Here is a 57,671-nt window from a genome sequence, read left to right as displayed (position 1 = left end):
GCTACGAAAGAAGCGCCAGCTCTTGTTCAGTCAAGTGAAATTACAACAAAATATATGATTGATAGCAAAAAGATTACGCCAATTGATAGTTGGATAAAAAAAGATAAGTACGATACTTCAAAGTTGGAAAAAGCAATTACAAATTATTATTCAGTTGATGGAAAAATGTATTCTATGCCGTTTAATTCATCTACACCAGTATTAATTTATAATAAAGATGCTTTCGCAAAGGCAGGCTTAGATCCAGAGAAAGCTCCAAAAACGTATGCGGAATTACAAGAAGCAGCGAAAAAGTTAACGATTAAAGAAGGCGGAAATGTAAAACAATATGGATTCTCCATGCTTAACTATGGTTGGTTCTTTGAAGAATTGTTAGCGACACAAGGTGCTTTATATGTAGATAACGAAAATGGTCGTAAAGATGCTGCAAAGAAGGCGGTATTTAACGATAAAGAAGGACAGAAAGTATTTGGAATGTTAGATGATTTAAATAAAGCTGGCGCACTTGGAAAGTATGGAGCAAGTTGGGATGATATTCGTGCCGCGTTCCAGTCTGGACAAGTTGCTATGTATTTAGATTCTTCAGCAGGTGTTCGTGATTTAATTGATGCATCTAAGTTTAATGTAGGTGTTTCATATATTCCGTATCCAGAGGATTCGAAACAAAATGGTGTTGTGATTGGTGGAGCATCATTATGGATGACGAATATGGTTTCAGAAGAAACGCAACAAGGTGCTTGGGACTTTATGAAATATTTAACGAAGCCAGACGTACAAGCAAAATGGCATACTGCAACAGGTTATTTCTCAATTAATCCAGATGCATATAATGAGCCATTAGTAAAAGAGCAATATGAAAAATATCCACAGTTGAAAGTAACAGTAGATCAGCTGCAAGCGACGAAGCAATCTCCAGCAACTCAAGGAGCATTAATTAGTGTATTCCCAGAATCACGAGATGCGGTTGTAAAAGCATTAGAAGCAATGTATGACGGAAAGAATAGTAAAGAAGCGTTAGATGAAGCTGCAAAAGCAACAGATAGAGCAATTAGTATTTCAGCTCGTACGAGTCAAAAATAAGAGAAAGCCGTATCCTTAAAAGGGATACGGCTTTCTTTATAGGGAGATAAGGGATCAAAGAAATGATGAAGTCTTATCTCTTTTATATGAGTAAAGGGTCTAGAATGAATGTTGTCTTTTTCATTATTTGTTTAACTCCATTGCAACTTGTTTGCCATTTACGAAAACCTCTGCCACCGCTACTACAACTTCCATTACTTTTTTCATCTCTCATCTCTCCTTGTTTTTTGTTTCATTTCTTACTTTTAGTATAAGGAAATATAGCAATTGCAACTATCGAATTGGATGACAAGAGACTTACATTGTTGTAAGGATATAATTGTTTTATTTGTAATAAATGTGATTTCGAATATGAGTTCAGAAATTTCTGTTGTTTTGAACTATAATTAGAAAGAGAGTGGTTTAGAAAGAAGGGGATAATATGAAAAGAATTCTTGTTATTAGTGATATTCATGGAGAAATAGAAAAGTTCGAACAATTATTAGAAGAAGCTCAATACGATGCAAGACAGGATCAATTGATTTTATTAGGGGATTATGTAGATCGGGGTCCAAATGCGCGTGCGGTAATTGAAAAGGTAAAAGAGTTAAAAGAAGATGGGGCCCTCGTTCTAAAGGGCAATCATGAAGATATGATGATTAAAGCGTTAACAACGGATGAGGAACGTGCATGGAACCATTGGGCAAAAAGGAATGGCGGAGATAAGACTTTATACAGCTATGGATTTGTAGAAAAAGATATTGTGGTTAATGAGGAAGCCTTCCAAAAACCGAATTTACAATCTCATGTTTTAGAGGAACATGTAAAGTTCATTCAAGAATTAGATCATTACGTTGAAACAGAAGAGTATATATTTGTTCATGCCGGTGTTGAGCCATCGAAGCGAGTTTCGGAATGTGAACCATATACGTTAATGTGGATCCGTAATGAGTTTCATAATGGATATAGCGGCGAAAAGGTTGTTGTATTTGGTCATACAGAAACAAAAACGCTTCATGGTAGTAAGGATTGCGGCGTGTATTTTGGTAGTAATCATATTATTGGAATTGATGGCGGGGCTGTTTATGGTGGTCAGCTAAATTGTTTGGAATTGCCAAGTAAAAAGGTATATGTAGTAAAAAATTGAAAGAGATAAGGGAAATCTTATTTCTTTCAATTTTTTATTAAGCTAAATTTAAGAAAGAGTCTTTATAATTAATCTTTAAAACTCTGTATCAAGAAAAAGTGTAGAAAGAACGAATTAAAAATGAAATTACAAAATATGATTATATTCTTTCGTTAGGAAAAGCAGGAATGTGATCATAAATAGAATCGAACTATATGGTGGAAGGTGAGAATATGCGCTTACTCGTAGTAGAAGATAATGCTTTGTTATTAGAGTCTATCGTACAAATTTTGCGTGATGAATTTGAAATAGATACAGCATTGAATGGAGAAGATGGATTATTTCTAGCATTACAAAATATATATGATGCTATTTTGCTTGATGTGATGATGCCAGAGATGGACGGTTTTGAAGTAATTCAAAAAATACGTGATGAAAAGATTGAAACACCAGTCCTGTTTTTGACAGCGAGAGATTCTTTAGAAGATCGAGTGAAAGGATTGGATTTTGGTGGAGATGACTATATCGTTAAGCCGTTTCAGGCCCCTGAATTAAAAGCGAGAATTCGCGCTTTACTACGGAGAAGTGGTGGTTTAACGACACATCAAACCATTCGCTATAAAGGGATTGAACTGTTCGGAAAAGATAAAGATGTTCAAGTAGATGGACAAGGTATTAAGTTAACGTTAAAACAATATGAGCTTTTAGAGTACCTTGTTCAAAATAGCGGAAAGATTTTAATGCGTGAACAAATTTTTGATCGTGTTTGGGGATTTGATTCAGATACGACAGTAGCAATTGTAGAAGTATATGTACATCATTTACGTAAAAAATTAGAGCCATTTGGTTATCAGAAAGATATTCAAACCGTTCGTGGTATTGGATATATATTAAAAGAGAAATGAAAAAAGGAAGTATGTTTCAGAAGACGCGCATTCGATTGACTATATTGAATTCATTAGTATTTATCATTTTGATAGGGGTATTAGGTAGTATTATTTATTCGTACACATATAAGCGTATTTATAGTGAAGTAGATCAATCTATAAAAATGATAGCTCAGTATAGAGAAAAATTAGATGTTAAAGTACCACCAAGAAAACGTATGGAGAATATTCAAATTGGAGATCCCCGGGTAACTAGAATAACCTGGAAGGGAGAAATAGTGGAAATAGAGGGTGATAACCGTAAATTCCGTGCTGTTTTTGAAGAGAATTTAGAAAAGTTTTCGCCAAAAAAGTTAGAGGATTTGCAAGATATTGAAGTACAAGGACGATATTTTAGAACATTCTCGCTTCAAAAAGATGGAGAAATAGTTCAAATCGTACGAGATATAACAGCGGAAGAAGGCATGTTAAATACTTTATTTTTAATTATCGTTATAGGCTGTAGCATAGGAAGTTTATGTGCAATAGGAATCGGCTTTTTCTTAGCTGGCAGGGCACTCATACCCATTCAAAATTCATGGGAAAAGCAGCAGCAATTCGTGTCAGATGCATCACATGAATTAAGGACACCACTTGCGGTTATTCAATCCAAAACGGATATATTATTTCACTCACCATCTGCGACAATAGAAGAAAAAGCGATGGATATTTCTACGATTTCAAAGGAGTGTAGAAGGTTATCTAAGCTTGTTGCTAATTTATTATTATTAGCACGTTCGGATTCTAATCAAATTGAGATGGATAAGAAAACGTTTGAAATGGATAAGTTGTTAGAAGAAATAGTAGATCCATATAAGGAAATTGCTTCCTATAAAGAAAAAGAGATGCTATTGAAAGTAGAGCATGACATATCATTTATGGGTGATAGAGAGAGAATCCATCAAATGATGGTCATATTGTTAGATAATGCGATGAAGTATACGAATGAAGGTGGTCATATTCAAATCGATTGTACGCAAACGAACAGTTCGATTCGTATACGAGTGAAAGATGACGGTATAGGAGTGAAAGATGAGGACATCCCAAAATTATTTGATCGTTTTTATCAAGGAGATAAAGCGAGAAGTGTGTCAGAAGGAGCGGGATTAGGCCTTTCAATCGCAAAGTGGATTGTAGAAAAGCATTATGGGAAAATATTAGTAGAGAGCAAATGGGGCGAGGGTACTTGCTTTGAAGTGATTCTTCCTAAAAACCAAAGAATATAGGTGAGAAGACGATCTTGTTTTTACAAGGTCGTCTTTTTTTAAGGGAAAGTTAAGAAACTATTTATAACATGTATTATATACAGAACGTTCGCCCTATAAAGAAGCGATTATAAAAATGTATTTGAGCAGAATATATTGATCAGAATGTTATTTCGATTATGTATAGTATTAAAAAATTTATGGGCATGATGGAAAAGAAGTTGTAAGAAGGAGGAATTAATTTTGAAAAAAAAAATGATGACGGTATTCACTATTGGAGTAATGAGCTTAAGTATATTAGGGGGTGCCTCTCCTTCTGAAACATCAAAAGGAAAGACAGATTACACGCAGCGCAGTAAAGAACAATTAAACAATGGAAAGATACATGCAGTGCATACAGAAGAAAAGGCGGAGAATCTAGGTATTGAAACGGAAGGGAAAGAACAAATTACGTTAGAAAAAGAAATTCATGAGACGGAAGTAGGAAGAGAAGCTGAACAATTAGGCATTTCGATTGAAGGAAAAGATGTTGGAACTCTTTCAGAAGAAATCTATGAAACAAAAGTGAAGCAAGAAGCGTTAAAGTTAGGCATATCTATAGAAAATACATCAATTGTAAATTTGATTACTCAAATTAATACGATTAAAATTAGCGATGAAGCGGATAAATTAGGTATTTCGACAAATGGAAAAGAAATAGAGGATATTGCGGAAGAAATCTATGGAACGAAAGTAAGAGAAGAAGTAGGGAAATTAGGTATTTCACAAAAAGGAAAAGAGATAGAAGAGTTAGCACAAGAAGTGTACGAACAAAAAGTGCAGGACGAAGCAAAAAAATATCATATTGATTTGTATGGTAAAGATATATATCAAGTATTAAGCGAAATTAATGAACAAAAAGTGCTACAATTGGCAGATGAGCTTAATATGGACAAAACGAACATGAATATTCAAGAACTAACCGAAAAAATAAAAAAAGATCAACCTGAGAAAGGAAAAGAACTAAATTTTGTACCGGTAATTCGAACGGATGCTGACGCATTTTATTCTTATTTAACGAACTAAAAAGGGCGTGAGAGTGATACGAAGGTTTAAGTGGTATATATGCATAATATTACTAGCTATAGCGGTATGGAGTGTATATACAAATGGAATTATAAAGTATGTGGAGAAGTTGACATTCTTCAATATACAAAGCGGAAAAGAAACGGAATTTAGTAATAATGATGAAAAGGTCATTTTATCAAATGTACCATTAATTCAGCAATTACCAGAATTAGATAGAGGCTGTGAAGTGACGAGCTTAGCGATGCTGTTACAATATGCAGGTGTTTCAGTAGATAAGATGCAATTAGCAAGTGAAATCAAAAAGGTGAATTTTTTAGAAGATGGTGTAAGAGGGAATCCAAATGAAGGATTTGTTGGGAACATTTATACGTTTTCTGAATCGGGATATGGTGTATATCATGGACCACTTTTTCAATTAGCGAAAAAGTATTTACCTAATAAAGCTGTGGACTTAACAGGGAAGAGTACGGAAGAACTTTATAAGAGTGTAAAATCAGGACAGCCGGTAGTCATGATTACAAATGCAACATTTGCGCCATTAGATGAGGATGAATTTACTATATGGGAGACAAATAGTGGAGATATTTCTATTACGTATAATGAACATTGTGTAGTACTTGTTGGATATGATAAGGAATTTGTATATATTCGAGATCCTCTCAATGATAGTTTAGAGGTAAAAGTACCGAGAGAAAGTTTTGAAAAAGCATGGCTGCAAATGGGGAGTCAGGCGATTAGTTATGTGAAAAGCTCCAAATAAGGAATTGTAAGAGGATTTTTTGTGAGTGTTTTTTGTTAAGAAATAAGAGAACTTTAGCTTATATAATAAGCTAAAGTTCTCTTATTTTTTATGATTAAATAGTTAGAAGTAGTGAATATTGTAAAAATGTATAATTGACAAAAAAAATACATGTTATCATTATATATTGTTTTATATATGTTACTTGTATAAAATTACACAAGTATCCACATTACATAAAGGAGGCTTATTATGCAAAAAATATTTAATTGGGTTAAATGTATGGGCATCAAGAAAAAATTAATCATTTCATTTTTTCTTATTTTAACTATACCAGGACTTATTATCGGTGGTGTTTCATATCAAACTGCCAAAACAAATTTTGAACAACAAATTACAGGTAAAGCAAAGGAAAATATTTCGATTTTAAATACTGTTATTTCTCAAAATATAGAAGAGAAATTTGTTGATGCAGCATACTTTGCAGACATCTTAACAGAGGATACATATCCAAACGGACAAGAAGAAATAGTAAGAACGAAGTTAGCGCAATATATCAAACTTCATCCAGAAGTAGAAGGTATTTATATTGGAACGCAGACGGGAAAGTTTATAAGAGAACCATTTATCCAAATGTCTGATGGGTATAATCCAACAGAGAGATCTTGGTATAAAGAAGCACATGAAAGTAAAGGGAAAGTAATTGTTACTGCACCATATCAATCAGCATCTACAAAAAATATGGTAGTGACAATTGCTAAAGAAGTAAAAGATGGTAAAGGTGTTATAGGAATTAACTTAAATTTAGATAACATCTTAAAAATTTCCAAAATGATTAACATTGGGGAAAAAGGTTATGCCGTTATTTTAGATCAAAATAAGCAAATTGTTAGTCATCCATCTAGAAAACCAGGTGCAAAAGTTACTGATCCTTGGATTAAACCAATTTATGAAGATAAACAAGGAAATGTGTCTTATACAGAACAAGATGATAAAAAGAATTTAATCTTTGCAACAAATGAAAAAACGGGCTGGAAAGTAGTTGGAGTTATGTTTGATGAAGAAATTATCCAAGCTGTGAATCCAGTTTTTTATAAGACTTTTATTGTCATAGCTATCGCTATTGTATTTGGTAGTGTATTAATTTATTTCATTACAAATTCTATTACAAGGCCATTACGAAAAATAGCTGAATCAGCAGATAAAATTAGTAAGGGAGATTTGACAGAGAAAATTACAATCCATTCCAAGGATGACATAGGGAAATTAGGGAATTCCTTTAATGAAATGTCTGCTTCTTTACAAGATGTGATTACTCAAATTAGTTTTTCAGCAGAACATGTCGCTGCATCGGCTGAAGAGTTAACAGCAAGCGTACAACAAGCAAATGATGCGACAGATCAAATTACAATTGCAATGGAACAAGTATCAGGTGGGGCTGAATCACAAAGTCAAGGTGTTGAAGAAGGTGCAGCTACATTACAACAAGTAAATACAGCAATTCAAGATGTAACTGGAAGTGCGGAGGCAATTTCTATCTCCTCATTACATGCGAGAGAAAGAGCTGAAGAGGGAGAAGAATTGGTTGAGCAAACAGCAAAACAAATGCAGTCTATTTCTAAATCGGTATCCGAGTCAGATGCTATTATTAAACTTCTTGATGAGAAATCAAAGCAGGTAGGAGCTATTTCTGAAGCAATTCAAAACATCGCTACTCAAACGAACTTATTAGCTTTAAATGCGGCTATTGAGGCAGCAAGAGCAGGTGAACAGGGCCGAGGGTTTGCTATTGTAGCAGATGAGGTTAGAAAATTAGCGGAGCAATCAGGAGAATCCTCTGGAGAGATTGCAAATTTAATTGCAGAAATTAAGGCTGATATTGAACATACTGTTAAGGCGATGGATAATGTGAATGGGGAAGTTCAACAAGGCCTTGATGTTGTAACAAAAACGAAAGTAAGTTTTACAGAAATTTTAAGTTCTACTACACATATTGTTTCTCAAGTTAATCAAATGGTAGAAACAACAAAGAGAATTGCTGGAGATGCAAATGAAGTGACAAATGCTATTGATGAAATTGCAGCGGCTGCAGAAGAAAATACAGCTAGTATGCAAAGTGTTGCTGCTTCAACAGAAGAACAAGTGAATTCAATGGAAGAAATTAGTTCAGCTTCGCAAAACTTAGCTGAGATGGCCGAAGAACTACAAGCGATGACTAGTAAATTTAAAGTATAATAACAGCAGATAAGTAAGGTGAAAATAATATCACCTTACTTATTTTTCTATTCAGCAATTAGGGGAGTCATTAACGGGATGAAAAAAAGAAAAAGACTATGGAATTTATGGAAAACGATTACATTGTTAGTTTGTACAGTTGTAATTTTTTCTTTACTTGTGACAGACATATTAATTAGTCATAATGTAGAACGGACGACGGAGGATAGCCAAGCCGAGAAAGCAAAAACAATTGCACACATTGTGGCGAACGATTCAATTGTAATCGATGGTTTGGTTGGGAAAGCAGATACCTCTGCAATCCAAACGTATACAAATAGAATATTAAAAAACACAGGTGTTCAATTTATTGTAGTTATGGACATGGATGGAATAAGAAAATCTCATCCAGATCCTCAAAAAATAGGTCATCATTTCATTGGTGGGGATGAAGGGCCTGCATTGAAAGGAAAAGAACATGTATCGTTAGCAGAAGGAACTTTAGGTATTTCCATGCGAGTGTTTGTACCAATATTTTCTGAAACAGGTGAACAACTTGGAGCAGTGGCCGTTGGGATTTCAGCAGATAATGTAAAAGAGAGAGTTAAGGAAAGTAGATATATTATTTATATTGGTGTAGGAGTTGGAGTGCTAGTTGGAATTATAGGAGCAATATTGCTAGCTAGACATATAAAGAAAAGTTTATTCGGTCTTGAACCTCACAGGATAGCGAAAATTCTTGAAGAAAGAAATACGATGCTACAATCTGTAAAGGAAGGTATTATTGCTGTAGATAAAGAGGCCAATGTAACTTTAATAAATAATGAGGCAAAACGATTGTTTAAGAAAAGTGGACTTGAAGAAGATTTTATCGGTAAAGATGTTGAGTTGTATATGCCGAATTCACGTATAAAAGAAGTATTGCAAACGGGAGAAGTACAATTAAACGAAGAACAAAATATTTACGGAATTACGATTGTGACGAATCGAGTTCCTTTATATGTAAAAGGAGAAATAGTTGGCGTGATTGCAACATTTCGTGATAAAACAGAGATTAGAAAACTAGCAGAGGAACTAACTGGTATTAGACTATATGCAGAAGCATTACGGGCACAATCTCATGAATTTATGAATAAAATGCATGTCATATTAGGGCTTACACATATGGAACAGTATGAAGAATTGAAGAAGTATATAAGCGGCATGGTATCAGAGCATCAATATGAAATTGGTGGAGTTATGAAAAGAATAAAAAGTCCAGTATTTGCTGGTTTTTTACTAGGTAAGCTCAGCTATGCTAGAGAGAAAAATATAAAATTAATTATAAGTGAAGATTCTTATATGCCGGAAATAGATAATGAAAGTATTACTCATGAACTGATTACGATTGTTGGAAATTTAATTGATAATGCATTAGAGGCAGTTACGAATTGTGAAAAGAAGCAAGTTGAAGTTAAGATACAACATGGGGATATATTAACTATTACAGTACAAGATACGGGAAAAGGTATACAAGAAAAAGAAATAGAGGAATTATTTACGAAAGGTTATTCTACAAAGGGAGATAACCGCGGTTATGGTTTGTATCTTGTAAAAGAAAGTATACAGCGAATAAATGGGGAAATTCATATGCATTCATTAGTAGGGAAAGGAACAACGATAACAATTGAAATACCTAAAGGTAGGGATGAGAGGCAAATATGATTAAAGTTTTAATTGTAGAAGATGACCCGATGGTAGCAATGTTAAATACGCATTATTTAGAGCAAGTAGGAGGGTTTGAACTTGTTCAAGCAGTTAACTCAGTAAAGTCGGCGATAGAAGTATTAGAGAAATCACGAGTAGATTTAGTATTACTTGATATTTTTATGCCTGAAGAGACTGGGTTTGAGCTTTTAATGTATATTCGGAACCAAGAAAAAGAAATCGATATTATGATGATTTCAGCTGTACATGATATGGGAAGTATTAAAAAAGCATTACAATATGGCGTAGTAGATTATTTAATTAAACCATTTACATTTGAACGATTTAAAGAGGCATTAACTATATATCAAGAAAAACTTACTTTCATGAAAGAACAACAAAAAATTAGTCAATCGGAATTAGATTCGTTAATTTTACAAAAAGAAAAAAGAGAGCCTATTGTCACTAAAGAGCTTCCGAAAGGGTTAACGAAGCAAACGTTGCAATTAATTTGGCAGAAGATCGAGTCGCTGAATGGAAGAGTGTTTACAACAGATGAAATGGCACAATTAGTTGGAATTTCAAGAGTTTCTATTCGGAAATATGTAATGTTTTTGACAGACATTGGGGTGTTAGAAAACGAAATGATGTACCAACATGTGGGAAGACCTGTAAGTAAATTAAGATGTGTTGATCAAAAGAAAATAGAGTTTTACGTATAAGCGACTTAGTATAAGTCGCTTATACTTTTTTTAATTACAAAATCAATTACAAAACTTACAAAAACTATTTTTACTATTGAAAGCGTTTTAATATTGTTATTAAGAAAACGAGGGGGTGCCATATGGGAATTCAAAAGAATGTGGAAGCGGTATCATTTTCTGAAGGAAATGAAGTACAAAGAGAATCTTTCGCTTCTAAAATTATGAATGTAAAAATCGGTGTTATACCTTTACCGTTATATGTAGTATTGGCTGCTATTATTTATGGGGCATCTGTATATAATAAATTGCCAGCAGATATGATTGGTGGATTTGCAGTTATTATGATCATGGGGATTTTCTTAGGCGATATTGGGATGAGAATTCCAATTTTAAAAAATATCGGCGGTCCAGCAATACTTTCGTTATTTATTCCATCATTACTTGTATTTTTTAACTGGATGAATCCAGCTTCAATGGAAGCTGCGACTATGTTAATGAAAAAATCGAACTTTTTATATCTATATATTTCTTGTTTAGTAGTCGGAAGTATTTTAGGAATGAACCGTAAAGTGTTAGTACAAGGTTTCGTTCGCATGTTTATTCCTTTAGTAGTAGGGACGTTAGCTTCTGTAGCAGTAGGATTATTGGTCGGTTCACTATTTGGATTTGAAATGAAGCAGACATTCTTCTTTATCATCGTACCAATTGTGAGTGGTGGTATCGGGGAAGGAATTTTACCATTGTCGCTAGCTTATAGTGATATTTTAAATGAATCATCAGCAACGTTTGTATCACAGCTTATTCCAGCAGCTATTATTGGAAATATGTTCGCAATCGTGAGTGCAGGGTATATGAAGCGTTTAGGTGAGAAGAAACCGGAGCTTAGTGGTAACGGTGTATTAGTGAAAACAGACAATCAAGCAGAATTATTAAAAGAACAAAATACAGAGAAGCCAATTGACTTCTCATTAATGGGAGCAGGTTTATTAATTGCGTGTACATTCTTCATCTTCGGAGGATTTGCTTCTAAGTTCATCGGTATTCCTGGGGCAATCATTATGATTTTCTCAGCAGCACTTGTGAAATACTTTAAATTAATGCCAGCAAAAATGGAGCAAGGAGCATTCCATTTATATAAATTTATTTCGAAGAATTTAACTTGGCCGTTAATGGTTGGACTAGGATTGCTATATATTCCGTTAAAAGACGTAGCAGCAGTTCTTTCAGTAGGATATGTTGTTGTGTGCGCATCGGTTGTTCTTACAATGGTAGCATCAGGTTTTATTGTAGGGAAAGTGATGAAAATGTATCCAGTTGAATCAGCGATTGTAACTGGATGTCATAGCGGTTTAGGTGGAACTGGAGATGTTGCTATTTTATCAGCTTCAAATCGAATGGAATTAATGCCATTCGCGCAAATTTCGACTCGTTTAGGCGGGGCAGCAATGGTTGTAACAGCGACAATCTTATTAAAAATGTTTTCGTGATCAAACAAGCTAGCTATATGAATATAGCTAGCTTGTCAAATTAAGGGGAGATTATAAGTATGTTAGAAAATCAAATTAATGAAAGATCATTGTTATTGCATAAAGAATTAGTAGGGAAAATTGAAATTACAAGTAAAGTAGAAGTAAATTCAGCGGATGATTTAAGCCTGACATATACACCAGGTGTAGCGGAGTCTTGCAAAGCAATTGCAGCAGATGAAGAAACGGTGTATGACTATACAGCACGTGGGAATATGGTGGCAGTTGTCTCAGATGGAACAGCGGTACTTGGTTTAGGAAACATTGGGCCGAAAGCAGCTATGCCTGTTATGGAAGGGAAAAGTATTTTATTTAAGAAATTTGCGAATGTAGATGCTTTCCCATTATGTTTAGGGACAACGGATGTAGATGAAATCGTTACCCTTGTGAAAAATTTAGAGCCTACATTTGCAGGGATCAATTTAGAAGATATTGCAGCACCGCGTTGTTTTGAAATTGAAAAACGATTAAAAGAAGAAACGAATATTCCTGTATTCCATGATGATCAACATGGAACAGCTATTGTCGTTTTAGCAGCTGTTATTAATGCATTAAAAGTTGTTAGCAAACAAATGGATAATGTGAAAATTGTTATTAACGGTGCGGGTTCGGCAGGAATTGCAATTGGAAAATTATTATTAAAGGCTGGTGCAAAGCATATTACGTTAGTTAGCTTAGAAGGTATTGTTTGTGAAGGTGAAGCATGGATGAACGAAGCGCAAATTGAAGTTTCAAAAAAGACAAATCGAGAACATGTGCGTGGAAAGTTAAAAGAAGCGATTCATCAAGCTGATATCTTTATCGGTGTATCTGCTCCTAACGTATTAACGAAAGAACTTGTACAAACGATGAATGAGAAAGCAATTGTGTTTGCAATGGCGAATCCAATTCCAGAAATCTTTCCTGAGGATGCATTAGAGGCTGGGGCAGCTGTAGTAGGAACTGGGCGCTCGGATTATGCGAATCAAGTAAATAATGTATTGGCGTTCCCAGGAATATTCCGCGGTGCGTTAGATGTGCGTGCGACTGATATTACAGAAGAGATGAAATTAGCGGCAGCATATGGAATCGCTAACATCATTACGGATGAAGAACGTAATGCGAATTATGTAATCCCGAATCCATTAGATAAAAGAGTTGTTCCAAGTGTTGCAGAAGCAGTAGCGAAGGCAGCTATTGATTCAGGCGTGGCGCAAATTAAGAAAATACCAATTTATTAATAGCTAAAAGCAGTGCCTAAAAGGCACTGCTTTTTTGAGATAAGAAATCAAAAAAATGAAGAAATGTAGAATTATTTATGTTTCTTCATTATTTATTTAATTCTATTGCAACCTGTTTACCATTTACTAAAACCTCAGTTACTGCTACGATCACTTCTATCATCTTTTTCATCTCTCCTCGTGTCATTTCTTACTTTAAGTATAAGAGAAGAGAGATACTTCAACTATCGAAGTGCATGACGTAGAAATTACATTGTTGTAAGAAAATGTTTTCGTTTTCTCACTTTACTCAGCGGTAATTACAAACTGATCATAATATTTTTCATTCACATATATATTTAATACCCATAATCCAGAGGAAGGTAGCGACATAGGGAGTGGAAGTTCGTTTGTAGTAGAATCAATTGTATTTGAAGTGGTCCAAGTTTGTTTGGAAGTTTCTTGTTGAAAGAGTACTGGTGTTGGAGTTACAGATCCTTGCTTTAGCGCAATAATAGACAATTTTCCAGTTGGCATTTCAGGATCTAGAAAGTACCACATTATTTCATTTTTTTCATTTGCGATAATAGGGCTATCAGCCATTGCGATTTTTTCTTCGATTCCTTTTAAAGGTATTTTTCCTTGTATGAAGGAGGGTGTTTCTTCCCAATTTACATCTTTTAAAACGCTAAGATGAAAGAAGGAAGGTACGTTAACTTGAGTGGATGACGTTGAGATGGCTTCTTTTTTAGGTACTTCGGAATCAGGTTGCAATTGCGAGCATCCAGTGATGAGAAAGGAGAAAAGTAGCATAGTTCCGATTTTTTTCATGGTGCCACACTCCTAATTTTTATTGTTAGTGTAATTGTATTTGCTAGAAAGCGGGACAATTCCTTTAAAACGTCAAAAGAGGTCGTAAGTTTTGTACGACCTCTTTTGACATTTTTTATATTTGTTCAGTTGAAAAGGTTGGTTTTCTCTCTTTTTGAGGCATTGTTAAGAAAATAACAGAAAGAACGATACATACGCCGCCTAATAATTGATAGGCTCCAAAGGATTCATTCAGCCAAACGATTGAAACAATGGCAGCTACAAGCGGTTCAATGCTAGATAAAATGCTTGTTTCTGTTGCTGCTAAATATTTCAGACTACCGATATAAAGGAGGAAAGAAAGAGTGCCACTTATGATGATAAGAATAAGCATAGAAAAAGTTTTTGGTGTAAAAGTTTGTGAAAGCTGATTCCATCCAAACGAGCGATTACAAATAAGCAGGGCAATGCCGCCGATTAACATCCCCCAGCCAATTACTACAGTTGTTCCGCATTCTTTAATAAGAGAAGCTGGATGAAGAGTGTAAAATGCAAATCCAATTGCTGTTAATAGGCCAAAAATAATGGCTTCTTTCGATAAAACAATATTTTCAATTGAACCGTTTGTAATAATAAAGTAGGTCCCTGTTAGTGCAGTAATAATTGCGAGTAATTGCAGAGAAGCAGGGGATTTTCGTTGTTCAAATGCAACATAAATGGTAATAAGAACAGGACCTAGAAATTGAAATAATGTCGCTGTGACTGCGTTACTAATATGGACCGTTTCGATAAAGGCGTATTGCGCACCGAGCATGCCGAGAATAGAGAAAATAATAAGTTGTATAGAATATCTAGGATGTTTCCAAATTTGAAATATGTTTTGTTTCTTTATAAGTAAGAAAGATAAAATAAATATTCCCGCAAGCAACAAGCGAATTGTTAAAAAGTCAATTGATGATACGTTAGTATGTTGAAATAGCCACTGAATCATCGGGCCAGATAATCCCCATAAGGTAGCTCCCGTAATAATCATAATGAGTCCAATACGTCTACTGTTGTTCATGATCATGCATCTCCTCTCGAGTATTTGATTTTTTATGTGTGACATGATAAAAGGAATTATATATAACTTCTGGTACTGTAAAAAGTATCAGATTACAGTTTTATTAAGGGGTCAGATGTTATGTTAGAATTAACGCCTAATTTAAATACGAAAAGTAAAATAGCGTTGTATGTGCAATTATATGAGTATATAAAAAAAGAGATTAAAGATGGAACGATTCCGGCTTTTACAAAATTACCTGCAAAAAGAAAGCTGGCGATCTATTTACAAGTGAGTAAGAATACAGTAGAAGCGGCTTACGAGCAATTACTTGCAGAAGGTTACATTGAGTCGGCATCGAGAAAAGGTTATTTTGTATGTAAAATTGAACAAATGATTTATGTAGAAGGAAGCGAAGCGGAAGTAGAAGAAGTACCATTTCGGAAGGAGAACTATAAATTTGATTTCACCCAAACAGGGGTTGATACGAATACTTTTCCGTTCACTATGTACCGCAAGCTCATAAATGATGTATGGCAGCCACATAATAATGAGTTGCTTTTTCTTGGACACCCTCAAGGGGAATTGAGCTTAAGAGAGGAAATTGCGAACTATTTGTATGAATCTAGAGGTGTGCGTTGTTCAGCTAGTCAAATTGTATTAGGAGCGGGAACACAAATATTAATAAAGTTACTTTTTCAATTGTTGAAGGGAAGCAATTATGCTGTTGAAAACCCAGGTTATCATAGGAAAATGGTCGTTTTTGAACAGGGAGAAAAAAAGGTTCAAATATTGTCTTTAGATAGGGATGGAATTTGTATGGAAGATTTAGAAAATAGCGATGCGAATGTTGTATTTGTAACCCCCTCTCATCAATTCCCATATGGAATGATTATGCCTATTACGAGAAGGACACAGCTTTTACAATGGGCGAAGAAAGAAGAAGAGAGGTATATTATTGAAGATGATTACGATAGTGAATTTCGCTATTCAGGAAAGCCAATTCCGGCACTACAAGGGTTAGATACAGATGGGAAAGTTATTTATATGGGGACGCTATCAAAAGCTTTGTTGCCCTCATTACGGATGAGCTATATAGTATTACCGAAAAATTTAATTAAAAAGTATCAAAAGGAATATTTGTTTTATACACAAAGTGTTTCAAGAATGGATCAAGAAGTGATAAGAAGGTTTTTAAATGAAGGCTATTGGGAAAAACATATTCATAAAATGCGTGTTGTCTACCGGAAAAAGAGGGATCGACTTGTTTTTGAAATAGAAAAGTATTTCTCTCACCGTGTTGAAGTGATAGGAGAGGATTCGGGATTACACATTTTATTAAAAGTGCATAATGGAATGAGGGAAGAAGAACTCATTAAAGAAGCTGCGAAATATAGTATTAAAATATATCCTGTTTCTACGTACTATAAAGATGGTACTGCACCTGAAAATGTAGTTTTACTGGGGTTTGCGATTTTATCAGAAGAAGAAATTGTGAAAGCGATTCAACTATTAAATACAGCGTGGTTTAGAAAAAAGTAAAAAACATCCTCATATACGAGAGGATGTTTTTTATTATTTATTTATTTTCATCTAAGAATAAGACCATATGCTCTTCGTCCCAATATTGTCCGTTATATTTTAATGAACGTTCTTGCACACCGAATGTTTTAAACCCTAATGATTCATAAAGTTTTTTTGCTCCATCGTTGCCAACAACAACATCAAGCATAACTTGTTCTACTTCTAAAGATTTAGCAAGTTCAAGACATTCTTTAATAAGTGCTTTTCCTGCTCCAAGCCCGCGTGCTTTTGGAGACACATATACAGAACCAATTTTAGCTTTATGTTCTTGTTTTACATATGGTTTCGTTTCCAGTGTTGCAACCCCGATTAATTTTCCATCTTTAAATGCACCTAACGTATAGTTTTCATCTTGTGCTAATTTTTGTGCTTTATATTCAATCGCACACTCTTTATTAATAATATCTTCATAAGAAGAGCTGAAAGCTTCAGGGTTTTGCTTTAATCCTTCTACACGAAGTTCTAAGTAAATTTCCGCTTCGTCTTTTGTTAATACATGGATATCCAATTATATCACCCTCCAAATCTTTGACAAATGTACCTTTATTTTATATTGAAATAAGAATAATTTCAAAAGCTTAGCTTATATGAGCTGATTTTATGAACAAAATAACACCAGTAGTGTTTACTACTACTGGTGTTTTCACACGCATATTATTCAAAAGGTAGCTCGATTATAAAGTTTGTTCCTACTCCTAATTGGCTTGTTACTAGAATAGAACCGTTATGCAATTCTACAATTTCTTTTGCAACAGCTAGTCCGATACCTTTTCCTCCAGTAGCTCTCGTTCTGGATTTATCAACACGATAAAAACGATCAAAAATATGCAGGATATCTTCTTTAGGAATACCTTCTCCTTCATCTTCTACACTTATTGTGAAAGAGTCTGCTTCTGTGAGTACGCGTATCGTAATAGTTGTGTTTTCTGGAGAATGCTGATAAGCATTGTGTAATAAATTTAACATAACTTGTTCCATACGTCTTTCGTCTATGCAAACTTCTAAATCATCTTTGCAATATACATGAAGTTGCATTTGTTTATTCGTTAATGTTGTTTTTGTTTTTTCAACCATTCGCTCTAAAAATAGCCTAAGAATCACTTTTTGTTTTTTTATAACAAACTGGTGTTGTTCCAATTGTACAAGCATAAATAAATCTTGAACGAGATCGGTTACACTATCTGTTTCATCCTCAATGATTTGTAAGTATTCTTCACGCTCTTCTTTCGTTAAAGAGTCTCTCTTTGCAACCTTCGCATAACCTTTCATATAGGTTAATGGAGTTAATAGTTCATGGGCAACACTAGCGAGAAATTCATTACGTTCTTTTTTCATATAAGTCAGCTCACTGGATAAATCTTCAATCGTTTTTGCTAAGCTTCCAAGTTCATCATTCCGTTTAATACCTAATTGAATTGGCTTGTTTAATTTTGACATTTTTTCTGTTGCCCTCTTCATTTTTATAAGCGGTTCTGTAATAACACGAGAAAAAACAAAGACAGAAATAGTTGTTAAAATAATTGTCAAAATACTAATGATAAGAAATTGCTTCATGAGTTTAAATAACATATTTTCTAAGAAAGATGTTTTTAATAACATATATAACTTTCCTTGAAACTTTGTTGTGTTAAGTGGGCTTACTGTTGTGATGAATTTTGATTTTTTCCAGTTTCTTTCAACGATCAATCCGCTTTCTGGGACAGGTTCTGTTTTACAAGTAAGTTGTTTTTGCATTTCTTTTGTTACGGGTTCTGAGGTGGAAATAATTTTGCCGTTAAGGTCAGTAATAATGATAGCTATATCGGAGTTAGAAATTGATTCCGATTCAACTAAGTGTGCAGCCGCATTCGCAATATCGAACTCGGGGTACACGGGGCGTTTAGGATTTTTATTGTGTTCAGGGTGTTTCGTTTCTTTATAATATTCATCCCGTCTCTCGCGATTTTTAATTTTTTTACTATAGCGATTACCTTTTTCTAAAAGAGCAAGTGTTTCTTCCTCAATCCGCATTGTTGAAATGCTTTTGTAAAAAGAAACGAAAGCAATTGTTTCAATACATAAAGCTAATATTAAAAAGTATGTCCCAATTTTAAGTGAAAGTTTACTCATTTTCTCACCATGCCTTATTCATAATAAAGGGTCAGTGGTATGATATTTCCACTGACCGAAGTAATTATTCACTTTTCCATTTATATCCGACTTTATAGACAGTTTCTAAGTAATTTTCAACTGGAAATCCTTTTTTACGTAATTTATCACGGATATTGCGAATATGTGAATCGATTGTTCTATATTCGATGTCTGTTTCATAGCCCCAAATTTTCTCGATTAAATCATCACGGCTGTAAGCACGGTTTGTATTTTGTAAAAATAGTCCAAGTAATGAAAATTCGATAGGAGTTAGCGAGATTTTTTCGTCATAAACTGTGACTGTATGTTTCGTTTTATCCCACTCAATACCATTGAAGCTAACAAATCCATCTTTCTTTGTACGACGTAATATAGCCTCGATTCTTGCGACTAACACATGCTCATCAAATGGTTTTGTAATATAGTCATCTGCGCCCATAGTCAGGCCTTTCACCATATCGTAGTTTTGGTTACGAGCTGTTAGCATAATGATTGGAACGTTGGAAATTTGACGAATTTGATAGCAAGTATCCCATCCATCCATATTTGGCATCATAACATCCAATAAAATAATATCGAAGTCTTTTTGTTCTATTAACTTTAGCGCTTCAAGGCCAGAGGTAGCTTTCATACAAAAATAGCCGCGAGGGCTTAGGAACAGATCTAATAATCGTAACATACGTTCTTCATCGTCTACTAATAAAATTTTCATCATAATCTTGTGCACCCCAAACTATTCATTCTACTTGTATAGTTTACATGAAAATAATAAAAAACTCTTTTTATGTGATTGAGCGGAAGAGTGATTTTTTCACTCAAAGCAATTGACATAAAAAATGCACTAGTTTTGCACAACTATTTTTTATAATAGAAAACGTAGCGACACAAAATACCCTATGTTGCGACATAACGTCATGTCATTTTATTTATAAAATGACAATTCCATTCTATTGTGTATGTGAGATAGAGAGGGTTTTCGTATTCACCTCGCATCGGATAAGAAAAATTTCCTATCTCACACTTTTTTTAAAAGGAGATCATACACATGAATCCAAAAGAAGAAATTTCAAAAAAAGAAAAGCAAGATCGTAATACGGTTGTTATGTGCATTGCCGTATCTATGATTATTATTATAAGTTGCGTAAATAAAATTTTGGGGATTTTATAATATATAAAAGCTGATTGCTTATTAATAAGCAATCAGCTTTTTTTATTTATCCCGCTATTTTTGGGGAGTGAGACCCCTACCTTAAAATTTAGCGAAAGCAAAGAAGTTAGGTAGGGATTGGGCTGCCAGTAAAAGCCTTCACTTTATTAGGGGAATAATTTTATATAATAAACCAAGGTAAAATTGCTAAACCAGAAGTTACAAGCGCTGTAGTAAATATTAAAAGCATAGCTCGTTTGTTTTGTTTCATGTCACATTCTCCTCTACATATCAAGTACATGCGATTAGCGTGGGATGTGGTTCCCCACTGAGTAAAGTTTCACTTTATATTTTTAGTATAATGAATGGAAAGGGGTGGTACGATCGATAAAGGTGACATGAAGATTACATTGTTGTAATGAAAAAAGCATCTTTCTTAATAAAAAGATGCTTTTGAAAAATTTATAGTGAGATATTAATCATTTAAGAATAAAACCATATGCTCCTCGTCCCAATATTGACCGTTGTGTTTTAATGAACGTTCTTGCACGCCGTAAGTTTGGAAACCTAATGACTCATACAATTTTTTTGCAGCGTCGTTACCAACTACAACATCGAGCATGAGCTGTTCTACATGCAATTTATCGGCATTTTCAATAATTGCTTTAATGAGCGCTCGTCCTGCTCCAAGGCCACGTGCTTTTGGGGAAACAAAAACAGAGCCGATTTTTGCTTTATGTTCTTGTTTAATAAATGGCTTTGTTTCTAAAGTAGCAATGCCGATTAAATCATTATCTTTGAAGACACCTAGAGTATACTTATCCGGATTGCTTAATCGTTTTGCCATAGCAGCTACAGGATCCTCATGTTTAAGAACATCTTCATAAGAAGAGCTAAAAGCTTCTGGGTTCTTCGTTAAACCTTCCATACAAACTTTTAAATATATTTCTGCGTCCTCTGTCGTTAATAAGCGAATTTCCATAGTTGTAACCTCCTTGGTCGATTTTAAATAAAATAACTCCATTACTTTTATAAGAATGTGTATGCGTTTTGTTAGCAGTCTCTTTTAATTTGTAAAAGAATAAAAAGATATATGCTACAATGTTTTGTTTTTAATTATGTAATGAAATTATATATTAACTTAATTAACTATTCAAGCGTTTAATATATTACATTTTTATAACTAAAATAACTCCTCGGTTGAGGAGTTATTTTAGTTATTCGATTGATAACCATCAATTCGATGTGGATGCGTGTAAATATTACAAGATTCATTTCTAATAAATCCTACGACTGTAATGCCTAAATCGTGAGCGAGTTGCAATGCTAGTTTTGTGGGAGCCGATTTAGATAGAACAATTTCACATCCTATTTTTGAAACTTTGAGTAAAATTTCGGATGAAATGCGCCCACTAAATGCAATGATTTTTCCTTTAACAGATATATCGTTGCGTAAACAATGGCCATATATTTTATCTAATGCATTATGTCTTCCGATATCCATTCTTGATAGGAGGATATTGTTTCGATCACATAGCGCGGTATTGTGAACACCGCCGGTTTGGCGAAAGGTAGTGGAAGATTGTTGTAAAGTATTCATTAAGTAAAAGCATTCTTCAGGAGTAATTTTCACATGTATATCATGTAAGTCTTTTGCTTTTGCTGCATCGTTTACGAAAATAAAACCTTGTCTACCTTTTCCGCAGCAAGAAGTAATGTATCGTTTATTATATAAAGTTTGATAGAGCGGATTCACTTTTGATGATGTTACATGAACGATTCCGTTTTCTTTTTGAACCCACAGTTCTTCAACATCTTTATAGGAAGAAATAATTCCTTCAGAAATTAAAAAACCAATAACCATGTCTTCAATGTAATTTGGTGTACATACAACTGTTACGTATTCTTCACCATTTAATTTAATAGTAATAGGAGATTCCGTAACAATCTCATCAATTTGTTTTGAAAATGTACCAGATTGATAGCGTACAATTGTATATGTTTCTTGCGTAGGCCCCATATTAAATTCCCCTTTTATATGTATTTTCTCCCACATTCATCATAAAACATTGAAAAAATAAAAACATCTATTAGAAGGAAGGTATCAGATTATTTTGGTTATTATTGTATATGTACGATATAATAGAACTGTAGAATAGTGATATTTTCAAGCTTTCGTAGTTATACCTTATAACATCTAGAATCGACTTCATAAGAAAGCATTTGGGCAGAGCGTTTCAAAAATATGTACAGTAATGCGATTTTGAAAACGGATTCATAATTGTGTTGTACAGTTGTTTGTAAGGAGAGGGGAAACTATGGCAGAACAGACAGTCCGTGTAACCGTGGATGGTAAAGAATTTTCCACATCGGGTGAAAAGACGATACTACAATTATTTAACGAGAGTAATTTGGAACATCCTCAAATTTGTCATGTACCAGAAGTAGATCCAATTCAAACTTGTGATACGTGTATTGTAGAAGTAAATGGGAAGTTATTGCGTGCTTGTTCAACGAAGCTCGAGAATGGTATGCATATCGAAAGACAGTCCCAGCGTGCAAAAGAGGCGCAGACTGAGGCGATGGATCGAATATTAGAGAATCATTTATTATATTGTACTGTTTGTGATAACAATAATGGTAACTGTAAAGTCCATAACACAGTACATATGATGGGAATTGAAGAACAGAAATATCCGTATGAGCCGAAAGTAAGTGCTTGTGAAGTGGATATGTCACATCCGTTTTATCGGTATGATCCAAATCAATGTATTGCTTGTGGACAATGTGTAGAAGTATGTCAAAACTTACAGGTCAATGAAACGATATCGATAGATTGGAGCTTAGATCGTCCTCGTGTTATATGGGACAATGGTGTAAGTATAAATGACTCATCTTGTGTGAGCTGTGGGCAGTGTGTAACAGTATGTCCATGTAATGCGTTGATGGAAAAATCAATGTTAGGTGAAGCTGGATTCATGACAGGATTAAAACCAGATGTGTTAGATCCGATGATTGATTTTGTAAAGGATGTAGAGCCTGGATATAGTAGTATTTTAGCGGTTTCAGAGGTAGAGGCTGCGATGCGTAAGACGAAAGTGAATAAAACAAAAACAGTTTGTACATTTTGTGGTGTCGGTTGTTCATTCGAAGTGTGGACGAAAGATCGCCATATATTAAAAGTACAACCTGTTTCAGATGCACCTGTTAATGGCATTTCCACATGTGTAAAAGGTAAATTTGGATGGGACTTTGTAAATAGTGAAGATCGAATTACAAAGCCATTAATTCGCCAAGGAGATATGTTTGTTGAAGCGACTTGGGAAGAGGCTCTTGAAGTTGTTGCATCTAATATGCAACATATTAAATCAGAATACGGCAGCGATGCATTTGGATTCATTTCTTCTTCGAAAGTAACGAATGAAGAAAATTACCTTATGCAAAAACTAGCTCGTCAAATATATGGAACGAATAATATAGATAACTGCTCGCGTTATTGCCAATCTCCAGCAACAGATGGTTTATTTAAAACTGTCGGTATGGGCGGGGATGCTGGAACAGTGAAAGATATAGCTGAAGCAGGCCTTGTTATTATCGTTGGTGCGAATCCAACAGAAGGACATCCTGTACTTGCTACGAGAGTAAAACGTGCTCATAAATTACACGAGCAAAAACTGATTGTAGCAGACCTTCGTAAACATGAAATGGCAGAGCGTGCGGATTTATTTATTCATCCGCGCCAAGGTACGGATTATGTATGGCTTGCTGGTATTACGAAATATATTATTGATCAAGATTGGCACGATAAAAAGTTTTTGGCTGAAAATGTGAAGAACTTTGATGAATATAGCAAAATGTTAGAAAAGTATACGCTTGATTATACAGAAGAAATTACGGGGATTTCAAAAGAAAATCTGAAAGAAATGGCTCGTATGGTATATGAAGCAGATGGTACTTGTATACTTTGGGGAATGGGTGTAACGCAAAATACAGGAGGAAGTACAACGTCCGCTGCAATTTCAAATTTACTGCTTGTTACGGGGAACTATCGTCGTCCTGGTGCAGGTGCATATCCATTACGAGGACATAATAACGTACAAGGTGCTTGTGATATGGCAACATTACCAAACTGGCTTCCAGGTTATCAAGCAGTATCAGATGATACGCTTCGTGCAAAATTTGAAAAAGCATACGGTACAACTATTCCGAAAGCACCAGGATTAAATAATATTGCAATGTTACTTGCGGCAGAAGAAGGAAAACTACGTGGTATGTATGTCATGGGTGAAGAAATGGCTTTAGTCGATTCAAATGCGAACCATGTGCAACATATTTTAGCGAATTTAGACTTCCTCGTTGTTCAAGATATGTTCTTATCAAAAACAGCCCGTTTTGCTGATGTTATTTTACCAGCGGCACCAAGCTTAGAAAAAGAAGGAACGTTTACGAATACAGAGCGCCGTATTCAAAGATTATATGAAGTATTGAAACCGCTTGGTGATTCAAAACCAGACTGGTGGATTTTACAAAAAGTTGCGCGTGCACTGGGCGGGGATTGGAATTACGAAAGTCCGAGTGAAATCATGGACGAAATTGCATCACTTGCACCGTTATACTCTCAAGCAACGTACGATCGTCTAGAAGGATGGAATAGTTTATGTTGGGGTAGTCATGATGGTAGCGATACACCGCTATTATATGTAGACGGATTTAACTTCCCAGATAAACTTGCTCGTTTATCATTAGATGAATGGGTACCACCGGTTGTAGCGCCAGATGAGTATGATTTACTTTTAAATAATGGACGCATGCTAGAACATTTCCATGAAGGGAATATGACGAATAAGTCGGCTGGTATTTTATCTAAAGTATCTGAAGTATTCGTTGAAATTTCACCAGCACTTGCTATAGAGCGCAATGTGAAAGATGGTGGTCTTGTGGAATTAGCATCACCATTTGGAAAAATTAAAGTACAAGCGCTTATTACTGATCGTGTAACGGGGAAAGAGCTATATTTACCGATGCATGCAACGATAAATGAAGAAGCGATTAATATTTTAACTGGGACGGCAACAGATCTTTATACGTGTACACCGGCGTATAAACAAACGATGGTGAAAATGCGTGTATTGCGTGAAAAAGGAAATCGTCCGTTACCATCTTCAAACCCACGAGATAAAAAGCGTAATCCGCAAAATGGTGTTGAAATCGAGCAAAAATGGCAAAGAAAACAATACGTATCACTTGTGGACTAGGGGGCGGAGATAGTGGCGAAAGAAATTACCTTAATTAAAAAGAAAATTGTAACAGAGGAAGAACAGAAACAGCAAGTAGCAGATGAACTTCTAAATGAGCTATCTAATAATCGTGAAGCAGTAGAAGAAACGATGCAGCTTTTAGCACAATTACAGAAGGCTGGTATATTAGATGCAGCGATTAGTTTACTTGCTGCGAAGGAAGATGTTTCAAAAATCGCTGTGGAGCAATTAAATCGTGAACCAGTTAAAAATGCACTTAACAATATGATGGGGGCGGGGGAAGCACTATCCTCAGTTGACCCAGAAGTAACGAAGCAAATTACATCGAGCTTAGTCACTGGATTGCAATTTGCAACAGATGAATTAAATAGTGGTAAAAAAACAAAAGTGATGGATTTCTTTAAAGTGTTAAAAGATCCAGATATCAATAGAGCCATTACATTCGGTTTTAGCTTTTTGAAAGCATTTGGGCAAGGGTTAGAGAAAAAATAGAGTAAGTGAAAAAGTGATGGGAAGTAGCCATCACTTTTTTCATTGTATGTATAAGAGTGTTCATGTTAAGCGGAATATATTATTATTAAAAAGATGGATTAGAAATGGAAATGTGGAATCCATCTCAAATATCGTTTTAGAATGTGGAGGAATATATGCAACACCGTAAAAGACTATCTATACCAGGAGTAATGGGACATTCCTTTCAAACAGTTAGATTTGCTTTTTGGAATGTATTAACCTTTCAACTTGCTTATAAATTATTAGCAGCGATTGTATTTGTCCCGTTATTCGGGATCATTTTTAATAAGTTATTGTATTTTGGTGGTTATGCAAATGCGACGAATGATGAATTATTAGCGTTTTTAAAGACACCATACGGCATTTTAGCAATTGTAATTTTATCATTGTTAGCACTGTTTCTTATCTTTACGGAATTTGCGGTGCTTATTATTATTTCGTACTTCGCTCATAAAAGACAAAAGGTGAAATTACGTCCGATTTTATATAAAACCGTAACGTATTTACCTACTCTTTTCACATATTGCTTACCAGGATTTATTTTATATGCTGTCGTATTGTTACCTCTTTTAAATATGGGATATGAAACTGCATTAATTCCGCAAATTCAAATTCCTAACTTCATTACAGGAGAACTGTTTAAGACAACGATGGGACAAGTGGGTTATTACACATTCTTTGCTGTAGTTGCGTATTTGAACCTTCGTTGGATTTTTGTTCTACCTATTGTTGTTTTGGAGCAAAAGCCATTTCGCGTGGCAGCACGCAAAAGTGCAACGTTAGTAAAAGAAAGCTTTTTTAAAGTACTATTCTTTTTAGTCGGATTTTTTATTTCAATAGGAATTGTGTATGTCATATTTTTAGGAATATATTTATTGTGTCTATGGGGTGTTTATGAATTTACAAACCTAAAAGGGACATTTGCGTTGTTAGCAGAATCGACGATTTCTGTATTTCTAACAAGTACATTGTATTTATTTAGTTTTATCGTGACACCATTTTATATTATGGCAATTACGCGATTGTATTTACAAAAGGTTCCGGTTGAGGATGTTTTATTAGAAGAAGGGTTAGATTATTCGAAAACGAAAGCAGATAAAAGTTTCTTCCAAAAACATCGTTGGAAATTTATTGGTGTATATATTGTAGGAATTATTACTGCCGGAATGGTCGTTGCCTTCATTGTAACGTTTATTTCAAATTCATATAAAGAACCGATTATTATGGCGCACCGCGGGTATATATCAAAAGGAGTAGAAAATACGAAAGAAGCCATTCAAGGTGCTATTGATGCAAAAGCAGACTACGCTGAAATAGATGTATTACAAACGAAAGACGGTGAATTAGCTGTTATACATGATTTGAAGTTAAAACGTCTTGCTAATGCTAATGTTCATGTGTCAGATTTAACGATGGATGAGTTAAGGCAGCTTACTCTCAGCCAAGATGGTTTTTCAGGACAAATAAGTACGCTTGATGAAATCATTAAGGTGGCAAAGGGCAAAATCAAACTCAATATTGAAGTGAAGCTTCATGGGGGCGAAAAAGACTTTGTAAACAAAGTATTAAAAACGATTAAAGACAATGAATTTGAGAAGCAATGTGTAATTCAAACGTTACACTATCCGCTTATAAAAGAATTTAAGCGTGCAAATCCAAATATAAAAGTAGGATATATACTGTATGCGAGTAGAGCTAACTTAAAGAATGTGAAAGCTGATTTTTATGTAGCAGAAGAATACATGTTAAATAAGAAATTAGTAAAAGAAGCAAGGAAGTTAAACAAGCCAATTTACGTATGGACGGTAAATGATATGGAAAGTTTAAAGGGATATTATAAATTAAACGTAGATGGTATCATTACCGATTATCCTGAAGATGCACGTGAAACAATTAAGATGTTAAAAGAGCAAGAAGCGGAAGAAAGTGATCTGTTTGATAAAATTACTGAAACAACAGATGATTTATTTTCCAAGTTATTTATAAGTTACCCAGCTGCTGGCTAAATGCCAGCAGTTTTTTTGTGAAAAGAATATATCTCTAAAGTATTGTGTAAAGTAATAAGTGTATATGTATACGTCGCTACTTAGGTTTCTTACATTGTTACATTATTGTAGAATAATAAATGATTAGTACTTATTTTGAAGGAGTATAATAAAAATAGAGTGATAGATAATGAAATGGAATGAAGATGATAATAGAATCAACGTTTTATATATTTACACTATTCTAAATATATAAACTTTTAAAAAATGGTATGTTAGCGTTTTCATAACTTTTAAGTTATGCTAGAATAAGGACATAAGTTATTAATTATTACAAAAAGAAAAAAGACTTTCTTTTTTCTGTTAATTATAAGGGGGCATTTCATTATGCGTATTGGGGTACCAGCAGAAATTAAAAACAACGAAAACCGTGTGGCAATGACACCAGCAGGTGTTGTACATTTAATTCGTAACAATCACGAAGTATTCATTCAAAAGGGTGCAGGTTTAGGATCTGGTTTCACAGATGCTCAGTATGTTGAAGCAGGAGCGAAAATTGTTGATACAGCTGAAGAAGCTTGGAACATGGAAATGGTTATGAAAGTTAAGGAACCAATTGAAAGCGAATACAAACACTTCAGCGAAGGTTTAATCTTATTCACATACTTACACTTAGCTCCAGAACCAGAATTAACAAAAGCATTAATCGAAAAGAAAGTTGTTTCTATTGCATATGAAACAGTACAATTAGAAAACCGTTCTCTACCATTACTTGCACCTATGAGTGAAGTAGCTGGTCGTATGGCTGCACAAATTGGTGCACAATTCCTTGAGAAAAACAAAGGCGGTAAAGGTATCTTACTTGCAGGTGTTCCAGGGGTTAAACGTGGTAAAGTAACAATCATCGGTGGTGGACAAGCGGGTACAAATGCTGCTAAAATTGCAGTTGGACTAGGTGCGGATGTAACAATCATCGACTTAAGTGCAGAACGTCTTCGTCAATTAGATGACATTTTCGGAAACCAAGTAAAAACTTTAATGTCTAATCCTTACAATATTGCAGAAGCTGTAAAAGAGTCTGATCTTGTAATCGGTGCAGTATTAATCCCAGGTGCAAAAGCGCCAAAACTTGTAACAGAAGAAATGATCAAATCAATGGAACCAGGTTCTGTTGTTGTAGATATCGCGATTGACCAAGGTGGTATTTTCGAAACAACTGACCGTATTACAACTCATGATAACCCAACTTACGAAAAACACGGCGTTGTTCATTATGCAGTTGCAAACATGCCAGGTGCGGTTCCACGTACATCAACTCTTGCATTAACGAACGTAACAGTACCATATGCAGTACAAATTGCTAACAAAGGCTACAAAGAAGCTTGCCTAGGAAACTCTGCATTACTAAAAGGTATTAACACATTAGATGGCTATGTAACATTCGAAGCAGTTGCAGAAGCTCACGGTGTTGAGTACAAAGGTGCTAAAGAATTATTAGAAGCAGAAACAGTATCTTGCTAATAGAAGCATTATACAAAACAAAATCGAACAATATATAATACAACATGATAAGAGCTAAGAGATAATACCTCTTAGCTCTTCTTAGTAAAAGGGGGCATACATCGTGGCCAACCTATTTAAAAAGAAATCCGTTACGCAATTGTTAGGGGAAAGTAAAAGTAAAACTTTGACGAAAACGCTAGGGGCATTCGACCTAACAATGCTAGGGATTGGTGCGATAATTGGTACAGGAGTTCTAGTATTAACTGGATTAGTAGCAGCAAGAGATGCTGGTCCGGCGGTTATTTTTTCATTCATGATTGCAGCCATCGTTTGTGGATTTGCAGCATTATGTTACGCAGAGGTTGCTTCTACACTTCCTGTTTCAGGTAGTGTATACACATACTCATATGCAACGATTGGTGAGTTTGTAGCTCATTTAATGGGATGGACATTACTATCTGTATATGTTGTAACGACTGCCGCAGTAGCTGGCGGATGGACAGGCTATTTCCATAACTTAGTGAGTGGATTGGGGCTTGAAATTCCAAAAGCGTTGTTAACGATCCCGTCGCAAGGTGGTATGGTGAATTTACCAGCAGTTATCGTTACGTTAGTTATAACTTGGTTATTATCACGCGGTACGAAAGAAAGTAAGCGTGTGAATAATATAATGGTATTAATTAAAATTGGTATTGTTGTTTTATTCATTGCAGTTGGTGTATTCTACGTGAAACCAGAAAACTGGATACCATTTGCACCATACGGTTTAAGTGGAGTTTTCGCGGGGGGAGCGGCAGTATTCTTTGCTTTCTTAGGATTTGATGCATTAGCAACTTCTGCTGAAGAAGTAAAAAATCCGCAACGTGATTTACCAATTGGTATTATCGCTTCGTTAATTATTTGTACAATCATTTATGTTGTAGTTTGTCTCGTTATGACGGGTATGGTTTCTTATAAAGAGCTAGATGTACCGGAAGCGATGGCGTATGTGTTAGAAGTTGTAGGACAAGATAAAGTAGCTGGTGTAATCGCAATTGGAGCTGTAATTGGTATTATGGCCGTAATTTTTGCTTACATTTATGCAACGACACGTGTATTCTTCGCGATGAGCCGTGACGGTTTATTGCCAGAATCTTTCGCGAAAATTAACAAGAAGACTGAAGCACCAACATTTTCAGTTTGGTTAACAGGAATTGGTAGTGCTTTAATTGCTGGATTTATCGATTTAAAAGAATTGTCGAATTTAGCGAATATTGGAGCATTGTTAACCTTTGCGATGGTTGGTGTGTCAGTTATTATTCTTCGTAAAACACATCCGAAATTACAACGTGGATTTATGGTACCACTTGTACCAATCTTACCGATTATTTCAATTGCGTGTTGTCTATTCTTAATGGTAAATCTACCATTAAAAACATGGATGTACTTCGGTGCGTGGTTAGCAATTGGAGTAGTTGTATACTTTGTTTATTCGAAAAAACACAGTCATTTAAAAGACGATGGAAGTTCGCAGGATAATTTAGAACAAGCTAATTAAAAGCTTAATTAAAAGGGATATAAGTATAGTAAGCCTTGTGCGTCTAGGGAGCGCGCAAGGCTTTTTTCTTTTGTACAAAATGTACATCCTTTTTTGTATGAGAATGTAATGGATGCGGAAAATATGTATAAGCCTTATTAAAATGTTCGAAAAAATGTATGAGATTTCATTGACACATATGAATGAGCGCTCATATAATAAGAGTATAAGATATATGAATGATTGTTCATATGTTCAATTAAAGAGGTGAACTATAATGGCTGGAAATAAAGTAGAAACACCACAAGAGACATGTTCTCAAACGATAATCCATGAAGAAGTTGTGGATCAAGTGAAACAAACAATTCCAACTGATGACAGTTTAAGTAAAGTAGCAGAATTATTTAAAGTATTAGGCGATCGTACACGTACGAGAATATTACATGCGTTATTTGAAGCTGAAATGTGCGTTTGTGATTTAGCTTATTTATTAGGAATGACACAATCATCTATTTCACATCAGCTTCGTGTGTTAAAGCAAGCGAAACTGGTAAAGAATCGTAAAGAAGGAAAGGTCGTTTATTATTCGTTAGCTGACCAACACGTAATTCATATCTTCGAGCAAGCGTTTGAACACGTAAACGAGGAAGCATAAATACAACGCGAGGAGGGAGAACGATGGCTGAAGCATTAGTGAAAAAGAAACTAATGTTAGAGGGTTTAGATTGTGCGAACTGTGCAATGAAAATTGAAAAAGGTGTTGGAAATATAGAAGGAGTAAATTCTTGCTCTGTAAATTTCGCAACAAAAACAATGGTTTTAGAGACAGCACAAAATAAAGAAAACGAAGTTATTATAGAAGCAAAACAACTCGTTACAAAATTAGAACCGCATATTAAAGTGCAAGAAGAAAAAAACACAAAAGTAGCAAAAGAAGTGTTTATATTAGAAGGTTTAGATTGCGCAAATTGTGCGATGAAGATTGAAAATAAAGTTAAGGAAATGCCGACGGTTTCAGCAGCAACTGTTGATTTCGTATCAAAGAAATTACGAGTTGAGGTAGCGAATAAAAGAGAATTAGAAGCGACTGTAGCAAATATAACAAATGTCGTTCAAAAGTTAGAACCAGATGTGAAAGTTGTTCGTGAAGAAAAGGGTGATCATGACCACGGGCATAGTCACGACCATGGTGAAGCAAATGTGAAAAAGATGGTAGGACGATTAGTGGTCGGCGGAATTTTGACAGCAATTGCTGCATTAGCTGGCTTACCACAAATGATAACAATTCCGTTATTCGTCCTTGCGTATGTATTAATAGGTGGGGATATCGTTTGGAGAGCCGTAAGAAACATAACTCGCGGCCAAGTGTTCGATGAGAACTTCTTAATGGCAATTGCAACACTAGGCGCTTTTGCGATTCAGCAATATCCTGAAGCGGTTGCAGTAATGTTATTCTATCAAGTAGGGGAACTATTCCAAAGTATTGCGGTAAACCGTTCTCGAAAATCAATTACTTCATTAATGGATATTCGTCCCGATTACGCGAATGTAAAGGTTGGAAATGAAACGAAACAAGTATCACCAGAAGATGTACAAATCGGCGATTATATTATCGTGAAACCTGGTGAGAAAGTACCATTAGACGGAAAAGTAGTTGAAGGAACATCGATGGTAGATACTTCAGCGTTGACTGGTGAATCTGTACCACGTGAAGTTGAAGTTGGAAATGATGTACTAAGTGGTTTTGTGAACCAAAATGGTGTATTAACAATTGAAGTTACAAAAGAATTCGGTGAATCCACTGTATCAAAAATTTTAGATTTAGTTCAAAATGCAAGCAGTAAAAAAGCGCCAACAGAAAACTTTATTACGAAGTTCGCGCGTTATTACACTCCAGTTGTAGTTATTACAGCAGCGATTATGGCGTTTATTCCACCACTTATTTTAGAAGGAGCTACATTTGCTGATTGGATTTATAGAGCTTTAGTGTTCTTAGTAATCTCTTGTCCATGTGCGTTAGTTGTATCTATTCCTCTTGGGTTCTTTGGAGGTATCGGTGGTGCATCTAAAAGTGGTGTATTAGTAAAAGGAAGTAACTATTTAGAAGCTTTAAATGATGTGAAATATATTGTTTTTGATAAAACAGGAACATTAACAAAAGGTGTCTTCAAAGTTACGAAAATGGAACCAAGCGAAGGCATTACAAATGAAGAATTATTAGAGTATGCAGCATTTGCTGAAGTGTATTCTAACCATCCGATTGCACAATCGATTCGAAATGCATATGGAAAATTAATTGATGAAAAAATAATCGATGATTATAGCGAAATTTCTGGTCACGGTACAGTCGTAAAAGTACAAGGAAAAGAAATTTTTGCAGGTAATGCTAAATTAATGAAAAAAGAAAACATTACATTTAAGCAACCAGAAACAGTAGGTACATTAGTTCACGTTGCTGTAGATGGAAAATATGCAGGTTATATTGTTATCTCTGATGAGGTAAAAGAAGATTCAAAACAAGCAATTCAAAAGTTAAAAGAACTAGGTATTAAGAAGACAGTCATGTTAACTGGTGATGCAAAACTAGTCGGTGAAGCTGTTGGTAAAGAATTAGGTTTAGATGAAGTTCACGCAGAACTATTACCGCAACAAAAAGTAGAAGAGATTGAAAAAATTGATGCAGCGAAGCGCGGAAAAGAAAAAGTTGCTTTCGTTGGTGATGGTATTAATGATACACCGGTATTAGCAAGAGCAGATGTTGGTATTGCAATGGGTGGTTTAGGATCAGATGCAGCAATTGAAGCGGCAGATATCGTTATTATGACTGATGAGCCTTCAAAAATTGCGACAGCTGTAAACATTGCAAAACGTACACGACGCATTGTATGGCAAAATATCATCTTTGCATTAGGTGTAAAAGGATTAGTTTTATTACTTGGTGCTTTTGGTATTGCAACAATGTGGGAAGCTGTCTTCTCAGATGTTGGTGTGACACTACTGGCAGTATTAAATGCCATGCGTGTATTACGAGTGAAGGATTTATAAAAAATAGGACGCAATTGCGTCCTATTTTTTATTGTTTATTTTGTCTTATTATTTTAATATATTTTTTACAAATATCCATATAGTTTGTAAAAAACAGAGAAGAGGGAAACTTCTCTGTCCATCCCACACCAATCGGTGGGGGATGGATAAAACCCCAACTGATTAAAGTTCCACTTTATTTTTGTATGTTTTTTTCAACTTGTTCTCGAACAGTTTGGATGTAATTCATTTTATGATCCCAGCATTCCTGGCTTAAATCGACAGGGTATTCTTCGGGATTTAAAGTTCGCATATATTCTTCCCAGAATAAAGCGAGACTCTGTTCAGTATATTTTTGAATATCTAATATGCTCGGTAATTCATATGTTCTTTCACCGTTAACGAAAATGTCTTTATGCAGTTCGCGTGCTTCAAAGTTTGTTACAAATTTACTTATATAGGTGTGAACAGGATGAAACATTTTTAAACGTTCTTCTTTTCCTGGTTCTTCATAATCTAATGCAATATAATCGCCTTCTGCATGATCGTTAACTCGATTGATAATACGATAAATTCGCTTAAGTCCTGGAGTGGTAATTTTTTCAGGATTAGATGAAATTTTTATTGTATCATTTAATTTTCCATCAGTATCTTCAATCGCAACTAGTTTATAAACAGCCCCTAACGCTGGTTGCTCAAAGGACGTAATCAATTTTGTTCCAACGCCCCATACATCAATTTTTGCTCCTTGAGATTTCAAGTGCATAATTGTGTATTCATCTAAATCGCTAGAAGCGATAATTTTTGTATTTGTAAACCCAGCTTCATCTAGTAGTTTTCTTGCCTTTTTAGATAAATAAGCCATATCACCACTATCAAGGCGAACTCCGTAAAAATCGATACGATCTCCAAACTCCTTCGCGACGCGAATTGCATTTGGAACACCGGATTTCAAAGTGTCGTATGTATCGACAAGAAACACACACTTTTTATGTGTCTCGGCATATTTTTTGAAAGCAACATATTCATCGCGATACGCTTGAACGAAAGAGTGAGCATGTGTGCCGGCTACAGGTATTCCGAAGCGTTTCCCAGCCCGTACGTTGCTTGTAGAGGAGAAACCACCAATAAAGGCAGCGCGTGTGCCCCAAAGAGCAGCATCGAACTCATGGGCACGTCTTGTGCCAAACTCTAAAAGTTCATCATTATTTGCAGCGTGCTTCATACGAGCTGCTTTTGTTGCGATTAATGTTTGGTAATTCACAATGTTTAAGAGGGCAGTTTCAATAATTTGTGCTTCGCCCAGCGGTGCATCAACACGTAATAAAGGCTCGTTATTAAAGACAACTTCACCTTCTTGCATACTTCGAACCGTTCCAGTGAATTTCATATTTTGTAAATAATGAAGGAATTCTTCTTCAAATTGTAATTCTGCTAAATAAGCGATATCGCTTTCGGTAAAACTGAAGCTTTCTATGTACTCTACAATTTTTTCAAGACCAGCAAACACAGCATAACCGTTCTCGAATGGAAGTTTTCGAAAGTATAAATCAAACACCGAGCGGCGATTGTGAATACCATCTTTCCAATATGTATAAGCCATATTAATTTGATATAAATCTGTATGTAAGGCATAGCTATCGTCTTTATAATAAGTCATCGCGAAAACACCTCCATAATTTGGTTATAGTATACCAATTTTTCACCGCTCGTAGCAAAGAATGGATATGAAAGAAGAGTCAAGAGGGAAAAAAATGAAATAATGCATATTTTTTAGAAAATTAACATTTATCAATTTATATTTCTCAAGATTTTATGTATTATTAGAGTAATGGGGGGAAATGAGAATGGAGGAGGACAATGCAACAAACATTAGAAAAAATAGGCAAACAAGTCTTTTACAAACGGCTACAGCAAAAAATGACACAAGAAGAATTATGTCAGGGCATTTGTTCTGTCTCATACTTAAGTAAAATCGAAAATGGAAAGATCGAAGCATCAGAAGAGATTCTACAATTGCTCTGCACAAGATTAGAAATTGCCGTGACGGATTTGAGAGATGTAGAAGAAGATGTGAAGGGAAAGCTGGATGAATGGTTAAATGCACTCGTTCATTTGGACAAGCAACAAGTAGAGCGCATATATGAAGAATTACAAGGTGAAATGAATCATGTTTTGGATTTTGAAATTATAAATTATTATAAACTGTTGTATACGCGTTATTTAATTATGAAACGAGATTTTCCTGCTCTTGAAGAAGAATTAGAGAGATTAAAAAAGATGTACAAAAAGTATTCGCCATTTCAGAAATTATTATATACGTATAGTAAAGGACTATATTACTTTTTACAGCATAAATATAAAACTGCCTTAGATTATTTAGTTCAAACTGAAGTGATGGCGAAAGAACAAGGCTATTATGAAACTGGAATCTATTATAATTTGGCTCTCATTTATAATGAATTAGAAATAGAACATATGGCGTTACATTTTGCTCATTTAGCTATGGAAGGTTTTAAGAATGAATATAAATTTCGTCATGTGATTAATTGCCAGCTATTGATAGGGCTAAGTTATATACAGAAAAAACAATATAATGAAGCTTTAGAAATTTATAGAAATATTTTAAGAGAGGCTAATTCTTTTGCAGATAAAGATAATATAACAGCGATTGCTCTAAATAACATGGGATATTTACATTACCATTTAAAGGATTATGTAAAAGCGAAAGAGTATTATTTACAATGTTTACAATACAAGAAGGAAGAAGATTTAGATTACATTGATGCTGTATATGAGATTGCATTGCAATGTATTGAATTGAAGGAATTTGAAGAAGTAAAAGAGTGGATTAATAAAGGTATAGAAGTTGCGAAAAGAGATGAGAAGTATAAAAGTATGTTATATACACTTTTAATACTTCAACATAAATATTTTGAAGAGAAGGGGGTGTATAAAAAGTTTTTAGAAACAGAAGCTTTAACATTTTTTAAGCAAGAGGAAAATAAAAAAGATTTAAAAAAAGTATATTTAGAATTAGCAAAATATCATGAGGAAGTATTAGAATTCCAAGAAAGTAATCGGTATTATAGACTAACTATTAATTTATTAGAAGAAAAGGGAGGAAGATGAATATGAAAAAAATGATTTTTGGTGCACTAGCGTTAGTAGCTATATTAGTAGTGTTAGAACCTCAATATGCTTGGACTGGAGATATGTATGGTCAAGCTAAAGAAGTAATAGAAGTAATTAATTCTTAATGAAAAACCCCTTTCCAACCGGAAAGGGGTTTTTCATTATTTGTTCCTCAAAATTCTACAAAACTTGAGAAAAAAATTATTTGAATTTTTAGTATATTAATAGTGGAAACATAATGCTAATATGAAACTACTCTTTTTCAAAAAAATTTTTATTAGGGGGAAGGTTCATGAAAAAGAAAAGTTTAGCATTAGTGTTAGCGACAGGAATGGCAGTTACAACGTTTGGAGGGACAGGCTCTGCATTTGCGGATTCTAAAAATGTGCTCTCTACGAAGAAGTACAATGAGACAGTACAGTCACCTGAGTTTATTTCTGGTGATTTAACTGGGGCGACTGGTAAGAAAGCAGAATCTGTTGTGTTTGATTACTTAAACGCAGCAAAAGGTGATTACAAGCTAGGGGAAAAGAGTGCGCAAGATTCTTTCAAAGTGAAACAAGTGAAGAAAGACTCTGTAACTGATTCAACAGTAGTACGTATGCAACAAGTATACGAAGGAGTACCTGTATGGGGCTCTACGCAAGTAGCTCACGTAAGTAAAGACGGTTCTTTAAAAGTATTGTCTGGAACAGTTGCACCTGATTTAGACAAAAAAGAAAAGTTGAAAAATAAAAATAAGATTGAAGGCGCGAAAGCAATTGAAATTGCGCAAAAAGATTTAGGTGTTACACCTAAATATGAGGTAGAACCAAAAGCGGACTTATATGTATATCAAAACGGTGAAGAGACAACATACGCGTATGTTGTGAATTTAAACTTCCTAGATCCGAGTCCAGGAAATTACTACTATTTCATTGAAGCAGACAGCGGTAAAGTATTAAATAAGTTTAATACAATCGATCATGTGACGAATGATGATAAGTCACCAGTTAAACAAGAGGCTCCTAAGCAAGATGCAAAAGCAGTTGTAAAGCCTGTAACAGGAACAAATAAAGTAGGAACTGGTAAAGGGGTATTAGGAGATACGAAATCGCTTAATACAACGTTATCTGGATCATCTTACTACTTACAAGACAATACGCGCGGAGCAACAATTTTCACATATGATGCGAAAAATCGTACTACATTGCCAGGAACATTATGGGTAGATGCAGACAATGTTTTTAATGCAGCGTATGATGCAGCAGCAGTAGATGCTCATTACTATGCAGGTAAAACATACGATTATTATAAATCTACATTTAACAGAAACTCTATTAATGATGCAGGAGCACCATTAAAATCAACAGTCCATTATGGAAGCAAGTATAATAATGCGTTCTGGAACGGCTCGCAAATGGTATACGGAGATGGTGATGGTGTAACGTTCACTTCATTATCTGGTGGAATTGATGTAATTGGTCACGAATTAACACACGCAGTTACGGAAAATAGCTCAAATTTAATTTATCAAAATGAATCAGGCGCATTAAATGAAGCAATTTCTGATATTTTTGGTACTTTAGTAGAATTCTATGATAACCGTAACCCGGATTGGGAGATTGGTGAAGATATTTACACACCTGGTAAAGCAGGAGATGCGCTTCGCTCTATGAGTGATCCAGCGAAATATGGTGACCCAGACCATTATTCTAAGCGTTACACGGGTACTAGTGATAACGGTGGGGTTCATACAAACAGTGGTATCATTAACAAACAAGCTTATTTATTAGCAAATGGCGGTACACATTACGGTGTAACTGTAACTGGTATCGGTAAAGATAAGCTAGGTGCAATTTATTACCGTGCAAACACACAATATTTCACGCAATCTACTACATTTAGCCAAGCTCGTGCTGGTGCAGTACAAGCTGCAGCTGATTTATATGGTGCGAATTCTGCGGAAGTAGCAGCAGTTAAGCAATCATTTAGTGCTGTTGGCGTAAACTAAGGTTTTAAGGGATAGTTATAATAAAATACCTCAAAAATAAAGAAGGAGCATAGGCTCCTTCTTTATTTTTTTCTCCATTTTTTCCACAAATAAAACAATCCAATAGCGCCTGTGATTGTTACAATCCACTTCGCTTCATTTGTTCCATTCATAACGTGATATGCCGAATATACTTCAATCAATAAAGCGGGTATTTTACCTATTGTACTGGCGATACTGAAGGATAGTAATGACATTTTACCTAGAGCTGCAAATAAAGTCACAATACTTGATGGGATAAAAGGTATTAATCGAAACGATAGAACGAGTAGAAAGGCCTCTCTACCTTCTACATAAAGTAGGCGTTCTACCTTTGGATATTTATTTACTTTGCTGTGAGTGAATTTCTGAAAGCCTATACGATAAATATAAAACGAGATAATAGCCCCTAATGCCTCACCGACGATCGAAATAATGGTTCCGTTCGTTACACCAAAGAGCTGTATGTTAATAGCCGTCAAAAAAATACTAGGGATAACACCTAAAAGACTAATAATGATGTTAATTAAGATACTAAGTGGAATTGCGATTGAATAGTAGTCTGTTAAGAAGTTTTGAATTGTTTCAGCCATTGTTTAAAATCCTTTATCTTTTTTTTGCATTACATCATATTTCCATTGTATAGGCAAGTGTAAATTCACATAATGTAGAAAAACGTTGATAAAACACCATTTATATACCTTATATGGGTATTAGGTATATAGAAAGAGGGGTATATCTTAGTTGTTTAAAAAACACTAATAAAATCCTTATTTTAAAGGGTTTTATTAGTGTTTTGAGAGGTGATTTAACTCGGGAAATAATCATAAAAACATAGGGGTATATTTATAGAAGGGGCGAAAATAGCGATTTTATGAAAATCGGGTGATAATATGGCAAAATAGGTGAGGAATTTAAAAGATGGATATGTTTTTTTAGTGTGAAATTGACTTTTAGTGAAGTTACGATAATAATCATGAAAGAGGTGATATGATGAAACGAATAAGTAGTCTTTTCTTGGGTAGTTTATTGGCACTAATGCTGATCTTAAGTGGATGTGCAGGAAAAGAACAAAAAACAGAGAAACAAACAGGGAATCAATCGACATCAGTAGAAAAAATTAGTGATAATATTTTAGATGAAATGGAAGGGCCACCTAAAAATGGTCATACGATTGAAAGACATGTAGGCAAATCAGAAGAAGATTTGAAGAATCGTTTGAAGACAGATAAAGTATCGGCAGCAAGTACATACTATGACAAGGAAACTGCAACGAAAGCTGTAAAAGATAGTTTGAAGCAGCATGATAAGGAAATTCAAGATTGGTTAAAAAATTCTAAAGAGGCTCGTCTCGTATTAAATACAACACATTCATTCCCTGTTGGGAAAACGGTAATAAAGAAAAATATGAATGTAAAAGACAAGTTAGTAAAAACTGTTACTGTTTTAGCGAGAGATAAGTCAGGAGATTTAGGATATAAGATCATTACTTCTTATCCATCTGATAAATAAGAAGGGGGAGTAAATATGTATACGACATTACAATATTTTTTCAAATCGTATTGTACGTTAAGTATCCATGAGGATGAAATAGTAGGCGTGATGGAAGAGTTTATAGAGCAAGAAGAAGAAGAAATTGTTTTGAAATTACGCGATGAATTATTATATATGAAGAAAAAGGATGTTTGGGAAGAGGCGTGCGTATTAGCTGCGAAGCAGGGAAATCGTATGTGGTCGTTAGAAGAAACGAAAGACCATCTTGCAACCTTTTTATTATTATTGCAAAAGAAAAAGGCGTGAGTAGATCACGCCTTTTTTGTTTTTGAAATTTGTTCATTTGATAGTGTCTTATTCTTTTGGAGCGCTTTTATATACGCTTTTTGAAATTTGTCCATTAGATAGTACTTCACCGTTTTGTGTTACTTTTTTATACGTAACTGCTGTTATTTTATCACCAGTCCTACTAACTACTTGAGAAGAAACTTCAACATTTTTTCCAGTATTTGTACCGAAAATACGTGTAGTAATACTACCTCCATTTGAAAATGCTTGAATATAAATATGATTGCCTGTATTGTTTTTAAATTTTAAATCTGGGCCATAATCTGCTACTGCTGCATCTTGCCCAAGTGGTAAATAATTTACGGGCATAGAATGATTGCTTCGAGAAACAATTCCTAAATCTGCCCTTAAAGCGGCGCTATATAAAGTACTACTAACTTGGCAAACGCCTCCGCCTGCACTTTGTATAACTTTACCTTGTGAATATACAGCTGCGGATTTATAACCATGTGCAGCATCAGTTATGCCGACACGACCATTAAAACTAAATGTTTCATCAGGTGCGACAATAACGCCACTTAAAGTATTAGCTGACTTATTTACGTTATAGGACTGGTTTCCATTACGACCAGCCATTGGAGTTGAGTATTCAGCAATTACTTCTTTAATCCCCATTTTCTGTATATCTTCTGTAGAACGTTCAGGTTTTAATATTGTAACTGGTAATGTAACGTCAGATGTGCCGGTAGTAATGGCCTGTGTCGTTAAATCAGTTAACTTTCCTTTGTCGATTTTTTCACCATTTTGACTTTGGCTAACATTTACTGTAGTGCCTTCAATACTTAATTCTGCATTAATAGGATTTTTTAATGCAGAATTATATTTATCCTTCATAAAGCTTTCATAAGCAGTTGTATTTAATTGAGGTGTTAATTTATAGTCACGCTTTAATTCACCGCTTTCAGCCTGCTTCCGCATTTTGTAACGATTCATTGCATTTCCTTCTTGTTCTTTAAAGATTTTGTCGATAATATCTTTTTCTTTATAATTTATCCCTAAATCTTTCCATGTGTAAGTTTGTTTATCATTTTGCAATATGTAGGTAAGAGATTTTTGATCTAATTCAGTTATCTTTTGATTAATAATTGCTTGAATATCTTTTTTATTTTTTCCATCGAGAGAAATACCTTCAAATGTAGTATTTGGTAATGCAGTAGTATCTAATTGATTATTTAGTTTGGATACATATTGATACCCACTAACACCGCCTACACAAAGTAATATGCCCCCAGCAATTGCAGAACCAATCAGTATTTTACTTAGCTTCATCTATTTCCCCCCAGAAATTTTTGTATAAATATACGTATTACATTTTTTGTATAAAAATGCTAAAAATAACATTATGTACGTACTAGTATACTATTATTTTCACTATGTGTGTAATGTTTTTATAAAAAATGTTACATTGTTGTAATAATTGTCTCTTTTTGTCACAATATGTACGAGAAATATGTTGGAAATTATAATAAAAAGGCTGTCTAGAAAGATCTAGCAGCCTTTTTATTATAATTTTTTATGTTCATTTTTATTCGTAACACCGAGATGTTCTTGTAATGTTGTCGAAATATTATTGACGCTTGTTTCATTTGGAACGTAATAATAAATACCACTTATATATTTATCAGTGCCCTCTATTTGCATTTTGTCCATCTTTAAATTGGAATCCATTGAGTTTTTGGCAATTGTCATCATATCATCAAAAGTTAAATTGGTTTTTAAGTCTTTATCGACAGCATCTAATAGGCCACCAATTTTATTAATGGAATTAAGAGATAGTGCTTTTTCAGCAATAGCTTCTAGAACAAGCTGTTGTCGTTGACCGCGCATATAATCACTATCGATATGACGAGTTCTAGCTAGTGCTAACGCCTCTTCTCCATTTAAATGTTGACGTCCTTTTTTCAGATGAATTGCACCTGGTTCGTCTTTGCTGTTTTGTTCTGTGAACTCAACTGGAACATCGACAGTAATACCACCAAGGGAATCGACAATTTTGATAAATGATTTAAAGTTGAATTTTACATAGTAGTCAACTGGAACATCTAAAAAGTTCTCTACGGTATCAATTGTGCTGTCCACACCACCGAATACGTGCGCATGTGTAATTTTATCATATTTATCACGTGATTTAATGTAGACACGTGAGTCACGTGGAATACTGACAAGCTTAACAGATTTATCATTTTTATTAATTGTTGCAAGTAATAGCGCATCTGTACGAGTTGCTTTTCCGTAATTCTTGTCCCTGATTTCACTTTCATCCACACCCATAATAAGTACAGAAATGTTGTCGGTCATAGGTTTAACGGCTTTTTCACGTTTGCTGGATTTATCCCCGCGGCCCAGTTCAGAATAGGCGTTACTTAATACAGATTTTGCTTTACTGTATATATGGAAGGAGTAGCCGCCTGCTCCAAGTGCTATAATCAGTAATGGAATAAGAATGAACCAAAGTAGGCGTTTTTTCTTTGAGCGTCCTTTTTTGGTTCCAGTATCTTTGTTCGTATCGGATTTCATCATTTTTTCTCCTTTAAAACTATCAAAGTGTATACATCTAGAAGCGTATTCAAACACATAAAAAATATTGTACGCTAAATAAAAGCGATTGTACATGTATAAAAAATAGATATCTTGATTATTTATAAGACATCTATTCGTTATTGTATACAAAAGATAGGGATAAGAAAATGATAAAATTTTACCTAATTACAACATAATGCTTACGATAATTGCAGATAAAATGCTAACGAGAGTAGCTCCATATAGTAATTTAAGGCCAAATCTGGCAACAACGTTTCCTTGTTCTTCGTTTAACCCTTTTACCGCGCCTGAAATAATGCCGATAGAAGAAAAGTTCGCAAAAGAAACGAGGAAAACAGAAATAATACCAACTGTACGGGGAGAAAGGCTATTAGAAATTTTACTAAGGTCCATCATGGCGACAAATTCATTTGTGACAAGTTTTGTTGCCATAATGCTACCAGCTGTGACGATTTCAGAACTTGGTACACCGATAAGGAATGCAATAGGTGCAAATACGTAGCCGATTAATTGTTGGAAAGTGATGCCGCATATAATGAGGAATAGGTCATTAATACAACTAATTAATGCGACGAATCCGATGAGCATAGCACCAACGACAATGGCTACACGAAAACCATCAAGAATGTATTCTCCGAGCATTTCAAAAAAGCTTTGTTTTTCACCTTTTATTTCTAAAATATCTTCGTCATCTTTAACGTCGTAAGGGTTAATGATGAGTACGATAATAAAACCGCTAAATAAATTAAGAACGAGTGCGGTTACTACATATTTAGGTTCAATCATTGTCATATAGGCACCTACGATAGACATAGATACAGTTGACATGGCAGAGGCACAAAGTGTATAAAGACGATGTTTTGGAATTTGAGCTAATTGCTTTTTTACTGTAATAAACACTTCTGATTGGCCGACGATGGCGGAGGCGATAGCGTTGTAAGATTCTAATTTCCCAAGACCGTTTATTTTACTAAGGAAGTAGCCGATCCAACGAATAAAAAATGGTAGTATTTTGAAATGCTGTAATATACCAATTAAGACGGAAATGAAGACAATTGGTAATAATACAGTAAGGAAAAATGGCATTTCGCTTTTATTTGCAAGACCACCAAATACGAAGTTTATTCCATCAGCAGCATACTCGAGTAGCTTTGTAAACAGACTGGAAATGATTCTAATAAGTATGAGGCCGATTTCTGTATTTAATAATAAATAGGTTAAAATTAACTGTATAATAAGCATGATAAAAATTGGTTTAAATTTAATATGTTTCCTATTATTGCTAGCAATATAAGCAAGGAAGAAAACGACGATCAGTCCGATGAAAAAAGTAATGAATTTCATAGTAAGCCCCCTAAAAGAGATATTCTGCTATATATGTTTTTCATTTCAAGGGAGAATATTCATCTTTGGTAAAGAAAGGAATAGAGAGAGCATGAATATATGTAGAGTGCACCACGTTGCAATTATTTGTTCGAATTATGAAAAATCAAAAAAATTTTATACTAAAATATTAGGTTTTAAAGCGGTAAATGAAGTATATAGAAAGGAACGAGATTCTTATAAGTTAGATTTATGTGTAGGAGAAGAGTATCAAATTGAATTATTTTCATTTCCAAGTCCGCCTGAGCGCCCAAGTTTCCCAGAAGCGGCTGGACTTAGACATTTAGCATTTGCTGTTACAAATATAGGAGAGGCTGTGAAACATTTAAATCAATGTGGTGTTGAGACTGAGTCGATACGTATTGATGAAATAACCGGAAAAAAATTCGTCTTTTTCCAAGACCCTGACGGCTTACCTTTAGAATTGTATGAGGTTTGAAATTGGTGAATTTTATATAGGGTTGCTTTTGAGTAAATGAAGAAACTAAGGTGAAACTTCTTTTTTAAAGGAGGTGTAACTTTAGCTAAGAAAGCTAAAGGGTATATGTGGATATTTTAAAATTACTGATGGTAGTTATCCTTATTGGATTAACAGGTTTTTTTGTAGCTGTTGAGTTTGCAATTATTAAGGTGCGTAGCAGTCGTATTGATCAACTCGTTAGTGAAAAACGACGAGGAGCATTGGCAGCAAAAAAAGTAACTTCGAATTTAGATGAGTATTTATCAGCATGTCAGTTAGGTATTACAATTACTGCTTTAGGGCTTGGGTGGTTAGGAGAGCCGACTATAAAACATTTACTCGAGCCGTTGTTTTTAAAACTACATTTATCTCCTGCAATTGCAAGTACTGTTTCATTTATTATTGCTTTTGCAGTTATTACGTTTTTACATGTTGTCATTGGTGAACTTGCTCCGAAGACGTTCGCTATACAAAGGGCAGAGCAAGTTAGCTTGTTATTATCGAAGCCACTTATTTATTTTTACCGAGTCATGTATCCGTTTATTTGGGCTTTAAATGGTTCTGCAAGGCTTGTAACAGGGTTATTCGGATTACATCCGGCTTCTGAACATGAAGTAGCTCATTCGGAGGAAGAATTACGATTAATCTTATCTGAGAGTTATGAGAGTGGAGAGATTAATCAAAGAGAATTTAAATATGTAAATAATATTTTTGAATTTGATAATAGAGTCGCAAAGGAAATTATGGTACCTCGTACAGAAGTTGTAGGTTTATATGAGGATGAACCATTTGAAACACATATTAAAATAATCGCACAAGAAAAATATACGAGGTATCCTGTATTTGGTGAAGATAAAGATGAAATTATTGGGATGGTTAATGTAAAGGATTTATTTATTCGTTATATGGATGGTAATCGAGATGAGGAATGCTCGATTACGCCATATACAAGGCCAGTTATTGAAGTGCTAGAAAATATTCCTATACATGATTTGCTATTACAAATGCAAAGAAAACGAATTCCATTAGCTGTATTATATGATGAATATGGTGGTACAGCGGGGATGGTTACACTAGAAGATATTTTAGAAGAAATTGTTGGGGAGATCCGGGATGAATACGATGAAGATGAACATCCGCCTATAGAGCATATAAGTGAAGGATGTATAATTGTAGAGGGAAAAGTGCTTATTAGTGAAGTAAATGATTTATTTGGCATACACTTAATCGCTGATGATGTAGATACAATCGGTGGCTGGATTATGGTACAAAAGCAAATCGTTGCTGAAGGGGATATTATTGAAAAACACGGCTTTTCTTTTAAAGTTCTTGAAAAGGATATGCATCAAATTAAACGAGTGAAAATAAAAAAGATAGAAGAATGATTTTCTATAAATTTTTATAAAAGGTATATACAGAAAAATAAATGTTTGCGCTTTCAAAAAAGGTGCTATATAGTGAAGGTGGATACTGAAAAATTCTTCTGAATGATACTCGTATTTTTAGAGGGCGAATTTTTTAGATAGGGATTTAGAATGAAAAGTATAGGTGATGAAAATGATAGCAACGAAGGATATACGTATAGAAAAAGATTTTTTAGGTGAAAAGGAAGTACCGAGTGTAGCTTATTATGGTGTACAAACATTACGTGCTGTAGAAAACTTCCCGATTACAGGATATCGCATTCATCCGTCACTCATTACGGCAATGGCAATTGTGAAAAAAGCGGCGGCACTTGCAAATATGGATACTGGTTACTTAGCTAAAGACATTGGACATGAAATTGCAGAGGCAGCGCAAGAAATTGTTGATGGCAAATTCCATGAGCAATTTATTGTGGATCCAATCCAAGGCGGTGCTGGAACTTCTATTAATATGAATACAAATGAAGTAATCGCTAATCGAGCGTTAGAACGTATGGGATATGAAAAAGGCGAGTATGCAAAAATTAGCCCGAACACGCATGTGAATATGGCTCAATCAACGAATGATGCGTTTCCAACGGGAATTCATATTGCAACTCTTATGATGTTAGAAGAACTTCTTAATACAATGGAAGAACTTCATTCTGCTTTCCGTGACAAAGCAAAAGAGTTCGATCACGTTATTAAAATGGGGCGTACACATTTACAAGATGCTGTTCCGATTCGTCTTGGACAAGAATTTGAAGCGTATAGCCGAGTGCTTGCGCGTGATATAAAAAGAATTAAACAGTCTCGCCAACATTTATATGAAGTGAACATGGGGGCGACAGCTGTTGGTACGGGATTAAATGCAAACCCTACGTACATTGACCAAGTGGTTAAACATTTACGAATATTTAGCGGATTCCCACTTGTTGGTGCAGAGCATTTAGTTGATGCAACGCAAAACACAGATGCATATACAGAAGTATCTGCGGCATTAAAAGTATGTATGATGAACATGTCTAAAATTGCGAATGACCTTCGTATTATGGCATCTGGTCCACGTGTTGGATTGGCGGAAATTCAATTGCCAGCTCGTCAACCAGGTTCATCTATTATGCCAGGTAAAGTAAATCCTGTTATGGCAGAAGTAATTAATCAAGTTGCTTTCCAAGTAATTGGTAATGATCATACAATTTGCTTAGCATCAGAAGCAGGACAATTAGAGTTAAACGTAATGGAGCCTGTACTCGTATTTAATTTAATTCAATCTATTAGTATTATGAATAACGGATTCCGTGTATTCCGTGAATATTGCATTAAAGGAATTACAGCAAATGAAGAATTGCTGAAGCGATATGTTGAGAAAAGTGTTGGAATTATTACGGCAGTTAACCCTCATATTGGTTATGAAGCAGCATCCCGTATTGCACGTGAAGCAATTGAAACAGGCAAATCTGTTAGGGAGTTATGTTTAGAACATGGTGTACTGACAGAAGAAGAATTGGATATTATTTTAGATCCATTCGAAATGACGCATCCTGAAATTGCTGGTGCTTCTTTATTAAAGAATAAGAAGATGTGATGTGAAAAAACACCGATCCATTTGGATCGGTGTTTTATTTTTAAAAAATATTAAATACAGCGTTTAATTGAAGTAAGCTAATAATAGCTAAGAAGATTAAACTGTATTTCATTGCTGTTTTAAATAGAGCAGATTCTTTACCAACTAGTCCAACTGCTGCACAAGCAACTGCTACAGATTGTGGTGAAACCATTTTTGCCATTGTACCACCTACTACGTTTAATGCAACCAGTGTAGAAGGAACGATGTTTAATTGATCTGCAGTTACTGCTTGAAGCGGTGCGAATAATGAACCACTTGATACTACTGATCCTGTAATGAATACGCCAATCCATCCTAAGATTGGAGAAAGAACTGGGAATGCATTACCAGTAGAAGAGAATGCAAGTCCAAGTGTAGATGACATACCAGAGTAGTTCTCTACGTAAGCTAAAGCGATCACGCTACAGATTGTATATACTGGAGCTTTTAGTTCTTTTATTGTTTCAATCATTAATTCTTTAATCATTTTACCTTTTACGCGGTACACGATAAGTGAAACGATAATTGCTAATACGATTGCAGTAGTTGTAGATGAGAATACATCAAACTTGAAAACAGCTGCGAAAGGTGTATCAGCTTTTGTAATTGGTGTAGTTTTCATAACAGCATTATGAAGACCAGGGAATTGAATGTTAAATACTAAGTTTGCTAGTGCGCCATCCGGAGCAAATAAAGCTTTAATTGGTTTTAAATTAAAGATTGTTACAAATGCAGTTAAGAATATGAATGGAGACCAAGCATATAAAATTTGATTGAATGTATGAGATTCTTTTTCTTCTTGTTTTTCTTCTTTAGTAGAAGATTTTGGCTGCCAAACACGTAAGAATAATGCAAGAGAGATCATACTTACAACGGCTGCGAAAATATTAGTAAGTTCTGCACCTAAGAAGTAAGTTACAGCGAACTGAGTAATTGCGAAAGAAACACCACTTACAAGAATACCTTGCCAAGTTTCTTTAATACCTTTAATTCCATCGACCATTGAAACAAGTAAGAAAGGTAATACAATACTAATGAATGGTAAAATAAGTACAGTTTGACGACCGATAGTTAATGCATCTAGCTGAGTTAATTGTGCTGGTACTGTAACTGGGATACCCATAGCACCCATAGCACCACCAGCGATGTTAGCTACTAAACAAATACCTGCTGCTTTTAATGGGTTAAAGCCCATACCTACAAGTAGTGCAGCTGTAATAGCAACTGGAACCCCTAGCCCAGCTGCACCTTCTAAGAAAGCACCGAAAGAATAGGCGATTAATAATACTTGTAGACGTTGATCATTTGTAATACTTGAAATACTATCACGAATGATGTTGAATTGCTCTGTTTTAACAGTTAATTTATAAAGGAAAATTGCTGCGATAACGATAGTACAAATTGGATAAAATCCAGATAAAATACCGAATCCGGCAGATGCTACAGCTACTGTTGCTGGCATTTTATAAACGAATATAGCAAGAATAATAGCGACGATCATACTGTAAAGCCCAGCAATGTAACTTTTCATTTTCAGTCCCATTAAACAAATGATGAAGCAGAAAATTGGGAGTGCTGCGATTAGTGCAGATAACCAAATATTGTTTAATGGGTCATAAATTTGTGTCCAAGTACTCATAATAATGACAACTCCTATCTATTTTATGTGAAGAAATTCACATTATTTGTGAAACAATTCACAATCAACTTACATGCTTAGTATATTCTCCTTCAACACTATTGTCAACGTAAAAAAGTATAATTATTCCATAATAGTGTTAAAAGAAATGCTTTGTTCATAAAGTAGACAAAAAGCACATTCAAATAAAGTTGAGTGTGCTTTTTAAAGTTAAACCTTATAAAGCATTCGCCAAAATTTGAAATAGGATCCTTATTGTCCACAAATAGCAGGATAAATTATTTGCATATTCTTTTCTTTTAGTTGTTCATACATTATTGATTCTATAGTTCTATATTAGAGGCCGGATTTGTATCGATTATTAAAGGAAGTTGAAGTATTTAATATTTGCTAGGTGGTACAGCTTGTCACATTTGACCAAGTCAGAGAGGGACAGTAAATACATTTAATAGGAAGTATTCCATCACAGTCCAAGCTATTGAATATGAATAAAGTGAAACTTTAATCAGTGGGGGTTTTCTTCATCCCCCACTGATTATTAGTTGAACCAATCGGACTTTTATGGGCAGTTGATCCCCCACCTAGATTCTTTGCTTTCGCTGAATTTTGAGATGGGGGTCTTACTGCCCATTAAAGCGGGATAAAAAAAGCGATAAGCTAATTTTTAATGTTACGGTATCTTTTTTTACTGAAAATTCCTTTTAGCGTAACAAAGAGGTTAAGTATAGTTCAACTACATTACGATAGGTTATCAATTATAGACGGTATTTTACAATACCATTACTGTGCATTTCAATAAGGTGAAAATATAACAAAAAGCCTGATAAAACAACGTTTGCAAGCAAAGTATTCGTAGGCCATTATTTTGCTTTTTCGTTATATCATATAGTATAATATTCAAAATCAGCAAGGATTTTTTCCTGAATTTTTGCTGATAAAGATGGAAAAATTTTTCGGCTTTATAGGTTGATAAAGTTATGTCGTAACAGGAAATATAAGAACAGATATATAAATAAATAAAAAGAACATAAAAACGAAAATGAGGGGAACTTTATGAGCCAAAATCAATTCGAATGTCGTATTTCAGAAGAAGATGTACAAATGTTAAGAGCGTTAGCGCATCCGTTACGTTTACGTCTAGTAATGGAACTAATGCAACGTGGAACATGTAATGTAACACAATTACAGGAAGTATTAGAAATCCCACAATCAACGGTTTCGCAACATTTAACGAAATTAAAACAAAATAAAGTAGTGCGCTTTGAAAGACGAGGACTAGAAGTGTATTATCAAATTCATAATGATAAAGTAAGTGAAGTTGTAAGAACATTATTTTCTTAAAATTTGAATATTATGGAAAAAGGCGTGTGGGATATACGTCTTTTTTTATTTGTCAGAAAGGTAATATGAGAAAGAATGTTAATATGTAAGGAAAAAAAGGCTAACCATTAAAATGTTGCTATATGGAATATATTCTAAAAGGAAAAGAAAAGATAGAAAGGAGTGTAGTAAGTAAAAGGAGGGATAGTAGAATGGATGTAAAACGTGTGAAACAAATTTTATCTTCTTCAAGTAGAATCGACGTTACATATGAGGGCGTACCAGTATGGATTGAGAGCTGTGACGAGCAGAGTGGGGTTGCTCAAGTGTATGATGTATCTAATCCTGGAGAAAGCGTTCACGTAAACGTGACGGCTTTAGAGGAGAAGTAATAGAAAAGACGCTTCTACTTGTAGAAGCGTCTTTTGGTGTTATTCCATCATACTTGAAACTTTTTTAGAGAAGAGAAGGAGTACAAGTCCTAAAACGATAACGATAATGCCGATACTTGCAAATACCTCAAGGTATCCTAATGATTGTGTAAAGGAAGCAAGTTTACCAGCTAACCAGTTAGCCATACCCGTACCAGCTAACCATACCCCCATTAGTAATGATGCTAATTTAACAGGTGCAATTGCACTTACCATTGATAGACCGATTGGTGATAAGAATAACTCACCAATTGTATGGAAGAGATAAGTGATAACGATGAATAATAAGTTCGCTTTTACAGTTATATCTGCTTCACTACTTCCAGTTTTTAGAACTGCTAATGTTAAAACAAGGTAACCTATGCCTAGTAAAATCATACCTAATGCCATTTTTGTTGGCACTTTTAAATCACCGCGTTTTGTTTTAGAAAGTTTTAACCATAACATAGATACGAATGGTGCAAGTAGTACGATGAATGCTGGGTTAACTGATTGGAACCAAGAGGTTGGAACTTCCCATCCGAAAATTGTACGATCAACAAATTTATTTGTATAGAGTGTTAAAGAACTACCAGCTTGTTCAAATCCTGCCCAGAAGAATACTACGAAACAAGTTAAAATTACAATTGCCCAAGTGCGATTTTTCTCTTGTTTTGTTAAAGGTTTCTTTTCGATTACAGGTTGATTTTTTGATTTTTTACCGACAACTGTTGTTCCTGCTTTACCAAGGTAACGAGGAGCTAATAAGTTGAAAACAATTTGTCCAATAATCATACCGATACAAGCCGCTAAGAATCCGTATTTATATCCCATTACAATAACGCCATTAGCGCTTGTTTTAAAGAAATCTTCTGCTAAAAATCCACAAATAAGTGGAGCGAAGAAAGCACCTACGTTAATACCCATATAGAAGATAGTAAATGCACTGTCACGACGTGAGTCATTTTCACCATACAATTCACCTAACAGTGTAGAAATATTTGGTTTGAAGAATCCATTACCAATAACTAATAGTATTAATCCAAGGAATAGTCCTGTTTTTGTATTCATTGAGAATAGTACAAAGTTGCCGATTGCCATAATAATTCCGCCGAGAGTAATGGCATGACGTCTTGTGATATAATGATCCGTTAGCCATCCGCCGATAATAGGCATGAAATATACTGCCGCTGTAAAAGTACCATATAATTGCACTGCGACTGCCTTATCAAATCCTAACCCGCCACTAACAGCAGCAGTTGTTAAATAAAGAACTAAAAGGCCACGCATTCCATAATAACTAAATCTTTCCCACATTTCTGTTAAGAACAACAAGTACAACCCTGGTGGATGTTTTTTTGGTGATTGTTGCTCTCCAGCTTTTTCTAATTTTAAAGCTGCATCCATTTTTGTTTCCCCCTAATCCTGTATAACGGATATTTATGTAATCATTTTAATTTACAAAATATTTAGAAGTCAATAGAATTATATGGAAATAGAAAGAAAATTTCTAAAAAAATTCTATTTTACTTCGACCGTTACTGTATTTTACCCTAAAAAAGAGATGATAAGCGTTTTCAAATGTAATAATTGAATTCTAAAAGAAAATAAAATAGTGATTAATCAGAAAATTTAGATTAAAACATTTATTCTGATATAAAGAAAATACATTCTATTTACTTTTATAATATAACATATTGGGAATAAAAATACAAAATGAAATAATGTGACATTTAAGTGAATTGAAAAAACAACTCCTTCTGTTGGAAGGAGTTGTCTAGGGAAATATTATTTAACAAAGCGTTTTTCGATATCATCTAATAGTAGGTTAGCAGCCATTACACCACCAGCTGTATTCCAAATAACGTCGTCAACTTTGTATGCTTTTCCATTTTTTACTGCATTTAAATTTTTAAATAGCGGATCATTGATATATTCTTTTTCTAATTCAGAGCCTTTTTTCTCATTTCCCTTATCGAATGTGAAGTAGAATAATACATCGCCATCCATTGCAGAAATACGTTCTTTAGATACGTTACGCTCTGCGAAGTCATCTTTATTTTGATCGCCAGGACGTTTAAATCCAAGTTCTTTTAAAATAACACCAGAGAATGTATCACCATGATAAATGCGAACATCACCAGGCATGAAGCGGACCATAGAGATTTCTTGATTTACTTTATCACCTAGTTTGGCTTTTAAATCTTTCATACGTTTATCGTAACCAGCTAAAACCTTTTGACCTTCTTTTTCTTTATTCAATGCTTTTGCATAAAATTTGAAGTTATCTTTCCATTCACCACGTAATGTTTCAGAGAACACAGTAGGTGCAATTGCTTTTAGTTGCTCGTACACTTTTTCGTGACGCATTTTGTTACCGATAATCAAGTCTGGTTTTAAAGAAGCGATTGTTTCTACGTTCACTTGTCCTTCATCACCAACAACTTTTACATCTTTCATTTTATCTTTAATATGTGGATACCATGGATCACCAGTCCAAGATTTTACAGCCCCAACTGGTTTCACACCTAGTTCAAGTAAAGTTTCAGTTCCTTCGTTTGTTAAAATAACTACACGTTTTGGATTAGCGGGAACTTCTGTTTTACCCATTGCATGTTCCACAGTAAACATTTCTTTTTTCGTATCCTCTTTTGTTTCTTCTTTCGTATTTGACTTTCCACAAGCACTTAAAAGTAATGAAAAGGCTAGTAAAAATACAAATACTGTAAACGATTTCTTTTGCATGAATTTCATTATGTACCCCCTACATACTGAGAAGTTTTTTCAATAGCAAGCATGATATTAAGCCTTTATCTTTTGATTGTCAATATATACGATGAAAATAATTCTCATTTCCGTTGACAATGAGAATTAAGTTGAAATACACTTACAACGTATCATTATACATTGAAGGGGAAACGCTGCATGTTATTAAAAACAAATCAAGCAAAATGGATTGGATTATTTGTTGGGATCATTGCAGTTATTATTTGTATTTGGGGAAGTATTATTTTCGGATATACAAATACGAGCTGGAAATTAGCGTTAGATGCTTTTTTTCATTTTAATGGTTCCAATGAACATATTATTATTCAAAATGTACGCCTACCAAGGGCATTAATTGCAGCTAGTGTTGGTGCTAGTTTAGCCATTGCGGGTTGTCTTATGCAAACTTTAACGAAGAATCCACTTGCTTCTCCAGATTTTATTGGATTAAATTCAGGTGCTGCTTTCTTCATAGTTGTAGCAATTGTTATTTTTTCCGTGACGTCATTATCAGCTTTCACGTGGATTGCCTTTTTAGGGGCAGCAGTTGCAGCTGTACTTGTATTTGCTTCTAGTTCTTTAGGAAAAGAGGGGACAACGCCTCTTAAATTAACATTAGCAGGGGTCGCAATTAGTGCGTTATTTTCATCATCAATACAAGGATTACTTGTTTTAAATGAAAAGGCGCTTGAAGAAGTATTATTTTGGCTTGCTGGATCTGTCCAAGGAAGAAAGTTAGAAATTTTACAATCTGTATTCCCATATTTATTAATAGGCTGGATTGCATCTATTATGATGGCAGGGAAAGTAAATACATTGATGATGGGGGAAGACGTCGCGAAGGGGCTTGGACAACGAACAATTTTAATGAAATCATTCGTGTTACTTATTATTGTCCTGTTGTCTGGTGGTTCAGTTGCGGTTGCTGGTCCAATTGGATTTATTGGAATTATTATCCCGCATTTTGCCAGATTTCTTGTTGGGGTCGATCACAGATGGAGAGTACCTTATAGCGGCTTGTTAGGTGCAATACTATTAATTTTAGCTGATATAGCAGCAAGGTATGTCATTATGCCACAAGAAGTACCAGTAGGGGTTATGACAGCATTTATTGGGGCCCCATTCTTTATTTATATTGCACGTAAGAGAGGGCTTAGCAAATGAAGAAGTATATTCCGTTTCGTATAGGAAAAGGCGGGCTCTCGTTTTTAATGTATAAACGAGCTTGTCTCGTCTTATTCAGTTTACTAGTTGTTTTAATAGGATTATTTTTTGCGAGTGCAGGTATGGGAGACATGAAAATTGCTCCTTATGATGTATGGCAAGCGATCACTGGAAATGGCGATGCGCTGTCAAATATGGTTGTAAATAAGTTTCGTATGCCTCGTATTTTAATTGCCATTCTTGTAGGAATTGCACTTGCGGTAGCAGGATGTATTTTACAAGGTCTCGTTCGAAATCCACTGGCTTCTCCTGATATCATCGGGATTACAGGTGGTGCAAGTGTTGCAGTTGTATTATTTTTAGCTATCTTTAGTGATAAAAATAATGCGCTAACCGTAAGCATTCATTATATGCCGTTAGCAGCCTTTGTTGGGGCAACGATTGTAGCGTTTTTTGTATATTTATTTGCATGGAGAAATGACGGGTTATCACCGATTAGCCTTGTTTTAATTGGTGTTGGATTTTGGGCATTAACGAAAGCGGCGACGACTTTGTTTATGTTATTAGCACCAATTTATCAAGCGAGTCAAGCGAATGTATGGATTACTGGTACTGTTTACGGTTCTTCATGGCAAAACGTTATGGTGCTTGCGCCATGGGTTCTCATTTTAACGGTAATATCATTTATAGCTGCTAGACATTTAAATGCGCAAGAGCTAGGGGATGATATTGCGGTAGGACTTGGTGTTCCTTTAACGAAATCGCGCGTATTCATGCTATTACTTAGTACAGCTTTAATTGGGGGAGCAGTTGCCTTCGCCGGAGTAATTGGATTTGTTGGTTTAATGGCACCTCATATTTCACGAAGACTGGTTGGTTCTTTATACGGTGCATTACTCCCAGTTGCGGCTATTGTTGGTGCAATTTTAGTACTTGCTGCAGATTTAATTGGGCGTACAGTTTTTACCCCACTTGAAATTCCAGCAGGGGTATTTACATCAGCAATTGGTGCACCTTATTTTATTTATTTACTTTATAAAAGTCGGAATTCATAAAGGGAGATGAATATGCAAAAAGCATTGGAGACGAAACGTTTGACGTTGTCTTATGGTGAAACAATTATTATTGATGAGTTGAATTTAGAAATTCCAAAAGGTGAAATTACAATCTTTATCGGTTCTAACGGCTGCGGGAAATCAACTTTATTACGTTCACTAGCTAGATTATTAAAACCAACAACTGGTGACATTTTGTTAGATAATCAAGCCATTCAAAGTATGCAAACGAAGCAAATTGCTCGTCAAATGGCAATTTTACCGCAAGGACCGCAAGCACCTGAAGGGCTTACAGTATTGCAACTTGTAAAGCAAGGACGTTATCCATATCAAACGTGGCTGAAGCAATGGTCAGAAAAGGATGAAGAAATGGTACAAAAAGCCCTTGCAGCAACAGGTATGATAGAATTCGCTGAGCGTGATGTACATGCTCTTTCAGGTGGACAACGACAACGTGCTTGGATTGCAATGACGCTTGCACAAGATACAGATATTATTTTACTGGATGAGCCTACTACATATTTAGATATGACTCACCAAATTGAAGTGCTAGATTTATTATTCGAATTAAATGAAACAGAACAAAGAACAATTGTTATGGTATTACACGATTTAAATTTAGCATGTCGTTATGCAGACAATATTGTAGCCATTCAAGATAAACAAATATATGCACAAGGTAAGCCGGAAGAAGTAGTGGATGAGAAGCTAGTACGTGATGTATTCCGAATGGAGTGTCAAATTAGTACGGATCCATTATTTGGGACACCACTTTGTATTCCGCATGGAAAAGGAAGACGTGTACGTAAAGAGGTTGCTCAGGCAATGAGTTAATGAAAAAGGGGCTGTCCCATAAGTCGGTGAAACCGACTTATGGGCAGCCCTTTTTTTGCACAAAAAAATCGCCTTGTCCTGTATAATTGTAAGTAACCACACCAACAAAAACACGAAAGCAGAGGCGATTTTTTT

Annotated in this window: 48 protein-coding genes and 1 pseudogene (1 of these 49 running past the window's edge); 34 read left to right on the top strand and 15 right to left on the bottom strand. The window is 34.8% G+C overall.

The genetic code is table 11. The annotated features are described in order from the left end of the window. The 12 genes and pseudogenes from CO726_RS20880 to CO726_RS20830 form a co-directional block, all read left to right on the top strand. On the top strand, positions 1-1,080 hold the 3' portion of the coding sequence (locus CO726_RS20880) for an ABC transporter substrate-binding protein (RefSeq protein ID WP_099685570.1). Its footprint begins 297 nt before the window's first position; 1,080 of the gene's 1,377 nt are visible here — the last part of the coding sequence; its start codon lies beyond the left edge, outside the window; the stop codon is at positions 1,078-1,080. A gap of 421 nt (positions 1,081-1,501) precedes the next feature. Then, positions 1,502-2,206, top strand: a complete 705-nt coding sequence (locus CO726_RS20875) for a metallophosphoesterase family protein (protein WP_098761607.1) — start codon at positions 1,502-1,504, stop codon at positions 2,204-2,206. A 212-nt stretch (positions 2,207-2,418) separates the two neighbouring features. After that, a complete protein-coding gene (locus tag CO726_RS20870) occupies positions 2,419-3,090 on the top strand; it encodes a response regulator transcription factor (RefSeq protein ID WP_099685591.1) in 672 nt (223 codons plus the stop codon). After that, positions 3,087-4,337 (top strand): sensor histidine kinase, encoded by a 1,251-nt coding sequence (locus CO726_RS20865; protein WP_099685569.1) that lies wholly within the window; start codon positions 3,087-3,089, stop codon positions 4,335-4,337. Before CO726_RS20870 ends, CO726_RS20865 begins: the two co-directional genes overlap by 4 nt. A gap of 222 nt (positions 4,338-4,559) precedes the next feature. Then, the gene (locus CO726_RS20860) at positions 4,560-5,381 is read left to right on the top strand and encodes a transporter (protein ID WP_099685568.1); all 822 of its coding nucleotides are present in this window, start codon (positions 4,560-4,562) and stop codon (positions 5,379-5,381) included. Positions 5,382-5,394: 13 nt separating this feature from the next. After that, positions 5,395-6,144, top strand: a complete 750-nt coding sequence (locus tag CO726_RS20855; RefSeq protein ID WP_136699794.1) for a C39 family peptidase — start codon at positions 5,395-5,397, stop codon at positions 6,142-6,144. A gap of 231 nt (positions 6,145-6,375) precedes the next feature. Further along, positions 6,376-7,419, top strand: a pseudogene (locus CO726_RS33330) (HAMP domain-containing protein); the annotation flags it as partial. Further along, complete coding sequence (locus CO726_RS33325) at positions 7,411-8,358, top strand: methyl-accepting chemotaxis protein (RefSeq protein ID WP_483860599.1); 948 nt, start codon at positions 7,411-7,413, stop codon at positions 8,356-8,358. The pseudogene CO726_RS33330 and the gene CO726_RS33325, both read left to right, overlap by 9 nt. 78 nt (positions 8,359-8,436) lie before the next feature. Beyond that, positions 8,437-10,041, top strand: coding sequence for a sensor histidine kinase (locus CO726_RS20845; protein ID WP_099685565.1), 1,605 nt, complete (start codon positions 8,437-8,439; stop codon positions 10,039-10,041). Continuing rightward, positions 10,038-10,745, top strand: coding sequence for a response regulator (locus tag CO726_RS20840; RefSeq protein ID WP_099685564.1), 708 nt, complete (start codon positions 10,038-10,040; stop codon positions 10,743-10,745). Before CO726_RS20845 ends, CO726_RS20840 begins: the two co-directional genes overlap by 4 nt. A 122-nt stretch (positions 10,746-10,867) precedes the next feature. Then, the gene (locus tag CO726_RS20835; protein WP_099685563.1) at positions 10,868-12,214 is read left to right on the top strand and encodes a 2-hydroxycarboxylate transporter family protein; all 1,347 of its coding nucleotides are present in this window, start codon (positions 10,868-10,870) and stop codon (positions 12,212-12,214) included. Positions 12,215-12,273: 59 nt separating this feature from the next. After that, complete coding sequence (locus tag CO726_RS20830) at positions 12,274-13,473, top strand: NAD(P)-dependent malic enzyme (RefSeq protein WP_099685562.1); 1,200 nt, start codon at positions 12,274-12,276, stop codon at positions 13,471-13,473. Between the two features lie 285 nt (positions 13,474-13,758). On the opposite strand, the gene CO726_RS20825 is transcribed toward CO726_RS20830, so the two are convergent. Then, complete coding sequence (locus tag CO726_RS20825; RefSeq protein WP_099685561.1) at positions 13,759-14,283, bottom strand: DUF4871 domain-containing protein; 525 nt, start codon at positions 14,281-14,283, stop codon at positions 13,759-13,761. A gap of 115 nt (positions 14,284-14,398) precedes the next feature. Then, positions 14,399-15,325 carry a DMT family transporter gene (locus CO726_RS20820; RefSeq protein WP_099685560.1) on the bottom strand — a complete coding sequence of 309 codons (927 nt, stop codon included), beginning with the start codon at positions 15,323-15,325 and terminating at the stop codon, positions 14,399-14,401. A gap of 120 nt (positions 15,326-15,445) precedes the next feature. Between CO726_RS20820 and pdxR the strand changes: the two genes are divergently transcribed. Continuing rightward, the gene (gene pdxR / locus CO726_RS20815; protein WP_099685559.1) at positions 15,446-16,846 is read left to right on the top strand and encodes a MocR-like pyridoxine biosynthesis transcription factor PdxR; all 1,401 of its coding nucleotides are present in this window, start codon (positions 15,446-15,448) and stop codon (positions 16,844-16,846) included. A 37-nt stretch (positions 16,847-16,883) separates the two neighbouring features. On the opposite strand, the gene CO726_RS20810 is transcribed toward pdxR, so the two are convergent. From CO726_RS20810 to CO726_RS20800, 3 genes are all read right to left on the bottom strand, one after another. Then, positions 16,884-17,396, bottom strand: coding sequence for a GNAT family N-acetyltransferase (locus CO726_RS20810; protein WP_000351212.1), 513 nt, complete (start codon positions 17,394-17,396; stop codon positions 16,884-16,886). 146 nt (positions 17,397-17,542) lie between these two features. Further along, on the bottom strand, positions 17,543-18,997 hold the full coding sequence (locus CO726_RS20805) for a HAMP domain-containing sensor histidine kinase (protein WP_099685558.1): 1,455 nt from the start codon (positions 18,995-18,997) through the stop codon (positions 17,543-17,545). A 64-nt stretch (positions 18,998-19,061) separates the two neighbouring features. Beyond that, complete coding sequence (locus tag CO726_RS20800) at positions 19,062-19,733, bottom strand: response regulator transcription factor (RefSeq protein ID WP_098760245.1); 672 nt, start codon at positions 19,731-19,733, stop codon at positions 19,062-19,064. 330 nt (positions 19,734-20,063) lie between these two features. On the opposite strand from CO726_RS20800, the gene CO726_RS32850 reads away from it, so the two are divergent. Beyond that, the gene (locus CO726_RS32850) at positions 20,064-20,186 is read left to right on the top strand and encodes a hypothetical protein (RefSeq protein ID WP_098760244.1); all 123 of its coding nucleotides are present in this window, start codon (positions 20,064-20,066) and stop codon (positions 20,184-20,186) included. A gap of 454 nt (positions 20,187-20,640) precedes the next feature. Here the strand turns inward: CO726_RS32850 and CO726_RS20790 are convergent, their stop codons facing one another. Together CO726_RS20790 and fdhD are read right to left on the bottom strand one after the other, a co-directional pair. Then, positions 20,641-21,147 carry a GNAT family N-acetyltransferase gene (locus tag CO726_RS20790; protein ID WP_000405875.1) on the bottom strand — a complete coding sequence of 169 codons (507 nt, stop codon included), beginning with the start codon at positions 21,145-21,147 and terminating at the stop codon, positions 20,641-20,643. A 231-nt stretch (positions 21,148-21,378) separates the two neighbouring features. Further along, positions 21,379-22,185: a formate dehydrogenase accessory sulfurtransferase FdhD gene (gene fdhD / locus CO726_RS20785; RefSeq protein ID WP_099685557.1), complete on the bottom strand. Its 807-nt coding sequence runs from the start codon at positions 22,183-22,185 to the stop codon at positions 21,379-21,381. A gap of 298 nt (positions 22,186-22,483) precedes the next feature. On the opposite strand from fdhD, the gene fdhF reads away from it, so the two are divergent. From fdhF to CO726_RS20750, 7 genes are all read left to right on the top strand, one after another. Beyond that, a complete protein-coding gene (gene fdhF / locus CO726_RS20780) occupies positions 22,484-25,420 on the top strand; it encodes a formate dehydrogenase subunit alpha (protein WP_099685556.1) in 2,937 nt (978 codons plus the stop codon). A gap of 12 nt (positions 25,421-25,432) precedes the next feature. Beyond that, the gene (locus tag CO726_RS20775; protein ID WP_098760240.1) at positions 25,433-25,915 is read left to right on the top strand and encodes a helical membrane plugin domain-containing protein; all 483 of its coding nucleotides are present in this window, start codon (positions 25,433-25,435) and stop codon (positions 25,913-25,915) included. A gap of 155 nt (positions 25,916-26,070) precedes the next feature. Next, complete coding sequence (locus tag CO726_RS20770; RefSeq protein WP_099685555.1) at positions 26,071-27,942, top strand: glycerophosphoryl diester phosphodiesterase membrane domain-containing protein; 1,872 nt, start codon at positions 26,071-26,073, stop codon at positions 27,940-27,942. Positions 27,943-28,308: 366 nt separating this feature from the next. Beyond that, a complete protein-coding gene (gene ald / locus CO726_RS20765; protein ID WP_001219742.1) occupies positions 28,309-29,442 on the top strand; it encodes an alanine dehydrogenase in 1,134 nt (377 codons plus the stop codon). Between the two features lie 103 nt (positions 29,443-29,545). Then, a complete protein-coding gene (locus CO726_RS20760) occupies positions 29,546-30,961 on the top strand; it encodes an amino acid permease (RefSeq protein WP_098760238.1) in 1,416 nt (471 codons plus the stop codon). A 256-nt stretch (positions 30,962-31,217) separates the two neighbouring features. After that, positions 31,218-31,595, top strand: a complete 378-nt coding sequence (locus CO726_RS20755) for an ArsR/SmtB family transcription factor (protein ID WP_099685554.1) — start codon at positions 31,218-31,220, stop codon at positions 31,593-31,595. A gap of 23 nt (positions 31,596-31,618) precedes the next feature. Continuing rightward, positions 31,619-33,985: a heavy metal translocating P-type ATPase gene (locus CO726_RS20750; RefSeq protein ID WP_099685553.1), complete on the top strand. Its 2,367-nt coding sequence runs from the start codon at positions 31,619-31,621 to the stop codon at positions 33,983-33,985. Positions 33,986-34,160: 175 nt separating this feature from the next. On the opposite strand, the gene CO726_RS20745 is transcribed toward CO726_RS20750, so the two are convergent. Next, complete coding sequence (locus CO726_RS20745) at positions 34,161-35,624, bottom strand: nicotinate phosphoribosyltransferase (RefSeq protein ID WP_099685552.1); 1,464 nt, start codon at positions 35,622-35,624, stop codon at positions 34,161-34,163. Between the two features lie 200 nt (positions 35,625-35,824). Here CO726_RS20745 and CO726_RS20740 point away from each other — a divergent pair, with 200 nt between their 5' ends. From CO726_RS20740 to CO726_RS20735, 3 genes are all read left to right on the top strand, one after another. Next, a complete protein-coding gene (locus tag CO726_RS20740) occupies positions 35,825-37,096 on the top strand; it encodes a helix-turn-helix domain-containing protein (RefSeq protein ID WP_099685551.1) in 1,272 nt (423 codons plus the stop codon). Between the two features lie 2 nt (positions 37,097-37,098). Beyond that, entirely contained in the window at positions 37,099-37,224 is a 126-nt protein-coding gene (locus CO726_RS31535) for an NprX family peptide pheromone (protein WP_000738188.1), read from the top strand. Positions 37,225-37,391: 167 nt separating this feature from the next. Then, positions 37,392-39,092 (top strand): M4 family metallopeptidase, encoded by a 1,701-nt coding sequence (locus tag CO726_RS20735; RefSeq protein WP_099685550.1) that lies wholly within the window; start codon positions 37,392-37,394, stop codon positions 39,090-39,092. A 62-nt stretch (positions 39,093-39,154) separates the two neighbouring features. On the opposite strand, the gene CO726_RS20730 is transcribed toward CO726_RS20735, so the two are convergent. Continuing rightward, positions 39,155-39,703 carry a TVP38/TMEM64 family protein gene (locus tag CO726_RS20730; protein WP_099685549.1) on the bottom strand — a complete coding sequence of 183 codons (549 nt, stop codon included), beginning with the start codon at positions 39,701-39,703 and terminating at the stop codon, positions 39,155-39,157. Positions 39,704-40,103: 400 nt separating this feature from the next. Here CO726_RS20730 and CO726_RS20725 point away from each other — a divergent pair, with 400 nt between their 5' ends. Both CO726_RS20725 and CO726_RS20720 read left to right on the top strand, forming a co-directional pair. After that, the gene (locus CO726_RS20725) at positions 40,104-40,622 is read left to right on the top strand and encodes an RNase A-like domain-containing lipoprotein (RefSeq protein WP_136699792.1); all 519 of its coding nucleotides are present in this window, start codon (positions 40,104-40,106) and stop codon (positions 40,620-40,622) included. 15 nt (positions 40,623-40,637) lie between these two features. Beyond that, positions 40,638-40,910 (top strand): hypothetical protein, encoded by a 273-nt coding sequence (locus CO726_RS20720; RefSeq protein WP_098758895.1) that lies wholly within the window; start codon positions 40,638-40,640, stop codon positions 40,908-40,910. Positions 40,911-40,958: 48 nt separating this feature from the next. On the opposite strand, the gene CO726_RS20715 is transcribed toward CO726_RS20720, so the two are convergent. The 3 genes from CO726_RS20715 to CO726_RS20705 form a co-directional block, all read right to left on the bottom strand. Then, entirely contained in the window at positions 40,959-42,221 is a 1,263-nt protein-coding gene (locus tag CO726_RS20715; protein WP_099685548.1) for a VanW family protein, read from the bottom strand. Between the two features lie 234 nt (positions 42,222-42,455). After that, positions 42,456-43,472 (bottom strand): LCP family protein, encoded by a 1,017-nt coding sequence (locus CO726_RS20710; RefSeq protein WP_136699789.1) that lies wholly within the window; start codon positions 43,470-43,472, stop codon positions 42,456-42,458. 186 nt (positions 43,473-43,658) lie between these two features. Beyond that, positions 43,659-44,837 carry a NupC/NupG family nucleoside CNT transporter gene (locus CO726_RS20705; protein WP_099685546.1) on the bottom strand — a complete coding sequence of 393 codons (1,179 nt, stop codon included), beginning with the start codon at positions 44,835-44,837 and terminating at the stop codon, positions 43,659-43,661. A gap of 91 nt (positions 44,838-44,928) precedes the next feature. Here CO726_RS20705 and gloA2 point away from each other — a divergent pair, with 91 nt between their 5' ends. The 3 genes from gloA2 (at position 44,929) to aspA (ending at position 48,327) form a co-directional block, all read left to right on the top strand. Continuing rightward, on the top strand, positions 44,929-45,315 hold the full coding sequence (gloA2, locus tag CO726_RS20700; RefSeq protein ID WP_099685545.1) for an SMU1112c/YaeR family gloxylase I-like metalloprotein: 387 nt from the start codon (positions 44,929-44,931) through the stop codon (positions 45,313-45,315). Positions 45,316-45,422: 107 nt separating this feature from the next. Continuing rightward, positions 45,423-46,721 carry a hemolysin family protein gene (locus tag CO726_RS20695; RefSeq protein ID WP_099685544.1) on the top strand — a complete coding sequence of 433 codons (1,299 nt, stop codon included), beginning with the start codon at positions 45,423-45,425 and terminating at the stop codon, positions 46,719-46,721. Between the two features lie 172 nt (positions 46,722-46,893). Further along, positions 46,894-48,327: an aspartate ammonia-lyase gene (gene aspA, locus CO726_RS20690; RefSeq protein ID WP_099685543.1), complete on the top strand. Its 1,434-nt coding sequence runs from the start codon at positions 46,894-46,896 to the stop codon at positions 48,325-48,327. Positions 48,328-48,367: 40 nt separating this feature from the next. Here the strand turns inward: aspA and CO726_RS20685 are convergent, their stop codons facing one another. Further along, the gene (locus CO726_RS20685) at positions 48,368-49,987 is read right to left on the bottom strand and encodes an L-lactate permease (RefSeq protein WP_099685542.1); all 1,620 of its coding nucleotides are present in this window, start codon (positions 49,985-49,987) and stop codon (positions 48,368-48,370) included. Between the two features lie 1,053 nt (positions 49,988-51,040). Between CO726_RS20685 and CO726_RS20670 the strand changes: the two genes are divergently transcribed. Continuing rightward, positions 51,041-51,328: an ArsR/SmtB family transcription factor gene (locus tag CO726_RS20670; protein ID WP_099685541.1), complete on the top strand. Its 288-nt coding sequence runs from the start codon at positions 51,041-51,043 to the stop codon at positions 51,326-51,328. Between the two features lie 191 nt (positions 51,329-51,519). Then, positions 51,520-51,699 carry an acid-soluble spore protein H gene (locus CO726_RS20665; protein ID WP_000382683.1) on the top strand — a complete coding sequence of 60 codons (180 nt, stop codon included), beginning with the start codon at positions 51,520-51,522 and terminating at the stop codon, positions 51,697-51,699. 39 nt (positions 51,700-51,738) lie between these two features. On the opposite strand, the gene CO726_RS20660 is transcribed toward CO726_RS20665, so the two are convergent. Together CO726_RS20660 and CO726_RS20655 are read right to left on the bottom strand one after the other, a co-directional pair. Then, positions 51,739-53,124 (bottom strand): peptide MFS transporter, encoded by a 1,386-nt coding sequence (locus CO726_RS20660; protein ID WP_099685540.1) that lies wholly within the window; start codon positions 53,122-53,124, stop codon positions 51,739-51,741. Positions 53,125-53,505: 381 nt separating this feature from the next. Beyond that, positions 53,506-54,471, bottom strand: a complete 966-nt coding sequence (locus CO726_RS20655) for an ABC transporter substrate-binding protein (protein ID WP_099685539.1) — start codon at positions 54,469-54,471, stop codon at positions 53,506-53,508. Positions 54,472-54,642: 171 nt separating this feature from the next. Here CO726_RS20655 and CO726_RS20650 point away from each other — a divergent pair, with 171 nt between their 5' ends. Genes CO726_RS20650 through CO726_RS20640 form a run of 3 tightly spaced genes read left to right on the top strand, consistent with a single transcriptional unit; the run spans position 54,643 to position 57,536 of the window. Beyond that, positions 54,643-55,647 carry a FecCD family ABC transporter permease gene (locus CO726_RS20650; protein WP_099685538.1) on the top strand — a complete coding sequence of 335 codons (1,005 nt, stop codon included), beginning with the start codon at positions 54,643-54,645 and terminating at the stop codon, positions 55,645-55,647. After that, positions 55,644-56,702, top strand: a complete 1,059-nt coding sequence (locus CO726_RS20645; protein WP_099685537.1) for a FecCD family ABC transporter permease — start codon at positions 55,644-55,646, stop codon at positions 56,700-56,702. The genes CO726_RS20650 and CO726_RS20645 overlap by 4 nt, the downstream gene beginning before the upstream one ends. 12 nt (positions 56,703-56,714) lie before the next feature. Then, positions 56,715-57,536 carry an ABC transporter ATP-binding protein gene (locus tag CO726_RS20640; RefSeq protein WP_099685536.1) on the top strand — a complete coding sequence of 274 codons (822 nt, stop codon included), beginning with the start codon at positions 56,715-56,717 and terminating at the stop codon, positions 57,534-57,536. The last annotated feature ends 135 nt before the right edge of the window (positions 57,537-57,671 follow it).

The organism is Bacillus fungorum, from assembly GCF_002746455.1.
GTDB lineage: Bacteria > Bacillota > Bacilli > Bacillales > Bacillaceae_G > Bacillus_A > Bacillus_A fungorum.
Note: the sequence above shows the minus strand (reverse complement) of the source record. Positions and strands in the feature narration are given on the sequence as shown.

Excerpts from the sequence above, each read along its gene's own strand:
- CO726_RS20875 (WP_098761607.1), top strand. The coding sequence starts at position 1,502 with ATGAAAAGAATTCTTGTTATTAGTGATATTCATGGAGAAATAGAAAAG.
- CO726_RS20870 (WP_099685591.1), top strand. The coding sequence starts at position 2,419 with ATGCGCTTACTCGTAGTAGAAGATAATGCTTTGTTATTAGAGTCTATC.
- CO726_RS20865 (WP_099685569.1), top strand. The coding sequence starts at position 3,087 with ATGAAAAAAGGAAGTATGTTTCAGAAGACGCGCATTCGATTGACTATA.
- CO726_RS33325 (WP_483860599.1), top strand. The coding sequence starts at position 7,411 with ATGTCTGCTTCTTTACAAGATGTGATTACTCAAATTAGTTTTTCAGCA.
- CO726_RS20845 (WP_099685565.1), top strand. The coding sequence starts at position 8,437 with ATGAAAAAAAGAAAAAGACTATGGAATTTATGGAAAACGATTACATTG.
- CO726_RS20840 (WP_099685564.1), top strand. The coding sequence starts at position 10,038 with ATGATTAAAGTTTTAATTGTAGAAGATGACCCGATGGTAGCAATGTTA.
- CO726_RS20835 (WP_099685563.1), top strand. The coding sequence starts at position 10,868 with ATGGGAATTCAAAAGAATGTGGAAGCGGTATCATTTTCTGAAGGAAAT.
- CO726_RS20830 (WP_099685562.1), top strand. The coding sequence starts at position 12,274 with ATGTTAGAAAATCAAATTAATGAAAGATCATTGTTATTGCATAAAGAA.
- CO726_RS20825 (WP_099685561.1), bottom strand. The coding sequence starts at position 14,283 with ATGAAAAAAATCGGAACTATGCTACTTTTCTCCTTTCTCATCACTGGA.
- CO726_RS20820 (WP_099685560.1), bottom strand. The coding sequence starts at position 15,325 with ATGAACAACAGTAGACGTATTGGACTCATTATGATTATTACGGGAGCT.
- pdxR (WP_099685559.1), top strand. The coding sequence starts at position 15,446 with ATGTTAGAATTAACGCCTAATTTAAATACGAAAAGTAAAATAGCGTTG.
- CO726_RS20805 (WP_099685558.1), bottom strand. The coding sequence starts at position 18,997 with ATGAGTAAACTTTCACTTAAAATTGGGACATACTTTTTAATATTAGCT.
- CO726_RS20800 (WP_098760245.1), bottom strand. The coding sequence starts at position 19,733 with ATGATGAAAATTTTATTAGTAGACGATGAAGAACGTATGTTACGATTA.
- CO726_RS32850 (WP_098760244.1), top strand. The coding sequence starts at position 20,064 with ATGAATCCAAAAGAAGAAATTTCAAAAAAAGAAAAGCAAGATCGTAAT.
- CO726_RS20790 (WP_000405875.1), bottom strand. The coding sequence starts at position 21,147 with ATGGAAATTCGCTTATTAACGACAGAGGACGCAGAAATATATTTAAAA.
- fdhD (WP_099685557.1), bottom strand. The coding sequence starts at position 22,185 with ATGGGGCCTACGCAAGAAACATATACAATTGTACGCTATCAATCTGGT.
- fdhF (WP_099685556.1), top strand. The coding sequence starts at position 22,484 with ATGGCAGAACAGACAGTCCGTGTAACCGTGGATGGTAAAGAATTTTCC.
- CO726_RS20770 (WP_099685555.1), top strand. The coding sequence starts at position 26,071 with ATGCAACACCGTAAAAGACTATCTATACCAGGAGTAATGGGACATTCC.
- ald (WP_001219742.1), top strand. The coding sequence starts at position 28,309 with ATGCGTATTGGGGTACCAGCAGAAATTAAAAACAACGAAAACCGTGTG.
- CO726_RS20755 (WP_099685554.1), top strand. The coding sequence starts at position 31,218 with ATGGCTGGAAATAAAGTAGAAACACCACAAGAGACATGTTCTCAAACG.
- CO726_RS20750 (WP_099685553.1), top strand. The coding sequence starts at position 31,619 with ATGGCTGAAGCATTAGTGAAAAAGAAACTAATGTTAGAGGGTTTAGAT.
- CO726_RS20745 (WP_099685552.1), bottom strand. The coding sequence starts at position 35,624 with ATGACTTATTATAAAGACGATAGCTATGCCTTACATACAGATTTATAT.
- CO726_RS20740 (WP_099685551.1), top strand. The coding sequence starts at position 35,825 with ATGCAACAAACATTAGAAAAAATAGGCAAACAAGTCTTTTACAAACGG.
- CO726_RS31535 (WP_000738188.1), top strand. The coding sequence starts at position 37,099 with ATGAAAAAAATGATTTTTGGTGCACTAGCGTTAGTAGCTATATTAGTA.
- CO726_RS20735 (WP_099685550.1), top strand. The coding sequence starts at position 37,392 with ATGAAAAAGAAAAGTTTAGCATTAGTGTTAGCGACAGGAATGGCAGTT.
- CO726_RS20730 (WP_099685549.1), bottom strand. The coding sequence starts at position 39,703 with ATGGCTGAAACAATTCAAAACTTCTTAACAGACTACTATTCAATCGCA.
- CO726_RS20725 (WP_136699792.1), top strand. The coding sequence starts at position 40,104 with ATGAAACGAATAAGTAGTCTTTTCTTGGGTAGTTTATTGGCACTAATG.
- CO726_RS20720 (WP_098758895.1), top strand. The coding sequence starts at position 40,638 with ATGTATACGACATTACAATATTTTTTCAAATCGTATTGTACGTTAAGT.
- CO726_RS20715 (WP_099685548.1), bottom strand. The coding sequence starts at position 42,221 with ATGAAGCTAAGTAAAATACTGATTGGTTCTGCAATTGCTGGGGGCATA.
- CO726_RS20710 (WP_136699789.1), bottom strand. The coding sequence starts at position 43,472 with ATGATGAAATCCGATACGAACAAAGATACTGGAACCAAAAAAGGACGC.
- CO726_RS20705 (WP_099685546.1), bottom strand. The coding sequence starts at position 44,837 with ATGAAATTCATTACTTTTTTCATCGGACTGATCGTCGTTTTCTTCCTT.
- gloA2 (WP_099685545.1), top strand. The coding sequence starts at position 44,929 with ATGAATATATGTAGAGTGCACCACGTTGCAATTATTTGTTCGAATTAT.
- aspA (WP_099685543.1), top strand. The coding sequence starts at position 46,894 with ATGATAGCAACGAAGGATATACGTATAGAAAAAGATTTTTTAGGTGAA.
- CO726_RS20685 (WP_099685542.1), bottom strand. The coding sequence starts at position 49,987 with ATGAGTACTTGGACACAAATTTATGACCCATTAAACAATATTTGGTTA.
- CO726_RS20670 (WP_099685541.1), top strand. The coding sequence starts at position 51,041 with ATGAGCCAAAATCAATTCGAATGTCGTATTTCAGAAGAAGATGTACAA.
- CO726_RS20665 (WP_000382683.1), top strand. The coding sequence starts at position 51,520 with ATGGATGTAAAACGTGTGAAACAAATTTTATCTTCTTCAAGTAGAATC.
- CO726_RS20660 (WP_099685540.1), bottom strand. The coding sequence starts at position 53,124 with ATGGATGCAGCTTTAAAATTAGAAAAAGCTGGAGAGCAACAATCACCA.
- CO726_RS20655 (WP_099685539.1), bottom strand. The coding sequence starts at position 54,471 with ATGAAATTCATGCAAAAGAAATCGTTTACAGTATTTGTATTTTTACTA.
- CO726_RS20650 (WP_099685538.1), top strand. The coding sequence starts at position 54,643 with ATGTTATTAAAAACAAATCAAGCAAAATGGATTGGATTATTTGTTGGG.
- CO726_RS20645 (WP_099685537.1), top strand. The coding sequence starts at position 55,644 with ATGAAGAAGTATATTCCGTTTCGTATAGGAAAAGGCGGGCTCTCGTTT.
- CO726_RS20640 (WP_099685536.1), top strand. The coding sequence starts at position 56,715 with ATGCAAAAAGCATTGGAGACGAAACGTTTGACGTTGTCTTATGGTGAA.